This window comes from Microbacterium sp. NPDC078814, from assembly GCF_040702645.1.
Taxonomy (GTDB): domain Bacteria; phylum Actinomycetota; class Actinomycetes; order Actinomycetales; family Microbacteriaceae; genus Microbacterium.
The window spans coordinates 168,710-226,005 of sequence record NZ_JBFBLT010000006.1; the positions used below are offsets into that span (position 1 = coordinate 168,710).

Below are 57,296 nucleotides of genomic sequence, written 5' to 3' on the forward strand. Positions count from 1 at the left end.
GGCCGCTCGCGCCCGCCCTCGAAGGAGCGCTGCGTGCGGTCGCGGTCGAACGCGCGGCGCGCACGGGCGGCGTCGTACGAACGCTCGGTCCCCTGGTCGCCACCGCGGGTGCGATCGCCGCCGCGGTCGTCCCGCCGCGGACGGTCGTCGCGGTTGAAGCGCGGACGCTCGTTCCGGCGGTCGTCGAAGCGCGGGCGTCCGCCGTCGCGGTGGTCGCCGTCGCGGAACCCCTGTCGCTGCGAGCCGCCGCGGTCGTCGCGCCGCGGACGGTCGTCGAACCGTCCAGCGCCGGACCGGTCGTTGTACCGCGGACGCTCGGCGCGGTCGTCGAACCGGCCGCCACCGGCGCGGTCGTCGCGGCGGTGCGGGGCCTCGCGACGCCCGGACTCCGCACGGTTGCGGATGCTGCGAGCCTCGTCGCGACCGGCGCGCTCCTGGGAGCTCCAGCGGCGCTTCGGAGCACCGGACTCGGCCTCCTCCGGGCGGTAGCCGCGGTGCCCGGGGCTGCGGCTCCCGGGGCGACGGTCGTACCCGCCGGTCGCGCGACCCTCGCGGTCGTCGCGTGCGGGACGCTCGTCGCGAGCCGTGTCCCGACCGCCGGCCGGACGGTGGCGGTCGTGGAACGAGGTCTTCTTGGCGCCGTAGCGCGGCTCGAAGTTCGCGGCGGCGCGACCGCCGCGGGGCTTCTTGTTCTTGGGCATTCGGGTGTCCTTCTTGCGTTCTCGCACGAGAACAGCGCTGCGCGCACGCGCGAGCACTCCGATCCAGCGGAGTCCGGACGATCTGCGGCCGGGGCCATTCCTGTGATGGTTGATTCGCGTCGATCGACGCGCACCATCGGCCCCTGGACTCACACTTCACACACTGAAAAACGTCCGCGCCCTGCGCGGGTGTCCGAAGCCGACCGTCTCAGTCTACCCGGCATCCCTGGGAGACCCCCGCACTCCGGCGGCCTGCGGCACTACGATGTCGAGGTGAACTCCGTCTCTCCCACCGGCACCCAGGTCCATCTCCGTCTCGGCGACGTGACCGCGCAGATCGCCCAGGTCGGCGCCTCTCTCCGTGCCCTCCGGATCGGCGAGGTCGATCTCATCTCCCCGTATCCGCTCGACATCCCGACGCCGTCGTGCTCGGGCGTCGTGCTGACCCCCTGGCCCAACCGGGTGCGCGACGGCCGCTGGGACGACGAGGGCACCGTGCGCCAGCTCGCGATCACCGAGCCGAAGACGGACAACGCCAGTCACGGCCTGCTGCGCTTCACGGCGTACGCCATCGAGCAGACGGAGGGCGCCGCGACGCTGCGGGCGACCGTCTTCCCGCAGACCGGCTACCCGTACCTGATCGAGACGTCCGTCGCGTATGTCCTCACCGCGGACGGCATCGAGGTCACGCACACGCTCACCAACTGGTCCGACTCCCCCGCGCCCGTCGCGGTCGGCACACACCCGTTCCCCACGATCGGCGATGTCGACCCGCACGACCTCGTCCTCCGGGTGCCCGCCCGCACCGCCTTCGAGACGGATGACCGCATGCTCCCGATCGGCACCCGTCCCGCCGATCCCGAGCTGCGCGAGGGCATCCGCGTCGGCGACGTCTCGCTCGACACCGGGTTCACCGACCTCGACCGCGACCCGGACGGCCGGGTGCGGCACACCCTCACCGCCCCCGACGGCCGGACCGTCACGCTCTGGCAGGGCGAGGGCTTCGACTTCGTGCAGGTGTACACGGCCACGAACTATCCCGGTACGCCGCTCGCCGTCGCGATCGAGCCGATGACCGCCCCGGCTGATGCCCTCAACAGCGGCCGCGGCCTGAGACGCCTGGCCCCGGGCGAGACCTGGACCGTGGAGTGGGGCCTCTCCTTCGCCTGACCGCGGTCCACCGCTCCGGAGAACACACGCGGAAGGGCCCCGATCCTCGTCTCCTCGACGGGACCGGGGCCCTTTCTCCGCGTTGCGGACGCGCGACTACTCGCCGTGGTTCTCGCGCAGCTCGCGCCGGCTGACCGGCGTGCCGTCCGTGTGCACGGGGACCGGGGCGCCATCGTCGTGCGGCTCGCCCTTCCGCGCGCGACGGCGCTCCCGCGCCCCCTCGACGAGGTTGTACAGGGTCGGCAGCACGATGAGCGTCAGCACGGTCGAGGAGACGAGCCCGCCGATCACCACGATCGCCAGCGGCTGCGAGATGAAGCCGCCGTGCCCGGTGATCCCGAGCGCCATCGGGGTGAGGGCGAGGATGGTGGCGAGCGCGGTCATGAGGATCGGGCGCAGACGCTTCTCCCCTCCCGCCATCACCGCCTCCGCGGTCGACAGTCCCTTCTCCCGGTACTGGTTCACGAGGTCGACGAGCACGATCGCGTTCGTCACCACGATGCCGATGAGCATCAGCACGCCGATCAGCGAGGCCACGCCGAGCGGTACGCCCGTGATGATCTGCAGCAGGATGGCGCCGGTCGCCGCGAACGGCACCGAGATCAGCAGCAGCAGCGGCTGACGCAGCGACTTGAACGTCGCCACCATCACCACGTACACGATGAGGATCGCGGCGAGCATCGCCAGGCCGAGCTGCGCGAACGAGTCGGCCTGCTGCGAGGCGACGCCGCCGACCTCGGCCGAGGCGCCGTCCGGCAGGTCCGCGGCGGCGAGCGCCTCGGTGACCGACTGGGTGGCGACCGCGAGGTTGTCCGATGCGGGCGGCACGGTGACGGTCGCGGTGCGCCGTCCCTGCTCGGTGGTGATCGAGGTCGGACCGTTGCGCTGCTCCACGGTCGCGATGTCCTCCAGCGGCACGATGCCCGCCGCGGTGGGGATCGCGAGCTGCTGGAGGGCGTCGACGGTCGTCGGCGGCTCCGGGTTGACGAGGTACACGGTCAGCGCGGTGTCGTCGATCTCGACCGAGCCGATCTGCTGGGGACGCATCGTGTTCGACACGATCGATCCGACGGCGACCTCGGACAGTCCGACCTGGGCGGCGGCCTCGCGATCCACGACCACGGCGATGTACGGCAGCGCCTCGGCGAGGTTGTCGGTCACCTGCCCGATGCCCTCGCGGCCGTCGAGCTCGTCCACCACGGCGAAGGTGGCGGTGGCGAGGTCGTCGCCGCTCGCGGCCGACACGGTGATCTCGATGTCGCTGGAGCCGAAGCCGGCGGATGCCGCGACGGCGACCTCGCCGACCTCGTCGCCGAGGCCGTCGATCGCGTCCTGCACCTCGGCGCGCAGCTTCTCCTGGTCGGCGTCGCCGTCGGTGAGCACGGAGTACGTGATGCCCGCACCGCCGGAGAACGCGTCGCGCAGCGCGGAACCGCTCGACCCGATGGAGGCCTGCACGTGCTCGATGCCGTCGATGTCGAGGAGGGCCTCCTCGACGGGGACGGCGGCGTCGGACTTCGCCTGCAGGCTCGCGGTCGGCCCGAGGTCCTGCGTCACGGTCATGGTGTTCTGACCGGAGTCGCTGAGGAAGTTCACCTTCATCAGCGGGGCGGCGGCGAGGGTCCCGGCGAGGACCACCACCGCGAGCGCGACCGTGATGCCCGAGTGCTTCAGCGTCCAGCCGAGGATGGGCCGGTAGCCGCGCTGCAGCCGCGTCGGCGGGGCGGCCGGGTCCTCCGGGTCGATCGCGTTCCCCTGGTCGTCGAGGAGCGGCTTGCCGGGCTTGAGGAACCAGTACGCGAGCACCGGGACGATCGTCAGAGCCACGAAGAGCGACGCGACCATGGCGATCGTGACGGTCATCGCGAACGGACGGAACAGCTCGCCCACCATGTCGCCCACGAACACGATCGGCAGGAACACCGCCACCGTCGTGATGGTCGAGGCGGTGATGGCGGCGGCGACCTCGCGCACGGCGAGACGGATCGCATCGCCCTTGTCCGCGTCGCCCACGTAGTGGCGCTTGATGTTCTCGATCACCACGATGGAGTCGTCGACCACGCGGCCGATCGCGATCGTGAGCGCCCCGAGGGTCAGCACGTTGAGGGAGTAGCCGAACGCCTGCAGCCCGATGAAGGTGATGAGGACCGAGGTCGGGATCGAGATCGCGGTGACCAGGGTCGAGCGCACCGACATCAGGAACACGAGGATCACGAGCACGGCCATCACGAGACCGAGCAGACCCTCCGTGGCGAGGGTGTCGATGGACTGCACGATGAACGGCGCCTGGTCGAACACGACCGTGAACTCCGCGTCCGGAAGCGCCTCCCCGATCTCGTCGAGGGCCGCGATGACCCCCTGCGACACCTCGACCGTGTTGGCGGCGGGGAGCTTCGTGATGGAGATCGACAGGGCGTCCTCGCCGTCGACGCGGGAGATCGAGGTCACCGGGTCGGACACCTGCTCCACCGTCGCGACGTCGCCGATGGTGACCGCGGTGCCGACGAGCGGCAGGGCGGCGATCTCGTCGACCGAGGTGATCTTCGCTCCGGTCTGCACCGTGAGGGTCTCGTCATCCTCGGTGATCTCGCCGCCGGGGAACAGGGTGCCGTTCTGCTGGAGTGCCGTGCTGATCGCCTCGCTGCTCTGTCCGGCGGCGGCGAGCTTCGCGAGGTCGGGGGTGATGGTGATGCGCTGTCCGACGCCGCCGACGATCTCGGCCGCGTTCACCCCGTCGACGTCCTCGAGGTCGGGGATCGCGACGCTCTCGAGCTGCGCCTGGGCGTTGTCCGCGTCGTCGAAGCCGGTGACCGCCACCTGGATCACCGGGAAGTCGTCGATCGAGACCGAGAGCACCTGCGGCGTGACGTCCTCCGGCAGCTGCGAGGAGATGCGGTTGATCGCCTGCTGGATCTTCTGCTCCGCGGTCGCGAGGTTCGTGCCGTACGAGAACATCGCCTGCACGATGGACGCATTGGTCGTGCTCGTCGCGGTGGTCGACTCCAGGTCGGGAACCCCCTGGATGGCCGACTCGATCGGCGTCGAGACGTCGTTCTCGACCACCTCGGGCGAGGCGCCGGGGTACGTGGTCATGACCACGAGTGCCGGCAGCTCGAGCGACGGGATGAGCTCCTGCTTGAGGTTGGTCAGCGCGAGCCCGCCGAACACCGCGGCGACGATCGTCACGAGCGCGATGAGGGCGCGGTTCTTCAGGCTGAGGATGGCGAGTTTCGACAAGGCGTGGTCCTCGGTGTCAGGGGGTGGCGGTCGCTGCGGATGGGAGGGAGAGAGGTTCTCCGAGGATCCGCGCCAGTGCGGATTCGAGGAAGGACTGTTCGAGATCGACGTCGCGGATCTGCGTGCTCCACATGACGCCGTCGATGAAGATCATCGCCGCTCGGGCCCGGTCGGCGCCATAGGTCGGCTCCAGGAGGTCGACGAGGCGGTCGGACAGGTGGCGCGCGAGCTCGCGCAGACGCGGATCGTGGACGGCCGCCGTGACCACCGCTCGATCCGCCTGCACGGCGTGTCCGTCGTGGATGCTGTCGTGGACGAGCGCGGCGATGACGTCGGCCCCGGCTCCGCGGTCGGCGAGGGTCTGCCGCACCCCGTCGAGCCGGCATTCGATCTCGTCCGCGAGGGCACGGACGGCGGCGCTGCGCAGGTCGTCGAGGGTGTCGAAGTACTGGGTGGTCGCCCCGAGCGGCACTCCGGCGCGGGCGGCGACCATGCGGTGCGTGATGGCGTCGGCCCCGACCTCGATGATGAGCTCGGCGGCAGCCGTGACGATCTCCCGACGGCGCGCTTCGGGATCACGCCGCCGACGCGCGCTCTCCGCCATCGCTCACCCCCTGGACACCCGTACATGTACGTTTGTACATTCGCTCCGGTGTGAACTCCCTGAGAGCCCCGCCCCTCTCCCCCTCCCCCCTCGCTGCGGGATCAGAAACGTGCCTGGGAGACGCGGTTCGGGTGCCCTATTGCACTCCCCTGCCGGTGGGTCAGGCGGCGGAGGAGGAGGGGGTGGAGGAGGGGGTCTGGCCGCGCTCGAAGTAGGCGACGAGCTCGGGGTCGAGCGGAGGGACGGAGATCGCGGAGCCGTCGCCCCGGAGGGACGCGGTCGCGAGGATCCCGGCGGCCACGGCCTCCCGCGCCGCGACGGGAGAGGTCGCCGTGAGACCACCGTGCCGCACGAACCGGAGGAACTCGGCCACGAGCAGCGCGTCGGCACCGTCGTGTCCGGCGTCGGGCACCTCGGGCACGATGAACACCTCGTCCGCGTCGGCCGCCCCGGCATGCCGACGGTTCCACAGCCTCACCTCGCTGCCGGCCACGTCGCCGAAGTTCTCGATGCGCCCCTCGGTGCCGATCACGGTGTAGTTCCGCCAGTAGTCCGGGGTGAAGTGGCACTGCTGGTAGGACGCGAAGATCCCGCCCTCCAGCCTCAGGTTCACCATCGAGATGTCCTCGACGTCGACGACGGGGTGGAGTCCCGTGAGCGCGGTCGGCGGCCAGTTGTCCATGCTGAACCAGTCGGGCATCCGCTCCCCCGCGCGGTCCCGCCGGTCGGTGATGTCGCCGTAGACGCTCAGGCCGCCCATCGCCGCCACCTGCTCGGTGTACGCGCCGGCCAGCCAGTGGATGATGTCGAGGTCGTGCGCCCCCTTCTGCAGGAGGAGTCCGGTGGTGCGGCTCCGGTCGGCGTGCCAGTCCTTGAAGTAGAAGTCGCCGCCGTGCCCCACGAAGTGCCGCACCCACACGGCCTTCACCTGCCCGATGCGCCCGTCCTGGATGAGCCCGCGCATGAGGGTGATCACGGGCATGTGCCGCATGTTGTGGCCGATGTAGAGCCGGGTGCCGGTGCGTCGCGCGGTCTCCAGCATGCGGTCGGCGTCGGCGAGATCGATCGCGAGGGGCTTCTCGCAGAAGACGGGCACCCCGGCCTCCAGCGCCCGGATGGTCAGGGCGGCGTGCGTGTCGTCCGGGGTCAGCACCATGACGGCGTCGACGCCGGATGCGAGCAGCTCGTCGAGGGAGTCGGTGATGAGCGCGTCGGGGACGAGCGCCCTGGCGTCCTCGCGGGCGCGGGGGGCGAGGTCGCAGACGGCGGTGATGCGGGAGCCGTGCCCCGGCCGGTGCACCTCCTCCTGGAGGGTGGAGCGCGCGCCGAAGCCGATGATGCCGATGTGGAGGTCCAACAGAAGTCCTTCGTGACAGAGGGGGAGAAAAGGGGGCGGCTCAGCGGCCGCGGGTTGCCGGGGCGTCGAGGTCGGTCGAGCCGCCGGGGACGAGGGCCCAGGGGAACTCGTGCAGCGCCCCGGGCGAGGGCTCGCCCTCGAGCGCCTTCTCGACGATGATCCGCGCCTGACGCTCGTAGAAGTCCGTGGGGCCGACGGTGGTGAGGGTGGGCGCGATGAGCCGTGCGTCCGGCGTGTTCCCGACACCGATCACCGCGACGTCGTGCGGCACGCGGAGCCCGAGCATGTGCGCGGCGTTGATCGCGGCGATCGCGGCGAAGTCGGTCGTCGCGTACACGGCGTCCGGGCGGTTCTCCTGCGACAGCAGCTCGATCGCGGCGGTGAAGGCGCTGGCCTGGGTCTCCGCGTAGGTCACGGTCCACGCCGGATCCGGGGAGATGCCGGCCGCCGCGAGCTTCTCGACGTACGGCGTGTAGCGCGTGACCTGGGTTCCCGCGAGGCGGACGGCACCCTCCGCGGCGATGCAGCCGATGGCCGTGTGCCGCTCCAGCAGGTGATCCATCGCGAGTTCGCACCCCGGGATCGCGTCCGAGCGGATGACGTCGAAGCCGTCCGGCTCCAGATGCTCCGAGAACACCACGAGCCGCTGGCCGCGCTTGACGAGGTCGCCCAGCCGTCGGGCGTCCTCCTCGTCCAGGCCGACGCCGTCGAGATACGCCACGTCGCTCTCGACACGGTCGAGGGCCGCGTGCCAGTCGCCGTCGGCGAGGATCAGCGTCGTCAGCCCGTGCCGGTTCGCCTCGGCGTTCACGGCGTCGGCCACCGCCAGCGACCACGGATCGCTCAGCATGTGCAGGGAGAGCTGCACCATGCCGCTGCGACCCGTGCGGATCGCCCTCGCCGCCGTGTTCGGCCGGTAGTTGAGCTCGTCCGCCGCCGCGAGCACCCGCGCCGCGGTGGCCTCGGCCACGCCCGCCCCGCTGGCCCCTGCTCGCCCGGAGAACACGTACGAGACGGTCGCGGTCGACACTCCGGCACGTTCGGCCACCATCCGCAGGGTCGGGCGGCGGCTCGGGGCGTGCTCACGCTGTGCCATGTCTCAGCCCTTCGTCCCGCTGAACGCGATGCCCTGGATGAACTGCCGCTGCAGGATCATGAACGTCACCAGCATGGGCAAGGTCGCCAGCAGGGCACCCGCCATGAGCACCGGGTAATCGGTGCCGTGGATGCCGACGAGCTGCGAGAGTCCGACCGACAGCGGCATCTTCGCCGGATCGGTCGTCACGATCAGCGGCCACAGCAGATCGTTCCAGGACCACAGCACGGTGAACACCACAAGTGCGATGATTCCAGGCTTCGCGAGCGGAACCATGATCCGCCAGAAGGTCTGCCACGGATTCGCCCCGTCGATGCGCGCCGCCTCCTCCAGCTCGGCCGGCATCGAGAGGAAGAACTGCCGCATCAGGAAGGTTCCGAAGGCGCTGAAGATGCCGGGCACGATGAGCGCCTGCAGCGTGTTCAGCCAGCCGAGCGCCTGGATGATCTCGTACTGCGGCAGCAGGTAGAGCTGCGAAGGCACCATGAGCACCGAGAGGAACACGACGAACAGGGCGTTCCGGCCGGGGAAGGCGATGCGCGCGAACGCGTAGCCCGCCATGGTGCACAGGGCGACCTGTCCGACCGTGCGGCCGACCGTGAGGAGCACCGAGTTCAGGAACATCTGCCCGAACGGCATCGAGTCGAAGACCTCGGCGAAGTTGGTGAACACCCACTCGCGCGGGAGGAACGACGGCGGCACCTGCACCGAGTCGGACAGCGTCTTGAACGAGGTCAGCAGCTGCCAGACGAACGGGAACACCATGAGCGCGGCGCCGACGATGAGCACGACGTGGACGATCCACAGCCCGCGGTTCCGTGGGGTGCCCGCCCTCCGCGATCGTGCGGGGGCAGCACCGACGACCGCGCGGGTGTCGAGGGAGACATCACTCATAGTGCACCCACTTCTTCTGCAGCCGGAACTGCACGATCGTCAGCACGAGGATGATCAGCAGCAGGAGGAAGGCGACGGCGGCGGCGTAGCCGCGGTCGTTGTCGAGGAAGCCCGCCTCGTAGAACAGGTAGACGACGGTGCGGGTGTTCGGCATCGCGGGGTTGCTGCGGCCGAGCATCATGTAGATGAGATCGAACACCTGCAGCGCCCCGATCACGCTGATGACGCTGACGAAGAAGATCGAGGGCGACAGCAGCGGGATCGTGATCGAGAAGAACTTGCGTACGGGGCCCGCCCCGTCGAGGTCGGCCGCCTCCATGATCGTGTCGGGGATGCCCTGGAGCCCGGCGAGGAAGATGACGATGTTGGTCCCGAGGCCCGCCCAGATGCCGACGACGGCGATCGCGACCAGCGCGGTGTTCGGATCGGTCAGCCAGCTCCGCCCCTCGATGCCGACCGCGCCGAGGGCCGCGTTCAGCACGCCGTAGTCGCCGTTGTAGATCATGCGCCACACGAGCGCGATCGCCGCGGGCATGGTGACGACGGGGATGAAGTAGAGCGTGCGGTAGGCGCTGCGGCCCTTGAGGCCGGTGGTGTTCAGCAGCGCGGCGATCCCGACCGCGAGGGGGATGCCGATGAGCGCGATCACCGTGTAGACCGCGGTGTTGCGGAGGGCGCCGAGGAGCTCCGGATCCTGGAACAGCCGGACGTAGTTCTCGAACCCGATCCACTCCGCGCCGCCGAACGGCCCCGACTTCGTGAAGGAGATGATGAGCGTGCGCACGGTCGGCCACAGGTAGAACACGGCGAGGCCCAGGGCGGTGGGCCCGAGGAACACCAGAGCCCACCACGGCGAGGCACCGGGCGTGCGGCGCCGCCGGCGGACCCCGGAGGGCGGGGCCTCCGGGGTCCGTCCGGCGGCGGGGGCGACCGCGCGAGGCGCGAGGACGGTCATCCGGTCACTCCTGCTCGGCGTCCAGCGCGGTCTGCATCTGCGCGGCGAGATCCTGCAGTCCGTCCTTCGGGGAGACCGCTCCGGACCACACCTGGGACAGCACCTCGCTCTCGATGCTCGTCCACGCGGAGGTGTTCTTCGACACGGGGTACGGGACGGCCGTCTCCAGCGCGTCGATGTAGACCTGCAGGTCGTACTGCGGGAGGGCGTCGACCCAGGCCTGCTGCGTGCCGTTGTACGCGGGGATCACGGTGCCGGTCTCGGCCTGGATCTTCGCGGCCTGCTCGCCGCTCGCGAAGGCGGCGAAGTCCTTGGCCTCCTCCACGTGCGCGCTCTTGGCGTTCGCGACGTTCCCGACGCCGTGGATCACGCTCTGGTTGCCCTCCGGACCCGCCGGCAGCGGGGCCACGTCGACGCTGCCGCCGATGTCCGCATTGTCCGCGTAGGCGATGGCGGCCCAGGAGCCGTTCTGGAACATGGCGACCTTGCCGGACAGGAAGAAGTCCTCCGGGTTCGTGTCCGTCATCTGCTGCGCCGTGGGCGAGGAGCCGTCGGCGATGAGGTCGGTCCACAGCTCGATGCCCTCGAGAGCCTCGGGGGAGCCGTATCCGCTCTGGGTGCCGTCCGCGGAGATGACCTCGCCGCCGGCCTGCGCGATGGAGTTGTAGAAGTTCTCCTGGCCGTACTGGCTCGCGGCGACGCCGAACTGGCCCTTCGCCGGGTCGGTCAGCTTCGCGGCCGCGGAACGGAAGTCGTCCCAGGTCCAGCCCGCGCTCGGGTACTCCACCCCCGCGGCGTCGAACAGCGCCTTGTTGTACCAGAGCGCGACGGTGTCGAAGTCCTTGGGGGCGCCGTAGAGCGCGTCGTCGTAGGTGTAGAGGTCGACGAGCCCCTGGGGGTAGTCGGCCGCGTCCACGTCGTCGAGCGGGGCGAGCTGTCCGTTCGAGGCGTAGAGCTGGAAGTTCGGGCCGTTCATCCAGAACACGTCGGCGGCCGAGCCGCCCGTCACCGCGGTCTGGAGCTTGGTGAAGTACTCCTTGTACGGCGTGACCTGGATCTCGATCGTGACGTTCGGGTGCTCCTCGGTGTACGCGGCGGCGATGTCCTCCATCGCGGGCTTCTGGTTCTCGTCCCAGATCGCGTAGCTGAGGGTGATGTCGCCGCCCGAGGACTCCCCGGTCGCGGAGGAGGAGCAGGCGGAGAGCGCCAGGACGGCGGCCGCGGAGGCGGCGAGGGCGCCCAGGGCGCGGCGAGAGGTGCGGGGCATCGAGGTCTCCTTTGACGGGTGCACGAGAAGGCGGTGCGCGATGTTAACCGTTTAGCGTTAAACGATTAGCAGCGAGAGTAGCGCGCGCCGACGGCTCTTCGCAAGCGTCGGTTAGAGCGCAGCCCCCAGCGCGAGCCCCAGTCCCGCGGCGAGGAGACCGAGCACGAGCATGCCGACCGCGTCGAACACCGCGGCGCCGCGCTCGCCGTCCCGCCACAGTGCGACCACATCGAGCATCGCGGTGCTGAAGGTCGTATAGCCTCCGAGGAGGCCGGCGCCGAGCACGAACGCCGCGTCCGGCAGCGCCGTCGTCACGAGCCCCAGCGCGAACGAGCCGGTGAGGTTGACGACGAGGATCCCCCACGGGAACCGCCGGCCGGCGAGCCGCGCGACGCCGAGGTCGACGAGATACCGCAGGACGGCGCCGACGCCCCCGGCGAGCGCGGCCGCGAGGAACAGCAGTGGACTCACGACACCCCTCCCCGGCGCGGGCGCCCCAGCCGGAGCCCCACGGCCGCCGCGAGGAGACCGAGGACGAGACTGCCCACGGCATACGCGGCGGCGAGGAGCGGAGCCGACCCCCACAGGGCCAACGTCCCGGTCATGAGGGCGCTATAGGTCGTGAAGCCGCCGAGGACGCCGGTGCCGAGCAGCAGCCGCAGCTCCGCCGAGGCCGGGAGCCGCGCCGCCACGACCCCGATGAGCAGGGCGCCCAGCACGTTGGCCAGCAGCACCGCGAGGGGGAAGTCGCCGGGATCGTCCACGAGGAGTCCGAGGCCCAGACGCGCCGCCGTCCCGAGCGTGCCGCCGAGCGCGACGAGCAGGACACGACGGAGACTCACGCTCGCCACTGTAGTCGCCGCATGACAGCGCGACCGTCGGATGTCAAGGCGTTGGGGTGGGGGCGGGGACAGGCGTTGACTGTCGGCATGAAGCCCCTCTGGAAGGTCGACCAGGACGCACCCCACGGCACTCCCTTCGATCCCGGCGCGCAGCACGACGTGCTGATCGTGGGGGCGGGGCTCACCGGTCTCTCGACCGCGGTGCTCCTGACCCGCGCCGGACTCGACGTCGTGGTCGTCGACGCGGGGGACGTGGCGGAGCTGTCGACGGGCGGCAACACGGGCAAGCTCTCGCTCCTCCAGGGGCAGCAGCTCGCCACCATCCGCAGGCACCATCCGGCGGCCCTCGTCCAGGCGTACGTCGACGCCAACCGGGCCGGCATGGAGTGGCTCACCGGCTTCGCCGACAGCGCGGGCCTGAGCTACACCGAGCGGACCGACCACACCTACGCCCAGGGTCCGGACGGGCTCGAGGCGGTCCGAGCCCAGCACTCCGCCGCACGGGAGGCGGGGCTTCCGACCCGGCTGCTCACCGCGGGCGAGCTGTCGACGCCGTTCCCCGTCGCGGGCGCGGTCGCCCTCGATTCGCAGGTGACGATCGACCCGGTCGCCGTCGCCGACGCGCTCGCGAAGGAGTTCCTCGCGGGAGGCGGCACGCTGCACACCGGCGTCCGCGTGACCGGCGCCCACGCCCTGCCGGAGCCGCGGGTGGAGACGACGGCGGGCCCGATGTTCGCCGAGCACATCGTCCTCGCGACGGGGACCCCGATCCTCGACCGCGGCCTGTACTTCTCCAAGGTCGCCGGGATGCGGTCGTACTGCGTCTCGTTCCGGGTCTCCGGCGGGGTGCCGGAGGGCACGTTCATCTCCGCCGACGGCCCGACGCGGTCCATCCGGCCGGTGTCCGCCGCCGACGGCCCCGCCGACACCGCGCAGCTCGTCGTCGGCGGCAACGGGCATCCGGTCGGCCGCTCGGACGGCGAGACCGCGGCGATCGACGACCTCGTGGACTGGACCCGCCTGCACTTCCCGGATGCGGAGGAGACCCACCGCTGGTCCGCGCAGGACTACCAGTCGCACAACCTCATCCCGTTCGTCGGCGCCCTGCCGCGCGGCCTCGGGCGCATCCGCATCGCCACCGGGTACGCGAAATGGGGGCTGTCGAACGCGCCCGCTGCGGCCCTGCGTCTCACGGAGGAGATCATCGGGACGAAGCGCCGCGAGCGTCCGTCCTGGATGCTGCGCCTCGGCACCCGGCTCACCGTCCCCGCCGATCTCGCACGGGGGGCCGTCGAGGGTGCGAAGGTGGCCGCCGCGGCCACGAAGGGCTGGGTCGAGGCCGAGACCACGCCGGTCCCCGTGCCACAGCCCGCGGAGGGCGAGGGCGTCGTGGCGAACCGCGGTGGTCGCCCGGTCGCCATCTCCACGGTCGACGGCGTGACCAGGGCCGTCAGCGCCGTCTGCACGCACCTGGGCGGCGTCCTCGACTGGAACGACGCCGAGTGCACGTGGGACTGCCCGCTGCACGCGTCGCGGTTCGCCGCGGACGGCACGCGCATCGAGGGACCGGCGCTGAACGATCTCCCGGAGGTGCCGCGGACGGTCGGGGGCTCCTGACTCAGGTCCGCGGCGGCGGCGCGTCCCACCCCTGCTGCGGGGTGTCGCAGTCCTCGCGGAACACGTACTGCGACACGAGCTTGCGCTGGCTGCTGGACCAGTCGATCGCCGGGCGGCGCTGCTCGGGCGGCAGGTAGCCGAGCCGGTACACGGCCATGAGCTCGAGATCGTCGGGCACCCGCAGCAGCCGGACGATCTCGTCCCAGCGCCCCGGCACCTCCATCGGGAACGAGATGAACTGGATGCCCATGCCCAGCTCGACCGTGGTCAGCCAGACGTTCTCCATGGCCGCCCCCATGCTGAACACGGAGTAGAACGACGACAGCTGCCCGGGCCGGTACTCGCTCCGGTCGAGCATGACGCCCAGGAGCAGCGGCGATCCGGCGACGAGCTTGCGGTTCTCCGAGCCCAGCGTCTTCGGCACGCCGAACGTGTTCATGAGCGTCTGTCCGCGCTTCGTGAACACCTGGGATGTGAAGGGCCGAAGCGGCGCGGGGAGCTTGTCGAACAGCATGCCGCTGCGCTTCTCCTCCATCTCCTCCTGACTGAAGCGGAAGTACGGCTTGTACCGCTCGAAGAACGTCCCGTTCGACATGGCCTCCGTCATGCTCTCGCCGGAGATGCGCGCGATCTCGTCGATCGTGTCCCTGTTCTCGATCACGACGAAGCGCCAGGGCTGACTGTTGAGCTGGGAGGGCGCGCGCCCGGCCGCTTCCAGGAGGATGCGCTGGTGCTCCTCGGAGACCGGGTCGGGCAGGAACGCCCCGTTCGTGGTCTTGCGGCGGCGGATGGCGTCGAGCAGTTCCATGCGGTCACTTCCGGTCGGAGGGGAGGCGCGAGACCACGAGGCCCGCGAGGACGAAGGGGGCCGCCGTGAGGGCGACGAGCGGGTGCCGCCGGGTGTGCGTCCCGGCGTAGGGGATCGCGGCCAGGGGGACGGCGGCGGGGAGGAGAGCGAGGGCGGCGCGACGGGTGCGCGGCGTGTGGGTGGCGAGACCCGCGACGACGGCGAGTCCGGCCGTCGCGCAGGTCAGGATGTAGAGGGCGTGGTGCACCCAGCGGAAGCGGCGCGTGTCGATGAGCCGCGCCGCCACCGCGAGCCCGAGGGCGCAGTTCGCCGCGTAAGCCGTCGCCGCCGCCGCGAAGGCTCCGGACGCGGGGCGGTCGTCGCGCCCCCGCTTCCGTCGCCCCGTCATGGCACGACCCTACGCCCTCCCCTCCCCCCCCGATCCACCCCCTTGCGTGCGAGCCACCCCCTTGAGTACGACCGCAGCGGGGTGGGTCGCACGCAAGGGGGCCGCTCGACGGATCAGAGGGAGGCTTCCGCGTAGATGCGGAGCGCGTCGCGGACGAACTCCGCGCCCTGCGTCCCACCCGCGGACGTCGCGTAGTTCGCGCCGAAGCGCGGATCTGCGACGTACATCTCGCCGAGACCGATGACGTAGGCCTTGGCATCCGCGTCCGGTCCCTGCCGGAGCGCGGCGGCGGGAGTGCCCGGGATGCCCGTGAGCCAGGCCACGTGACGGCGCGCGAGCTCCTGCGCCTCGGCGGACGCGGGATCGATACCGCTCTCCGCCGCGGCGATCCAGTCGCGTCCGAGGTCGGACACGCGCTGCTGCCACTCGGCACGCTCGGCGTCGCTCATCCCGCGCCACCAGCGGTCGCTGTCGGCGTAGGCCTTCTTCCCCCAGCGGCCCTCGACCTCCTGCTTGTACTGCGTGTGGTCGAAGCCGTCGAACATGTTCTCTGCCATGAGGTTCTCACCTCCTCTCAATGCCGTGATGGTGGATTCGACCGACGCGATCTGCCGCGCCAGCCTGGTCTGCTCCTCGCGCAGCAGCGCGAGGTGTGTCTCGAGCGCCGACGCCTCCGCCGCCGAGCCCCCGCCCTGGGTCCCTGAGCCCCCGCCCTGGGTCCCTGAGCCTGTCGAAGGGCCCAGCACCTCCGCGATCTGCGGCAGTCCGAGCCCGAGCTCCCGCAGCAGGAGGATCCGCTGCAGCCGCACGAGCGCCGCCGCGTCGTAGTGCCGGTACCCGTTGGCCGCGATGCGCGACGGAGGCAGCAACCCGATGTCGTCGTAATGCCGCAGCGTGCGGCTCGTCGTCCCCGCCAGTCGTGCGATCTCCTGGATCGACCAGTCCTTCTCGCTCATCCCGCCCACCCTTCCGTGTCGTTCCCCTCCACCGTAGAAGTTGCCGTTACGTCAAGGTCAACCCCGTTCGAATCGCTTGATTGGCTCGATTTCCGGCCGATATGGGACCAATCAGGCGATTCGAAGGAAAGGGGGGTGACGGGATCGAGATATATCGTGTTATCGTGACGGCAACACGATATATCGTGAATCCCTCGACACAGGAGAAGCAGACATGACCGAGAAGTGGCTCATCGCCCCCGGCGAGGAACGCGTCATCGACATCGCCTCCGCGACCCGGCTCAAGGTGGGCCTCGTCGGCGGACAGGTCGACGTCATCGCCCACGACGAACCCGGCATCCGGATCGAGGTGCACGGCGTCACCACCAAGGACCTCCGGATCGAGTCCCGCGACGGCGAGGTCGAGATCGACCACCCGCAGCTCGGCTGGGACAACTTCCTCGAGGTGTTCCGGAACTTCGGCTCCGCCGGTCCGCGCGCCGAGGTGAGCGTGGCCGTCCCGCGCAGCATCGCCCTGACCCTCGGCGTCGTGAGCGCCGGCGCCCTCGTGTCGGGCATCCGCAACGACACCCGTCTCAACACCGTGTCCGGCGACATCATCGTCGACACTCTCATCGGCGACCTCAGCGTGAACTCGGTCTCCGGTGACGTGCAGATCCGCAACCTCACCGGCTCGCTCAGCGCCAACAGCGTCTCCGGCGACGTGGCCGTCACGGGCGCCATCCGCAAGGCCACGGTCGACATCGTCTCCGGCGCGACACTGGTGGACGCGGCGGGCGACGTCAACACGATCACCGTGAACTCGGTCTCCGGCGGCACCACGGTGCGGCTCGACGAGTCCCTCGCGGCGAACTACGTCATCCGCTCGCTCAGCGGCCGCCTGCTCATCGACGGCGTCGAGCGCAGCTCGTCCGGACCGAGCACCTACAACGGCACCACCGGGGAGCTCGCGGGACGCTTCGTCGACCTCCGCGCCAACTCCGTCTCCGGAGGGGTGACGGTCCTCCGCCGCGCTCCGCAGACCATCGAGAACGACCCGGAGTGGGAAGCATGAGCCCCGCGGTCTTCTCCCACGGCGACCTGCGCCTGTACCTGCTGTCGCTGCTCGCGGAGTCCCCGCAGCACGGCTACGGCATCATCCAGTCCCTCACGGACCGGACGGGCGGCACGTACACGCCGAGCGCCGGCACCATCTACCCGCGCCTGGCGAAGCTCGAGGAGGAGGGGTTGGTCACCAAGACCGTCGACGGACGCACGACGATCTACGCGATCACCGAGGCCGGACGCGCCGAGCTGGCCTCGCGCCAGAGCGACCTCGCCGACATCGAGGCGGGCATCACCGACACCGTCCGCCTCATCGCGAACGAGGTGCGCCAGAGCGTGCAGGAGGCGATGAAGAGTCTTCGCGCCGACCTGGCGACGGCCACCAAGGACGACCGGGCGGCGGCGAAGAACAGGCCGCGCACCGCGGGCGACGATGCACGGCTGACCAGCCGCGAGGAGCTGCACCGCGCGGACGCCGTCGTGAACGCCTTCCGCGCCCGCATCCGTACCGACCTGCGCACCCATGTCGCCAAGGGCGGCGTCCTCCCGTCGTCGGTGGTCACCGACCTCGAGAACGCGCTGGATCAGGCCGCCCGCAGCGTGACGGTGGCGCTGAGTCAGCCGGACTCCTGAGCCCCTGGCATGACCGCACGAGGCCCCGTCGACATCCGTCGGCGGGGCCTCGTCGTGTGCGGATCACTCCGGCCAGATCTCCTTCTGCTCGTCCGGCACGGACTCCCCCAGGGGGACGACGAGCACGGAGCGGTGCTGGCGATGGGCGAGGCGCGCGGCGACCGAGCCGGTGAAGAACTCCCGGATGGACTCACCGATACCGCGCTTGCGGGTACCGACGACGATGAGCTGCGCGTCGAGCTTGTTCGCGAGCTGCTTGATGGCCAGCGCCGGGTCGCCGACGAGCTGCCGAGCGGTCCAGGTGACTCCCTTGCCGTCGAGCATCGTGGCCGCAGCCGCCTCGACGGCCTCGAACTCGGCAGCCCCCGCGTCGAAGTTGATGTCGATGGGAGCGGAGTGCACGTAGCCGTCCGGATCCTCGTAGGTGACGAAGCGCGTGATGTCGACGTGGGCCACCACGAGCGGGGCGTTCAGCAGCCGGGCGAAGCGGACGGCCTCATCGAGAACGTGCGGGTCCTGGTCGAGCTGCATCCCGACGATCACGGCCTTCTGCAGAGCGGCGTTCTGCGTGGCCTCATCGGACGGAGTGGAGGTGCTGTCGGTCATGGAGATCGCTCCCTTCGCCGGCCTGGCCGCGGCCAGGGTCTGTTCCCCGCGTGCTATCCTGAATGCTACTCTTACCGGCCTCGAGCCGGTGTCGTGAATGACTCGGGCGCCTGTCTGCCCGCAGCTTAACTCGTGAGGGGGTCTCAGGCATGGGCCGTGGCCGTCAGAAGGCGAAGCACACAAAGATCGCCCGCGAACTCAAGGCGTACAGTCCGTCGGTGAACTACTCGGCGCTGGAGCGCGAGCTCGCGCACTCGAGCGACTCCGACGAAGACGCCTACGTCGACAAGTGGGCCGACGAGTACGCAGACGAAGACGAAGACGAACTAGAGAAGGCGTAGCCCCTCGGTTCGAAACACCCGCACGGCTCGTGCGGGTGTTTCGTCGTACCCGGGCGGCGATCCCCTCAGCGGGAGGGCCGCCGTGTCCGGCCGCGCGCGACCGCGTCCCGACATCCGCCGATCTATGTCAGCGCTCCCTCTGGGGCATTCAAACTCGTCCCCGTCCCGCGATTCCGCGTCTTGTGAGCGCAAACATTTTCTGATTTGATGTGCATGTGATCGACGGCGCACCCTCGCCGCGTCCCCGCTTCGGGCGATCCGCAGGAACATGACCTCAAAGAGGAGAACAGCATGGCACCCACCTCACGCACCCCCCGCGTCGCCGCGGTCGTCGCCCTCGGCGCGGTGTCGGCGTTCGGACTCGCGGCCTGCGCGCCGGCCGCATCCGGGGGCGGCGACGCCGGCGGTGAGCCCGTCACCATCGAGTACATGCACCGCCTCCCGGACGGCGAGGGCATGACCACGGTCGCGGAGATCGTCGACCGCTGGAACGAGGAGCACCCCGACATCCAGGTCACGGCCACGAAGTTCGACGGCAAGGCCAGCGACATGATCCTCAAGCTCGAGACCGACATCAAGGCCGGGAACGGCCCGTGCCTCGCGCAGACCGGATACTCCGAGGTGCCGCAGCTCTATGTGAAGGGTCTGCTGGAGGACGTCGCCGCGGAGGCCGAGAAGTACGAGGACCACTACTCGGCCGGCGCGTTCAGCGGCATGCGGGTCGGCGACGCCATCGTCGGCCTCCCGCAGGACACCGGGCCCCTCGTCTACTTCTACAACACCGCGGAGTTCGAGGCGCTCGGCCTCGACGCCCCGGCCACACTCGACGACCTGACCGCCGCCTCCGCCACGGCCGCCGCCGCCGGCAAGTTCGTCACCGCCTTCACTCCGGACGAGGCGCAGAACTGGCTCTCCGGACAGGCCGCGGCCGCCGGCGACACCTGGTTCTCCACCGAGGGCGAGGAGTGGAAGGTGGACGCCGAGGGCCCCGGTTCCGAGCGCGTCGCCGCCTTCTGGCAGGGCCTGCTCGACGGCAAGCAGACGCTCGCGACCGAGCGCTGGGGCGAGGGCTTCACGGCGGCGCTGAACGACGGCAGCCTCATCGGCCACGTCGGCGCGGCCTGGGAGGCCGGCTTCCTCCTCGACTCGCTGGACGGCACCCCGGCCGAGGGGCAGTGGCGCGTCGCCCAGCTCCCGGACTTCGGCGCCGGGGCGATGAGCGGCCCCGACGGCGGCTCCGGCGTCTCGGTCATGAAGGGCTGCGAGAACCCCGAGGCCGCCATGGAGTTCAACGACTGGTTCAACACGCAGGTCGACGACCTCGCGTCGCAGGGTCTCGTCGTCGCCGCGAAGGGTGAGGTGGAGACCCCGGAGAAGATGTTGCGGCAGTTCGGGGGCCAGGATGTGCTCGCCGAGCTCGGCACCGCCACCGAGAACCTCAACCCCGACTTCCCCTACGCCCCCGGCTTCTCGACCCTGGCGAACATGAACGAGACGGCCGCCGCGGCCGCCGCCGGCACGGCCTCGGTCGCCGACATCTTCACCACGGCGCAGGACACGGCCGTCGCGTCGCTCAAGGACCTCGGCCTCCCGGTCGCGGAATGACCGGACCGGACGGCATCATCGGATGAACGACGGCGGAGTGCACGGGCGATCGTGTACTCCGCCGTCGTCGTGAGAGCGAGAGGCACATCATGGCCACAGTGACCGAGACGAGGGCAGCGGCGCCGCTCCCTCCCGCGCGCCGCCCCGTCGCCCCGTCGACGAGGCGATCGCGGATCCGACGGGAGGGTCTGACCGGGTGGCTGTTCATGGCGCCGTTCGCGCTGCTGTTCGCCGTCGTCTTCCTCATCCCGATCATCGTGTCGGTCCGGTCGTCGTTCTTCGCGCAGGTACCCGCCGGCGGCGGCCTGTACGGTGGCGGCGAGCTCGTCGACACGTTCGTCGGCCTCGACAACTTCGCGGCCGCGGCGACCGACGGCGCGTTCTGGGCCGGCATGGGACGGGTCGTGCTCTACGCGGCGTTCCAGATCCCGGTGATGATCATCGCGGCCCTCGCCCTGGCGCTGCTGCTGGACTCGTTCATCGTGCGCCGCCCCGCCCTGTTCCGCCTCGCCTTCTTCCTCCCCTACGCGGTCCCCGGCATCGTCGCGGCGATGATGTGGCTCTACCTCTACACGCCCGAGGTGTCGCCCTTCTTGCCCTATCTGCCCGAGGGGACCGATCTCATGTCGCCGCAGACGATCCTCTTCTCGATGGCGAACATGACGACGTGGACGTACACGGGCTACAACATGCTCATCTTCCTGAGCGCCCTGCAGGCCATCCCCCGCGACCTCTACGAGGCCGCCCGCCTGGACGGTGCGACCGGATTCCAGATCGCGACCCGCATCAAGGTGCCGCTCGTGCGCGGTGCCGCCCTGCTGGCCGTGCTGCTGTCGATCATCGGCACGATCCAGCTGTTCAACGAGCCGGTCATCCTGGAAGCCGCGAACTCCTGGATGGGCAAGGACTTCACGCCGATGATGCTCACCTACAACACGATGATGGGCGAGCTGTCGCCGTCGGGCAGCGGTCCGGCGTCGGCGTACTCGCTGCTCATGGCCGGCATCGCGGGTGTGCTCGCGATCGTGTACGCACTGCTCCAGCGGCGGAAGGGCGACGCATGACCACCACACGACTCGTCACCGTGGCTCCGCCGACGAAGCGGCGCTCCCGGAAGCCGCAGGCGGCGGACGCCCCTCCCCCGTCGATCGCCCCCGGCCCCGCCGCGCGCACGTTCGGCCTCATCGCCCTCGTCGTCGCCACGCTGTACTTCCTCGTGCCGGTGTTCTGGCTCGTGGTCGCCTCGACGAAGAACAACACCGACCTCACGTCGACGTTCGGCTTCTGGTTCGCCGAGCCGAACCTCGCCGCCAACTACGACAGCCTCATGGGCTGGACGCAGGGGCTGTTCTGGCGCTGGGTCGGCAACTCCCTGTTCTACTCGCTCAGCGCCGGGGTCATCGGCACGCTGTTCGCCGTGATGGCCGGCTATGCGATCGCCAAGTTCGCCTTCCCGGGGAAGAAGCTCGCGGTCGGCATCATCATGGCGGGGCTCCTGCTGCCCGTCGCCCTGCTCACGGTGCCGCTGTACATCGAGTTCCAGGCGCTCGGCCTCACGAACACGGTGTGGGCGATCATCATCCCTTCGGCGGTCTCGCCGTTCGGCGTCTTCCTCGGCATGGTCTACGCACAGTCGTCGGTGCCGACGGAGCTGCTGGAAGCCGCCCGCATCGACGGCGCCGGTGAGGGCCGGATCTTCTTCACCATCGTGCTGCGGCTGCTCGGCCCCGCGATGGTGACGATCTTCCTGTTCATCTTCGTGGCCACGTGGAACAACTTCCTCCTCCCGCTCATGATGATCTCCAGCCCCGACCTCAAGCCGGTCACCCTCGGCCTCTACGGCATGATGAGCTACTTCTCCCCCGACAAGGGCGCCGTCATGCTCGGGGCGCTGCTCGGCGTGATCCCCCTCATCGCGCTGTTCTTCACGCTGCAGAAGTACTGGCGCTCGGGTCTCGCCGCCGGCGCCGTCAAGGGCTAGGCACCTCGACCGCGCACAGACCGGAGGCCGCCCGCGCGAGCCTCCGGTCGTGCGTAAGGAGCGGGCAGTCGAACACCGCGGCGAGCGCGACGTACGCGGCGTCGTAGGCGGTGAGGTTCGCCCGCAGCGCGAGGATCCGCGGCACCAGCGGGAGCGTCGGATGCAGGTCGACCGGGAGGCGGGCGAGGTCGCCGGCCGCGGATTCGAGCGCCGCGGCGTCAAGGACACCGCCGCGTTCGAGCCCCCGCAGAGCGCTGGCCACCTCCACCGGCAACAGCTCCGGGGCAAGCAGAAACTCGTCCTCCAGCCGCGACCCCAGGACACCGGTCGACGTTCCGGTGCAGACCAGGTCGACGACGATCGAGGCGTCGACGACGATCACCGCCCGGCGCGCCCCTCGTGCACGGCGGCGACGATGCTCTCCGGGGTGAGCGCGGTCATCTCCGGCTGCCGCGCTCGTCGGCTCAGGAACTCCGAAAGCGTCGGGCGCGAGGCGAGGCGAGTGAGCTCCGTCGACAGATACTGCTGAAGCGACTGTCCTCGCTCGCGCGCGCGTGCGGCGAGCACGGAATGCACGCCCGGATCGAGGTCGCGGATGAGGACGTTCGGCATGCTTACAGTATGCATGTACGGCTCCTTTCGTGACTACCCCTCGAGTATCGGGGACCGAAGGCACGCTCTCCGGCCCCGGAACCGCGACCCGTGGAGAACCGGCAAACTCCCCGCCGCGCGCAGGAGAGGCCCGGGGCGAACCCCGGGCCTCTCCTGTGCAGAGGGACTCAGCCGCGTCGCCGCCGCCAGAGCCCCGCGCCGAGGGCGCTCAGCGCGAGAGCCCCGACAGCCACCGCCAGCCAGGTCATCCCCTCGGCGCCGGTCGTGGCCAGCGCCCCGCCCGCGGCGGTCGCGGCCGCGGTGACCGTGAGATCCGCACGAGCGAGCTCGGCGCCCTCGGTGTCCGTCGCGACGAGCGCGTGGGCACCCGCGGGCGTGGCCGCCGGGATGAGGACGGTCGCGACCGCGCCGCCGTCGGCGGCGATCGTCACCTCGCCCACGCGGACCGGCTCCGAGTGGAGCCAGAGCTGCACGACCGCCTCGGGGTCGAAGCCGCGGAGCTGCACGCGGAGGGAGTCTCCTGCCGCCGCGGTGCCGACCGACGGGGTGAGGACGGCTTCCTTCGCCGGCTTCGCCTTCTTGACCTTGAGGTCCGCACCGGCCACCTCCGCGCCGGAGGCGTCCTTGACGAGGAAGCGGTGCTTCCCGACCGTCGCATCCGCGGGGATGAGCACGCGGGTGGTCAGCGCGCCGCGCGCATCGACCGTCGCGTCCCCGAGCCGCACGCCGTCCAGCCAGAACGAGACGGCGGCGCCGGGCGCGAAGCCCGAGAGCACGGCCTCGACCGTCTCCCCTGCCCGCACGGAATCCGCGCCGAGCGCGAGCACCGGATCGGTCTCCGGGGCGCACGCCCCGAGGTCGTCCCCTGGTCGCTTCTCCGGGGCGTGCCCCGCCTGCGCGGACGTGGTGCCGTACACCGCCATCTCCGCCACGGCCGCGAACGGCGTGCCCGAGATCGACGAGGTCGCCGTCACCCGCACGTATCGCGCCGTCGTCGCGGCGAAGTCGACGTCCTGCCACTCCGCGACGTTCGTCCACTCGCCCGCCGCCACGTCGGTGAAGGACTGTCCGTCGGTGGAGACCGCGACCTGGAAGCCCTTGATGGGGCCGTTCTGGTTCGCGCCGCGCCGCAGGTAGGAGACGCCGTCGACCGTCTCCGCGGAACCGAGGTCGAACGTGAGCACGTGCGGATACCCGGGGGCGTCGCTGCTCCAGCGGCTGTGCCAGAACGTCCCGGCGTTGCCGTCGAGCATGTTCGCCGCTGTGCCGTCCTCACCCGCGGTCTCCTCGGAGCTCGCGGTCGCCGTGATCTGCGCGTTCGGGATGCGGGCGCGGGAGGCCACAGCCGCCTCCTGCGCGGTCTGCACGGTCCGCACGTCGCAGTCGACGAGGTAGGTGGCCGCGATGCCGATGCTGACGGCGGAACCCGCGGCCGACGCCGGTGCCGTCAGCAGCCAGTCCGTCGTCACGCTTTCGCCGGGGGCGACCTTCGTGAACAGGTTCGACGACCCGTCTGCGACCTCGACGGTGTAGCCCTCCGGGAGGTCGAGCTGCACGCCGACGTTCTCCGCCAGGATGTCCTCGCTGTTGGTGAAGGTCGTGGTGAACGGCGTCTGCGCCCCGGGGCTCAGGGTCACGGCCTCGCCGGAGACGGTGGCGCACGGCGTGCCACCCTCCGTCGGACCGAGGTCGGTGACCGTGAAGTCGTCGAGGACGAAGTCGACGTCCGGGCCGCCGACCCGCTCCAGACCGACCCACGTGTAGTCGCCGCACCCCACGATCACGTCCTCCTGGAACGCGGTGGTCTCCAGGGCCTGCACGACGGGGGTGCGACGCAGGGTCGTCGAGGAGATCTCCCCGTCGAGCACGGCGTCGGTGCCGGTCAGCCAGCGGTAGGCCCCGCTCGCGCCGGCCTGGTAGTCGAACCCGATGCGGTAGGTGTGCCCGGCCTGCAGCGGCACCAGCGTGGGGTCGGTCCGGTAGACGACGCCGGAGTTCTCGGAGTGGGACATCAGCGAGTGCTCACCGGTGAGGGTGGTGTCCACCGCCAGCCCCGCGAGGGCTCCGCTGTCGAACGGCTTGGCCGTGTTGCGCCAGTCGCTCGTCGTGTACGGGTCGTGCCGGCGCGAGATGCTCGTGCGGGGGTCGTCGATGCCGTTGGCGTCGCCCTTCACGAACGGGCCCCACCCGGGCTGGTTGCCCTCGAAGTCGTTCGAGTACACCGTGCCGGCCGCGGCCGGGGCCGTCGTGTCCGCCATCACCCTGGCGTTGTCGATGCGCACCGCCGCGTCGCCGGCGACCGCCGAGACCGAGACGGTCACCTCGCCGGAGGCCGGCGCCAGGAACGACACCGATCCGCGCTGGTAGTACTGTCCGGCCTTCGAGTCGGCGCGCATGTAGTTGTACGTCGGGGACAGGTTCCAGGTGCGGTTCACGACGCCGCCCCCGGTGTCGACCGCGACGCTCACGTCGCGCGTGGCCGTCGGATCGATCTGCACCTGCGCGGAGAACGCGTAGCGCTTCCCGGGGGTGAGGCCGGTGACGGTCTGCGAGATCGCGGAGGCGGATGAGCCGAACACCGCGATGTTGTCGCCCCGGGAGGCGTTCTTCGCCGCGCCGAGATCCGTGCGCTCGATGGTCACGTCACCCCGGGGGTTCCAGCCGTCGAGCGCGCCCGAGTTGAACCCGGGGTCGGTCAGGCCCGCGTCGCGGTACTCGATCGCCGCCCGCTGCGCTCCGTCCTGAGGCACGACGACGTAGGCCGTCCCCTTCTCACCGGACAGCGTCAGCTTGCCGTCGACCGCGGTGACGGTGCGCACCTTCTCGCGGCCCTGGTCGCCGAGCGCGAACACGTCGAAGGTCGTGATCCCGCGGAAGGCGTCCGTGAGACCGAAGGTCTTCTCGCCGCCGGAGGCCGTGAAGAAGTACATCTTGTCCGCGTCGACGGGCGAGCCCGACTCGGCGCTCGACGGCAGCGACTGCCACGGCAGCAGGTAGGAGTCGCCCCGCAGGACGGTCGCGCCGTCCATCGTGACGACCCGCGTGCCGCCGTCGATCCGGGCCGCCACGTCGTCGGTGAAGGTCGCCTCGACCCCCGCCTCGTACGTCTGCAGGTCGAAGTGCTGCAGGAACTTCGTCGGCAGGCTCTGCGACCAGATGTTGCCGATGAAGCCGTCCCAGTTGCGGTTGCCCACCCAGCCCTCGGCGTCGACGAGACGCTGCTGGCCGAGCAGGACGTCGTCGTTCCAGACGTCCGCCTGCGCGTTCTGGATGAACCGCACCATGGTGGAGTTGATGCCCTTGTTGTCCTTGCCGCCATAGGCGAGGTCGTTCGGCCAGTGCGACCAGACCGTGCTGTCGACGAACTTGTCGCCCCACTCGGTCGCGACCTCGAGGCCCATGGCGTTCAGCTCGTCCGCGAGCTCCTCGGCCACCCAGCCGTTGGAGTAGTACACGTCGATGTAGACGCCGCTGAGCCCCGGCACCTCGTCCCGCAGCTGCTGGAAGCGGTCGAGCACGCGTCCGGTGCCGAGGTCGGTCTGCTGGTTGATGTAGTACGACTGGTCCAGCCAGTTCCAGCCGGGCTTGTACGGCGGGGTGCCGTCGAGGATCGCCGCATCGAACGCGTCCGCCTGCGGGTAGATCTCCGTGGCGTTGACGTGCACGCTCATGTCGGCGTTGAGCTTCGCCCCCTCGTCGACGAGGCGGTTGAGGTCGGCGAGGCCGCCCGCACGCTCGTTGTAGTTCCCGCCGTAGTCGGTGTTCGCGGAGTCGTGTCCCTCGCTGCCGAAGCCCTTGTTGAGCACCCACTGGCCGAGGCCGTCGGTCTGGTTCGCGATGCGCTTGGTGTTGTCGAGCACGAGGTCGAAGTAGTTCGTGGCGCTCGAGGCGAAGTTGAACGGGATGCGGCTGACCACGCGGTCGGCTACCCGGTCGGCACCGAGGCGCGGGGCGTCGACCTCGCGGTAGCGGATCGCGGCGTCCTGCCAGTCCACGGTCTCGTCGCCGTTGCGGTCGGCGGTGAGGAGCACCGTGACCTTCGGAAGGGCGTAGGTCGTCACCCGGCTGTCGACGGCGGAGGTCGGATGGATGAGCCAGGTGTTCGAGCCGATCTCCGCGGTCCGGCCGTCGGCCGCAGTCACCCGCGTCGTGAGCCGGGTGTTCCACGAGGCGGTGCCGCCGGAGGCCTGCGTCGTCGCGTTCGTGATCACGCTGCCGGCGAGGGTCCCGTCGCCGAGGAATGCGAAGGCCGCGCCCTTCGTCCCGGTGGCCGTCGCCGCTCCCACCGCGATGTGCTCATCGGCGTTCGTGGTGCTGTTCGGGCTGATCACGGTGCGATCGAGGACGGCGCCGTCCGCGGCCGTCGCGGAGAGGAACGCGTTGTCGGGGAGCGCCAGGGTGTTCACCGCGGCGGAGCCGTCCACCCCGGTCACGGTGAACTCGACCGTACCGTTCGCCGCGACGCGGATGCTGCTGCGCACCGTGACGTCGATGCCGGTCAGGGTCGATACGTAGTCGACGCCGCTCGCCGTCGCCGTGGAGGTGGTGGTCGACGCATAGGCGGTGCCGTTGACCGCCCAGGTGCGCGGGGAGCTCTTCTGCCCGCCGAGGCGGTCATCGCCCACGCGGTAGCCGAGGATCTGCGGGAACGCGGAGGAGACGGTGGCGGTGGTGCCGCCCGCAGCGATCTCGACGGTGTCCCCGGTCTCCGGCTGCTCCGGCGTCTCCGGCTCTGTGACGATCGGCGGGAGCTCCTCGTCGGAGAGCACCTGGATCTCACCGGCGCCGCCGCCCGTGGTGCCCTGCGCGTCGAGGACGAGCAGCGCGACGTATCGGCCGTCCTTCGCGGTCTCCAGCGTGATGCGCTGCTTCTCGTCATTCGCGGTGGGCGCGTGCAGCGTCGCGGCCGCGGCGGCGGCGCCCCATCCCCCATCGGCCGGCGAGGTGCGCGCGGCGTCGGCGTCATCCGTGACGTACACCTCGACGGTCTTCGCCGCGACGCTCTGCCCGCGCTTGACCGAGTAGTCCAGCCCCTTCACCGAGAGGGACCGCTGCAGGTCGAGGGCGATCCAGTGCGGGAAAGGCGCGTTGGACGAGTACCGCGACGTCCACTGCGTCGCATAGTCGCCGTCGAAGGCGCCGAGAGCCGTGCCGTCGAGCGAGGGCGGCGCCGGATACGGATCCGATTCGCTGGACACCGCGTGCAACCGGTACTCCGTCTGCGGGACGGGGAGGAGATCGGCGGCCTGTGCAGCGGTCGCGGGGAGGAGCGCTCCGCCGAGCGCGAGAGCCGTCGCCAGCAGGGAGCTGATGGCGACGGCGGTGCGCGGCGGTCGGGAAGGTGTCGACACGTCTTGCCTCTCGAACGGTGCGACGGCCGGAGGAAAGGACGCCCCGATGCGCCGCAGGTGGATCATCGATCGGAACCGATGTTTGCGCTATCACCGTAGAGCGAGGGTGTGGCTTAAGACAAGAGTTGAACGCGAAGTATGCGCAAACATTGGCCGAAGGTCATCACCCGCGGCCCGTGTGCGGCTCAGGAGCCGATGAACTCCTCGGTCTCCCCGAAGGACGGCGCCTCCCGGATCTCCACCGTCGCCCCGAGGCCGTCGGTGTCGAGCACCACGATCTCGTTGCGCCCGGCACGCCACAGCGGCGCGGGGGCGTAGAGCGTCTCCTGCGGACCCACGCTCCAGTAACGTCCGAGCAGGAATCCGTTCAGCCACACCATGCCCTTGCCGCCGCCGGGGAAGGCGAGCCACGCGTCCAGCGGTTCAGCGATATCGAACCCGGCGACGGCGAGGCCGTCCTTTCCGCCCGACCCGGCGGCGTCCGCCGCCGGTGCCGTCTGCGGCAGGAGGCGATGCGTCCAGCCGTTCACAAGGCGGCGGCCGATCATCACACCGCGCATGATGCCCTTGCCCTCGCCGGTATACGGCCCGTAGTTGATGCGTCCGAGGCTCTCGACGACGAGCGTCAGCCGACCGGAGCCGCCGTCCACGGGGAGAGCGAGAGACGTCTCGCCGTCCCGCTCGAGCACACCGAGGCGACGGTCGTCGAGGAAGACGACCGCGCGATCGTGCAGGCCATCGATGGTCAGTGTCGCCTCGTCGGGGAACGACACGTCGGCCTCGTAGGCGACAAGGCCGTCCTCCGCCCCGAGCTGCTCGAAGGTGAGTGGACGGGGCGAGAGCGCGCCCGCCGCAGGGGTCGCCCGGACCACGTCGAGCAGACCCGCCCGCGGGTCCAGGGGCGCGGACGCCGCGGACTGCCGCCGCGGCTGGTCGGGGACCGGCGGCAGCTCGTCCGCGTGGAAGGGGGCGAAGAGCGCGCGAAGCGCATGGAACTTCTTCCCGAGGGTGCCGTCCTCGCCGATCGGGGCGTCGGAGTCGTAGCTGGTCACCGTGGGCTGCAGCACGAGGTCGTGGTTCGCGCCGTTCCACAGGCCGAAGTTGGTGCCCCCGTGCGCCATGTAGAGGCTGACCGAACCGCCCTCGTCGAGGAGCTCGCGGATCGTCCCGCCCATGCTGTCCGCCGACCGCACATGGTGCCGCTCGCCCCAGTGGTCGAACCAGCCGCCCCAGAGCTCGCTGCACATGAGCGCCTCCCCGTGCCGACGCAGGGAGGCCGCCACCGGCACCCCGGTGCCGAAAGTGAACGTCGTCATCGCGCCCGGCACGCTCCCGTGCGCGATCATGTCCGGAGTGATCCCGTCGGCCGTCGTCAGCATCTCCACCATGCCCCGTCGCCGGAGCCCGTCACGCAGGTGGGCGAGGTAGGCGGCGTCGCTGCCGAACGATCCGTACTCGTTCTCGATCTGGATCGCCACGATCGGCCCGCCGTACGCGGCCTGCAGGGGCGCGAGCCGCGGAAGCAGCGCGTCGTACCAGGCATCGACGGCGGCGAGGAACGCGGGATCGCTCGTCCGCAGCGCCGCGACCCGCCCGGTGAGCCAGAAGGGGAGACCGCCGTTGGACCACTCCGCGCAGATATAGGGGCTCGGCCGGAGGAACACGTCGAGGCCGACCTCGCCGGCCAGCCGCACGAAGCGCTCGACGTCCTGCCAGCCGTCGAAGCGGATGTCCCCTTCGACCCGTTCGTGGAAGTTCCAGGCGACATAGGTGTCGACCGTGTTCGCGCCCATCGCGGCGAGCCGGCGCAGGCGGTCCTCCCACTGGTCCGGGTGCACGCGGAAATAGTGGATCGAGCCCGACAGGATGCGGTGCGGCGCACCGTCGCGGAGGATCTCCCCGTCGCGCCAGGACAGGGCGGGGGCGCCGGGGGCGGCGGCGTCTGTCGGCGCGGCGACGGCGGTGGAGAAGCCGTCGGAAGCCGCGGCGAGAAGGTCGGACATTGCACTCCCAGCTGAATTGTTTGCGTTCACATTATCGCATCGCCGATGTCCGCGCTCCCTGGTTTTCCGCCGATGGATCGCTACCATTGGGGCATGTCCCCTCGCCGTCCGAAAGACGACCGCGCCCCCAGCCAGGTCGACGTCGCCCGCCTCGCCGGCGTCTCCACCCAGACCGTCTCGCGCGTGATGTCCGGACAGGACAACGTCCGCCCGGAGACCGCACGACGGGTTCTCGCCGCGGTCGAGGAGCTCGGCTACCGGGTGCACGCCGCCGCCGCGTCGCTCGCCTCGGGCCGCACCCGTGTGCTCGGCGTGATCGTGGTCTCGACCGATCGCTACTCCTCCGCCGCGCTCGGCGTCGGCATCCAGCAGGCCGCGGCGGCGAACGGCTACACCGTGACCACGGCGGCGGTGGCCGACCACGCCTCGGACGACGCGTTCCTCGAGGCCTTCGATCGCCTGGAGCGGCAGGGCGCGGAGGGCATCATCCTCGGTGTTCCGATCGCCCTGGACACGCCGGCGATGCGGGCGCGTACCGAACGGACGCCCGCCACCCGGAGTGAGCGCACCTCCCTCGAGGAGGACGCCCCGCTCGCGGTCGACCAGCGCGCGATCGCCCGCCTCGCCGTGGAGCATCTCCTCGACCTCGGCCACGAGACCGTGTGGCATGTCTCCGGCGACGACTACTGGACGGAGACGCAGCAGCGCAGCGAGGCCTGGGAGCAGACGCTCCGCGAGCGCGGCATCGTCCCGCCGCCCGTGATCCCGGCGGACTGGACCCCGGAGTCCGGGTACCGGGCGGGCCGCACGATCGCCGCGATCCCCGAGGCGACCGCGGTCTTCGTCAGCAGCGACGAGATGGCGTTCGGCCTCATCCGCGCCCTGCATGAGGCGGGGCGCAGCGTGCCGGAGGACATCTCCGTCGTGAGCGTCGACGACATCGCCCTCGCCGCCTACGCCTCCCCCGCCCTGACCACCGTCCGTCAGCCGTTCGAGGCCATGGGCCGCGCCGCCGCGCTGCGGCTCATCACCCAGATCGAGGGCCACGACCCGGTCGGCGAGATGCCCTCCACCGACCCGCAGCTCATCGTGCGCTCCTCGACCGCGCCGCCTCGCGTCACGCGCTGACGGCCATCGTCACCAGCGGCCGTGACGCCGCTCCCACTCGTCCTCGATCGTGCGGCGGCGACCGGCGATGATGCCCGCGGGCACCGAGACGACCAGCACCCCTGCCACCACGAGAAGCGGCACCTGCCACCCTCCGCTGGTGTCGTGGAGAAGGCCGACGAGGAGCGGGAACACCGCCGCGATCGCGTAGCCGATGCTCTGCACGAAGCCGCTGAGGGCGACCGCGCTCTCCGGCGTACGGGCCCGGATGCTCAGGAGCACGAGGCTCAGCGGGAACATGATCGCGGTGAGCCCGAAGATCGCCACCCACAGCGGCAGCGCGACGGTCGGGAAGAGCAGGAGACCGGCGAGCCCGACGAGACCGGCCACCACGGCCACGAAGAACAGCGGGCGGGTGGCCTGGAACCGCACGACGAGCACCGGCACGAGCATGGAGCAGGGCAGCCCGACGAGAGCGAACAGCGAGAGCAGGAAGCCGGCGGTCGCCGGGGTCACGCCACCGAGGTCGACGAGGATGGTGGGCAGCCAGGCGAAGGCGACGTAGGCCATGGTCGACGACGTGCCGAACACGAGCGCGAGCGCCCACGCCAACGGCAGCCGCCAGAGCCGGCCGAAGACGCGGGGGCTCGCCGACTGCGTCGTGATCGGCCCGGTCGAGGCGGCGACCGCGTCGCGCACATCGTCCACGCCGTCGGTGGGGTCGGGAACCAGGAGCTCCGTCGGCACCGCGCGGTCGTCGCCGCGGGAGCGCACCAGCAGCGTGACCCAGGGCACGAGCGCGAGGGCGGCCACCACGCCCCACATACCCAGCGAGATCCGCCACCCGAGCGAGTCGGCGACGGGGACGGCGACCAGCGGCGGGAGGAAGGTCGAGACCGCGAGCGTCGTGGAGTATGCGGTCATCATGACGCCGAGCCGGTCGGCGAAGTACTTCTTGACCAGCGGCGGCAGCAGGACGTTGCCCGACCCCACGCCGGCGAACACGACGGCGGTCGCCGCGAGCAGACTCCAGGAGTCGGGGGCGAGGCCGCGCAGCAGCATGCCCGCCGCCATCAGCACGATCGCCACGACCGCCATCCGCTCCAGCCCGAACCGGCGCTCGAACAGCGGGGTCAGCAGTCCGAACAGCGCGAAGCAGACGGGCGGAGCCGCGCCGATCAGCCCCACGATCACCGGGGCCACCGGGAAGTCCTCGGCGACGTGGTCGAGGACAGGAGAGAGCGAGGCGACGGCCGATCGCAGCGAGAACGCGACCAGCACGATCCCGATCAACGCGAGGGCGCGCCCCTGCCAGAGGGGTCGGCCCTGCGGCGAGCTCAGGGACCCGGACATCAAGAGGTCTGCGACCCCTCCACCCAGGCGAGGTACTCGTCGGTGACGGTGCCGGTGACGTAGCGGCCGTCGAAGCAGCTCATGTCGAGGTCTTCCAGTACGGAACCCTCGGTGATCGCGGCCTTCAGGTCGTCGACCTCCTGGTACACGAGGTGGTCGCAGCCCAGCTCCTCCGCGATCTCGGGGATCGTGCGGCCGTGGGCGATGAGCTCGTGCCGCGAGGGCATGTTGATGCCGTACACGTGCGGGTGCCGGACGGGCGGGGCGGCGGAGGCGAAGGTCACCGAGGCGGCTCCGGCATCCCGGGCCATCTGGATGATCTCCTTCGAGGTGGTGCCGCGCACGATGGAGTCGTCGATCAGCAGCACGTTCTTGCCCTGGAACTCCGTCGACATGGCGTTGAGCTTCTGACGGACGCTCTTCTTGCGCACCGCCTGCCCCGGCATGATGAAGGTGCGGCCGACGTAGCGGTTCTTGTAGAAGCCCTCGCGGTACTCGATGCCGAGCTTGCGGGCGACCTCCATGGCCGCGGGACGGGACGAGTCGGGGATCGGCATGACCACGTCGATCTTGTCCATCGGGACGTGCTTCGCGATCGTGTCGGCGAGCTTGTCGCCCATCCGCAGGCGGGACTCGTACACCGAGATGCCGTTCATGACGGAGTCCGGACGAGCGAGGTAGACGTACTCGAAGGCGCAGGGCGCGAGGTGCGTCTCGGTGGCGCACTGCTTCGTGAACAGCTCGCCCTCGTTCGTGATGAACACGGCCTCGCCGGGCTCGACCTCGCGCACGACCTCGTAGTCGCCGTTCTCCAGCACGAGGGACTCGCTCGCCACGACCCACTCGTCCTTGCCCTCAGCTCCGGGGACCGTGGACGGGCGGCGGCCCAGGATCAGCGGACGGATGCCGAACGGATCGCGGAAAGCGAGCAGGCCGTAGTTGGCGATGACGGCGATCACCGCGTACGCGCCCTCGATGCGGTCATGCGTACGGGCGACGGCCTCGAAGATCCGGTCCGGGTCGAGGTCGACCGTGGAGGTCGTGGCCTGCAGTTCACCGGCGAGCACGTTGAGCAGCAGCTCGGTGTCGCTGGACGAGTTCAGGTGCCGACGGTCGCGCTGCGCCATGTCGGCGGCGAGCTCGCGGGTGTTCGTGAGATTGCCGTTGTGGATGAGGATGATGCCGTAGGGCGCGTTCACGTAGAACGGCTGCATCTCCTCTTCACTGGACGCGGTGCCCTTGGTGGCGTAGCGGACGTGGCCGAGACCGACGTTGCCCAGCAGTCCGCGCATGTCGCGGGTGCGGAACGCCTCGCGCACCATCCCCTGGGCCTTGGCGTTGTGCATGACGCCGTTCGCCTCGGCGGTGGCGATACCCGTCGCGTCCTGCCCGCGATGCTGCAGCAGCAGGAGGGCGTCGTAGATGTCCTGATTGACCGGGGCAGAGCCCACCATTCCGACGATGCCGCACATGGGCTCTTACTTCGCTCCGTCCGCGTAGGCGCCGACGAGGCGCACTGCTCCACCATCGACGCCCTTGGCGCCCTGTTCGAATTCACCGGCCGGACGCGGGCCGAAGCCCACCGTGCCGACCTGCCAGGAGGGCATGCCCTCGGCGTTCAGCGCCGCGATCGCGGCGTCCGTCCTGTCCGCCGCCACCACGGCGAGGAATCCGACGCCGAGGTTCCAGGTACCCTCGGCGGATTCCAGCGTGGAACCGGCGATGTCGCTCAGCACGCGGAACACCGGGCTCGGCGACCAGGTGCTGCGGTCGACCTCGACCCAGCTTCCCTGGGGGAGCACGCGCGCGAGGTTCGCCGCGATGCCGCCGCCGGTGACGTGGCTCAGCGCGTGGACTCCGCCGGAGGCCTCGATCAGGCGCAGCAGCGGCAGCGTGTAGAGGCGCGTGGGCTCGAGCAGAGCCTCGCCCCAGGTCGACCCGAAGTCTGCGGAGTTGTCGCCGTAGGAGATCCCGGCTCGGGTGATGATGTGGCGCACGAGCGAGTAGCCGTTGGAGTGCAGGCCGCTGGAGGCGACCGCGATGACCGCATCGCCGTCCTGCACGCGCTCCGCGCCGAGGATGGCGTCGGCCTCGACCACGCCCGTCGCCGCGCCGGCGACGTCGTAGTCGCGCGGGCCGAGGAGACCGGGGTGCTCCGCCGTCTCGCCGCCGACGAGCGCGGTGCCCGTCGCGGCGCACGCCTCGGCGATGCCGCGCACGATGTCGGCGATCCGCTGGGGGACGACCTTGCCGCAGGCGATGTAGTCGGTCATGAACAGGGGCTTCGCGCCCACCACGACGATGTCGTCGACGACCATGCCGACCAGGTCCTGGCCGATCGTGTCGTGCTTGTCGATGGCCTGCGCGATGGCGACCTTGGTGCCGACGCCGTCGGTGCTGGTCGCGAGCAGCGGACGCCGGAAGTCGCGCAGGGCGCTGGCGTCGAACAGACCGGCGAAACCGCCGACACCGCCGAGCACCTCGGGGCCGTGCGTCGCGCGCACGGACGACTTCATCAGTTCGACGGCGAGGTCACCCGCCGCGGTGTCGACGCCGGCTTCGGAATAGGGGTTGGTGGGGGAGGCAGCCACTCGAACAGCCTACCGCCCGCGGGCGCCCCGTCGGCTCGCGGTCCGCTTCGAGCGCGGGGCGGATCGAGCGATATCGAAACGTCCTCATCTGTAGCGTAATCATCCGCGCATGTGAGAGTCTGTCGGCGAATCGGGCGGGCTCGACGACCGGGTGTCCCGGAAAGAACAGGAGAGGTGGACTGTGCGCATACAGAAGAAGAGAACGGAGCGACGACGCAGGCGAAGCCGGGGCGTGGCGAGCAGCGCCGTCGCCCTCCTGGCCCTGGTCGGACTCGCGGTGCCGCCGACGGCGCAGGCGGCGGAGCTGGATGCCATCACGGCGGTGACGGTGGTGGAACCGACAGGCGACATCCACCTGTACGACACCCTCCGACTCGAGGCCACCTGGGCCGTTCCGGACAGCGCGCAACCGGGGGACACCTTCTCGCTCGCCTTTCCCACGACGCCCCGCTTCGTCGGGGTGGCTGCGACGTTCCCCCTGCGGGACCCCGCCGGCGCGACCGTCGGCACCTGCACCGTCGCGGCGACCGCCATCGCCTGCACGCTGAGCGACTACGTCCTCACGCATGACAACGTCCACGGCACCCTGTTCTTCCAGATGAAGGCGGAGGAGACCACCGAGGAGGACACCGTGACGTTCACCACCGGGGACGGTGGTCCGATCACCGTGGAGATCCCCGGCGGCGGCGTGGGCCCCCAGCGCCCGGAGCCGGTGCCGACGGATGCGACCAAGTCGGGCGTGCAGACGACCGACGGGACGATCGAGTGGTACATCTGGATCCCCGGACGACTGCTCGGTGGAGAACGCCCGCCCCTCACGGACACCGCGACCCCGGGACTGAACCTGCTGCCCGACACCGTGGCGATCGGCTCGGTCGCGACCGACGCGTGGGCAGGCGGCCTGTTCGACCCGGCGGACTTCCACCCGCTCGCGGCCGGGTCGGACTTCGTCCTCACTCCGGGCACCGCGAGCTCGTCGTTCACCGTGGAGCTCACGGCGCCGGCGCAGGCAGACCGCCTGTATCGGCTGTCGTATCAGACCGAGCTGCCGGCGGATGCGCACAACGGCCAGGTGTTCGCGAACACCGTCTCCGGATCGAGCGTCACCACCACCACGGCGACCGTGACCGCGAGCGTGGCGGGCGGCGACGGCGAAGGGGACGGGCGCGGCGGGTTCTCGGTCGCGAAACGGATCGTCGGCGAGGGAGCATCCCTCGTCCCGACCGATGCGACGTTCGCCGTCGACTACTCCTACCCCAGCGCGGACGGTGCGGTGACCGGAACGCTCATGCTGCCCGCGGACGGCACCGCGCGCGACGTCGCGCAGATCCCGGTGGGCGCGGTCGTGACGCTGTCCGAGCACACCGCGGAGGCCGTGCCCGGTGTCGGGTGGGGAAGCCCGCAGTTCACCGGCGACGGGGTGACCGCGACCGACGGAGGCGCACAGCTCACGATCAGCGCGGATTCCGTCGTGACCGTCGAGCTGCGTAACCCGACCACGCTCTCCCCGCCGTCCCCGACCACGCCGCCGACCACGGTCGAGCCGCCCTCCCCCTCGGCTCCCGCGACGCCGCCCGCTCCCCCCTCCCGGGGCCTCGCGGCCACCGGCGGCGACGCCGGCGGCCTGATCGGACTCGCCGCCGGGGCGGTGCTGGCCCTCGCGGCGGGGGTCCTGCTCAGCCGGCGCGTCCGGACCCGCGCAGACTCCGCACCGGGACGCACCGGCATCGAGACCTGACCCGGCCCGCGGCACGCGAAGGGCCCGGTCCGACGGATCGGACCGGGCCCTTCCTGTGGCGGGTGCGCGGGGATCAGTTCCCGCCGGCGACGTTGTCGCGGGCGTCCTGCGCGCTGCTCTTGACCTCGTCGACCGCGTGGGTCGCGTCGTCACGGACGTGGGCGGCGGCACCGGCGGCCTCGTCCTTGACGGCGGCGAAGGCCTCCTGTGCCGGCTCCTTGAGATCCTGGCCGATGGTCTTGGCGACGTCGGTCGCCTCATCGACGAGAGGCTGGGCCTTCTCCTTGATGTCTTCGGCCAGTTCCTTCTCCTTCGAGGAGGCGGGGATGACGGCGGCCACGACGAGCCCCGCAGCGAAGGCCATGAGCCCCACCGCCAGCGGGTTGCCCTGCGCCTTGGCCACGGTGTGCCGTCCGGCGTCGGCGACCGAGGAGGAGGCATCCTCCAATCGGTCCCCGGCGTCGTCGGCGGCGCCCATGACACGGTCGACCGCCGAGCGCACGGCGCCCTTCATCTTCTGCGTCTGCCGGTGCACGACCTTCGAGGGGGTGACCTTGTCGGCGAGGGCATCGACATCCCTGCCGAACTCCGCTCGGGTCCGCTCGATGTCGGCGCGGATCGCGTCGGGTGAATCGCTCATTTGTTCTCCTCATTCCTCTTCACCGCATCAGGGATGCGCTTGAGGCTGTCCACGGTGCGCGGAGCCCCTTCGATGCTCTTCAACTGCTTGCGTCCCATCACGAACAGGACGAGGGCGATCACCGCCCAGATGACGGCGACGATCACGGCCGACCAGCCGAGGCCGGTGACATAGGCCCCGAGGGCCCACCAGAGGGCGACCGACAGGAAGAACACGGCCATGAGTGCGCCGTATCCCGCTCCGCCGAGCATCCCCGCCCCCCGGCCCGCGCGCGTGGCGGACTGCTTGAGCTCGGCCTTGGCGAGCTCCAGCTCCTGCCGCATGAGGGTCGACAGATCGGTGGTGACCTCGCTGAGCAGATCGCCGAGTGACGTGGTCTCGGCCTTCTGCTCCGAGGGCGTGGGGGTGGCGTCGGTCATGGTCGCCCCTCTTCGTCGGATCCGCGGGTGGCGGCGTCGGTGCGGTCGTAGAGCGGGGTGTCCCCGTCGTCGACCGTCTCGCCGCGCGGCGTGACGCCCCACGGGGCGGTGCCGGCGTCGATCCCGCTCATGCCGTCCGGCGCTCCGGGCACGGTGCCGTCGGTGGGCAGCGGCGGCTCACCGAGAGTGGTGTTCTCTGCGGTGCCCGCGCCTCCGACCACTCCCGCGGCGCCCGCGCTGCCGGGGACGGCGCCGGGCGTGGTCGCCGGGGCGACGACGGGACGCGGCGGGACCGCGGGTGCCGCCGCTCCCGCCACCGACGGGGAGCCGGAGCCCGATGCCGCGCCGGACGAGGCGGACTCCGCGGCGCCCTCGGAGAGCGCCCTGGTCAGCCGGCCGGCGACGAGACCGGCGAGTGCGGCCACCGCGATGAACGTGCCGGGCTTCGCCCGCGCGTAGGACTTCACCTCGGTGAGCAGCGACCCGGGGTCGCGGTCGCCGATCCAGCCCGCGATGCCCTGGATGCGCGTCGATGCCTGGCGCACGAGGTCGGCGGCGACACCGCCGTCGGAACGCTCCGCCATCGTGCCCAGCTCCCCGCCCACGGACCGGAGTCCGTCCGCGACGCGGCGCTGCTGCACCGCCGCCTGCTCCGACAGCTCCGTCTTGGTCTGGTGGTACAGGTCGCGCACCTGATCCTTGGCCTCGTGGGCGACCGCCCCCGCTTCGGCCTTTGCCGTCTCGACGACGTCCGCGGCCTGGCCCTTCGCCGTGTCGGCGACACCCGCGGCCTCATGCGCGGCGGTCCGGACGGCGCCCGGAGACTCGGTCGTACCGCTGCCCGCGGCACCTTCTGCATTGCTCTGCGACATCGTTCTTCCTCTCGACTCCCGCCGACGGCCGCCGACGTGTGAGCAGGTTTACCCCCGGGTGCGGCGATCACAGCGAGGGTTGACGCGGCTCGCAGTGGGCATTACCGTGCCGGGACTCCGCACGGCTGCCGCACCCGCCTACGATGGGGGCCATGGCCGACAAGCCGCAGTGGCTCATCCGCGAAGACGCGAGCGTCCCCGTGCTCGTCGCGCTCGCCCTGCGCCAGCTGCTGGGCATCAGGGCGCCCCTCGATCTGCCGTCCCTCCGCGACCTGTCCGTGCGCGCGCCCGATGCTCCGGACGCCTCCCCCGAGGTCGAGACGCAGTGGCAGGGCTACTGGGACATGACCGTGGAGCCGCGGGCCCACCACTCCGGCGTCCCGCTCGAGCTGATCGACGGTTTCGACACCCTGGTGGCCCTCCCGGCGACCGGCGCCGAAGCGCTCTCGACCGCGATCCGTCCGCATGCCGGCACTGCGCTCCGGTATGCCAACGCCGCGCACGACCGATACGTCGGGTCGATGAAGAGCCACACGGGCGGAGACGCCTATCGGGCGTACGCGAGCGCGATCGCGGAGTTCGAACGCGATATCGGACGCCGCGCGCACTCGTTCGAGCTGAACGTGCAGGTGCTGCCGCTGTCGCAGCGCGGGATCTGGTGGATCGGCGACCTCACGGTCGCGGTGACCGATGGGCTCCGCCGGGACGTCGTGGCGTTCGACTCCGCCATCCGTCCCGTGATCGCCGAGCTCGCCTAGGCGCGGTCGGTCGTCGTGTCGTCCTCGTCGATGACGGTCTCCCGGTCGACCCTCACGACGCGGTCATGGCGGCGGGCGATCCGCTCGAGAACGAGACCGGCGACGCCACCCAGCGCCAGCCCGATCGGCACGGTCCACAGCAGCAGGAAGCCGAAGACCTGACCAGGCGGGTAGACGACGTCGAGCGCCTGCGACTGCTCGAAGCTGCCGACCATCGTGAAGATGCCGGCGGCGATGATGCCCAGCACGACCCCGATGCCCATGAGCACGCCGTACCGCGGTACGCGGCGCACGGTCGCTTCGACGGTCTGGTGGGTGTCGTGGGAGGGCATGCCTCCATTGTCCCACCCTCTGCGGGCGTACGCAGCCGCACACGGAACCGCCCTCCCCGATCACCGGGGAGGGCGGTTCCGGTAGCCGCCGGACTCAGACCTCGGTCGTCGTCTCGGCCGGCTCCCCCCTCCGGGTGCGACGCACGATCAGCACGCCGCCCGTCGCGGCCAGCGCCACGACCACCAGACCGCCCACGATCCAGGGCCACACCGGAGCTTCCTCGGTGGCGACCGGCGCGCTGATCGCGGTCACCGCCGCGTCCGCCTCGGCCTCCGGCTCGGACTCCTCCTCGGCGGGAGTGCCGCAGGCGCCGTCGACCGGGATCACGGCGGAGACCGGGTCGAGCTCCTCGCCCGCCTCATACGTGCCGAACGCGGAGGCACCGGCCGCGGTCAGCGTCGTGGGAACCGCATCGAGGGTCAGCGCGCCGTCGACGACGGCGGCGTCCGCGAGGGCGAACTCGGCGAGACGCACGCCCTCTTGCGCCACCGCTTCTCCCGCCTGCGTGGTCCCGGTCACGTCGAACACGAGGTAGCCGGTGTCGCCCGTGAGCTCGACCCGCGCGTTCGCCAGCGTCGTGTTCAGCGCCCCATCGTGGCCCGTGAAGGTGATGCTGCCGCCGTAGGTGACCAGGCCCGAGCCCGCCGCGTCGTGCAGCGAACCGGTGCCGTTCGACCACACGAAGGCGGGGTACTCGTAGGCCACGTCGGTGAGCGTCCAGCCGCCCCGCGCGATGCCCTCGATGTACGTGCGGAACGACTCCTTGTAGCCCCAGTGCAGGGTCGCCCCCTCGACCGTGCACACGCCGATCTCCGTGGTCGCTCTGGCGAGCGTGAACGCGAGACCGCGATCGACCGAGCCCTGGAAGGTGAGCGTGTGCTCGCCGTCCGCGAGTGTGGCCGGGAGGGCACCCGACCACGTCGCGACGCCCGCCGCGTCGGCCGTCACCGTGCCGAGCAGCACCGGGGTCGAGTACACGACGACCTTGATGCCCTCCTCGTTCGCACGGAAGCCGGAGGCGGAGACCGTGGCCGTCTTCCCGGCGGCGAGCGCGGCGAGGTTCTCCTCGTCGACCTCGATGCCGGCCGCCGTCGGCGCGGTCGTCGGGAGCGTGGCCTTCGGGACGACCGCGGCCGCCGCGACCGTTCCCGTCGTACCCGACGGAGCGGCGGCGACGGAGCCGATCGTGAACGAGACGGGGTTGAGCGTGGTGCCGTACCCCGAGAGGACGCGGTCGCGTCCGGCATCCGTGAGGGCGGCGGGTGCCGCCGTGTAGGTGACGGCGCCACCGGCCGTCGTGCGGACGGCGCGGGAGAGGTCGAGGGTCGCGAACGGCACCTGCGCACCCCCGCTCGTCACGAACAGCGTGGCGGAGGACGCCGAGGTGATCCGGATCATCGGATCGGCGACCGTGACGTCGAGCACCCCGTGGTGGCCGGTGAAGCGCACGGCACCGCGGTAGACGACACTGCCGCGTCCGGAAGCCGCGTCGAAGTCGCCGCCCACGGTCTGCCCGAACTGGAACTGGCCGCCGGACCGGGTGGCGCCACCGGACACGGCGATCGCGCCCTGGGCGATCGGGCCGGTGATGTAGTTCGTGAACGAGGACGAGATGGCCCAGCGCAGCGACCCGCCGGGGACGGTCGCGGCCGGCTTCGTCGGCGTCACCGGGGGCTTCGGCGTGACCGGGGGCTTCGGCTCGGTCGGCTTCTCGCCGAGCAGTGCGCGCCACTGCGCGTCGGTGATCGTGACCGCTGCGCGCGCGTAGATGGTGTCGGCGGTCGGCATCGTGTGCTGCTGCCACACGATCGCCTCGTATGTCTTCGTCCGGTCGAGGTTCTTCGCCGCCGCGTTCAGGTCGACGGCGAAGACTCCGAAGCCGATGTTCCGGACGTACTGCATGGCGAGGAAGCCGCCGCCGGCGGTCACGTCGGACTCCGTCCCCGCCTCGATGAGCGCCACGTAGGCGCCGGTGACCGCGCCGAGGTCGGCGGCAGTGACCTTCACCGTGAGCCCGTCCGCGGCGGTGGCGCCGGTGACGGCGGTCGTGACCGACGGTCCGGAGGAGGGCAGCAAGGCGTTCCACTGCGCGTCGGTGACCGTGACGGTGGAGCGCGCGTAGATGGTGTCCGCGGTCGGCATCGTGTGCTGCTGCCACACGATCACCTCGTACGTCTTCGAGCGGTCCAGAGCACTCGCCGCCGCGGTCAGGTCGACGCTGAAGCCGCCGCCGGTGATGCCGCGCACGTACTGCATCGCGAGGAAGCCGCCTCCGGCGGTGACGTCGGCCTCCGTACCCTTCTCGATCAGCGCGGCGTAGGCACCGGTGACGGCACCGAGCTTCGTCGCCGCGGCCGTGACCGTGAGGCCGTCCTCGGCCGTCGCCGCGGTCACGGTGGTCGTCAGCCCCGAGGCGATGCGGTAGTCCAGAGCGACGCTGCGCTCCTGGTCGGCGTTGACGACACCGCCTGCCGGGTAGGTGTACACGCCGTAGGAGCCGGGCGTCGCCGGGGTGTCCTTGAGCGTGAGCGTGACCTGGAACGAGCCGTCGGGCGAGATGTCCACCCACTGTGCGCGGATCGCACCCTGGTACTGCGTCGGAACCTGGGTCAGCACTTCCTCGGCGAGCGCCCAGGCCTGAGCACCGACCGAACGCGCCGAGGACGGCGCCCCCTGCGAGGGCTGCCACGTCGCGGCGAAGTTGCCGAAGACCACATAGGCGCCCTGGGGCAGGTTCGACGGGATCGGGACGCCGCGTCCGCCGACGTTCGCGGTCGGGTCGTATCCGGTGCCCTTGACGACGATCTCGTCGCCGGCCTGGAGGCGAGCGCCCGCAGCGGGCGTCGTGCCGTCGGCGAGGAACACCTCGATGGCGGCTTCGGCGGGCGCCGGCTCGGTCTCGCCCGGGGCCGTCTCCCCGGGCTCGGTCTCCCCGGGCTCGGTCTCCCCGGGCTCGGTCTCGCCCGGGGCCGTCTCCCCGGGCTCGGTCTCCCCGGGCTCCGTCTCGCCGGGAGTCGTCTCTCCCGGCTCCGTCTCACCCGGCTCCGTCTCACCCGGCTCCGTCTCACCCGGCTCGACGGGCGTCGTTCCGAAGACCGTGTCCCACTGCGCAGCTGTCACCGTGACGTCGCCGCGGCCGTAGATCGTGGCGGCTGTCGGCGCGGTGTGCTGCTGCCAGACGAGCACCTCGTACGTCTTCGTCCGGTCCAGGGACGCCACGGGCGCCTGCAGCGTGAAGGACGCGGCCCCCTGCTGCACGCTCGGGAAGGGCAGCGCGAACGCGGCGTAGCCACCACCGGCGGAGATGCCGCTCTCGGTGCCCGACACGATCAGTGCGGCATAGACGCCCGTCACGTCGGGCAGCCCCTCGGCCCGCACCTGCACGGTGAGGCCGCTGGTGTCGGCGGACGACACCGCCGCGGTGACGGTCGCCGCAGCCGCGTGGGCCGGTGGGCTGACCATCGCCCCGGCGGCGACGAGGACGAAGGAGACGAGGGCGGCGAGCAGGACACGCAGGCGTGTGCTCGCTGAGGGCGTATGTGCTGTGGCGTTCACGGTTCTCCGCGGCGCGCCGGGCGCGATCGATCGCGCGCCCCTGCGGCGCCGCATGGCAGTCGGGCGAGGGTGGACTTTGGTTAGGCTTGGCTAAGCAAGCCGCCGATCCCGAGCGTAGAGGGGCGCCAGTGAGGGCGTCAAGTTTTAGGATAGCCTTGCCTAATGCGACGCGCTCCTGCCCTGCTTCTCGCCGCCGCGTTGGCCCTCGGACTGGCCGCGTGCGCCGGGTCGGACTCCGGCCCCGGGTCGGCGGCACCCCCTGTCGACGACGCCTGCCCGCAGGCCTCGACTCCTCTCGCCGATCTGGACCTGGTCGCCGACGTGCGCGCAGCGACGGGCCCCTCGACCGCGTGCCTCGCGAGTCACGCGGTCGCGCCTGTCGATGACGACACCGCCCCGGCGCTCCCGGTCACCGTGACCGACAGCGAAGGCCGCGAGGTCGAGATCACGGACGTCGATCGCATCCTCCCGATCGACATCTCCGGCACGATCGCCGCCACGGTGTTCGCGCTCGGGCTCGGCGATCAGGTCGTCGGACGCGACGCGTCCACGCAGTTCCCCGGCACCGAGGATCTCCCGGTCGTCACCAAGACCGGGCACACGCTCAACCCGGAGGCCATCCTCGAACTGGCCCCGACCGTCGTGCTCACCGACACCACGATCGGCCCGAAGGAGGTCCGCCAGCAGCTGCGGGATGCGGGCATCGCGGTCGTCGTCATCTCCAGCGACCGCCGGATCGACACCACCGACGCGCTCGTGACGGAGATCGCCACGGCCCTCGGCGTCCCGACGCGCGGCACGGCGCTCAGCGCCCGCCTCGACGCCGAGCTCGACGCCGCCATCGCGGAGATCGCCGACGTCACCCCGTCCGCCGCGGCGGACCGCGCACGCATGCTCTTCCTGTACGTACGCGGGAGCGCCAACGTGTACTACATCTTCGGCGAGGACTCCGGGGCGGACTCCCTCATCGATGCGGTCGGCGGTGTCGACGTCGCGGAGGAGATCGGCTGGGAGGGCATGAAGCCGATGACCGCGGAAGCACTCGTCGCCGCGCAGCCCGACGTGCTCGTGATGATGACGGACGGGTTGGAATCGGTGGGCGGCGTCGACGGGCTCATCGAACGCATCCCCGCCATCGCCGAGACCCCCGCAGGAGCACACCGGCGGGTGATCGACATGGCGGACGCCGAGATCCTCAGCTTCGGCCCCCGGTCGGCCGATGTGATCAGCGCCCTCGCGCGGGCCCTGTACGCGCCGGAACCCGCCTCGTGACCGGCGAGGTCGTCACCCCGACGCCGACCCGGCATCGGGGACTACGCTTCGCGACGGTCGTCATCGCCCTCGTCATCGGCCTTCTCGTCACGGGCGTCGCGTCGATCACGAGCGGGCAGTACGACCTGTCGCCGACCGCGCTCCTGGACGTCCTCCTGCGCGGCCTCGGCATCGACACCGCCGGGACTCCGGCCGCGGCGACCGACGACGGCGTGATCTACAACCTCCGCCTCCCCCGACTGGTCCTCGGCCTGCTCGTCGGCGCCGCGCTCGCGGTCTCCGGCGTGCTCATGCAGGCCATCTTCGGCAACCCTCTCGCGGACGCCGGCGTCGTCGGCGTCTCCTCCGGCGCGGCGCTCGGAGCGGCGGCCAGCATCACGTTCGGCCTGGCCACCTTCGGCATGTGGACCACGCCCGCCTTCGCCTTCCTCGGGGGTCTCGCGGCCGTCTTCTCCGTCTACCTCCTGAGCCGCTCCGGCGGTCGCACCGAAGTGGTCACGCTGCTGCTCACCGGCATCGCGATCAACGCCATCGCCGGCGCCGGCATGGCCTTCCTCACGTTCCTCGGTACGACCTCGACGCGCGAGCAGATCGTGTTCTGGCAGCTCGGCTCGCTGAACGGCGCCCTCTGGTCGAACATCCAGCTCGTCGCGCCGCTCGTTGCGATCGGGATCGTCGTCGCCCTGATCGTGGCGCCGGGTCTGGATCTCTTCGCCCTCGGCGAGCGCACCGCCCGGCACCTGGGCGTGCCGGTCGAGCTGCTGCGGATGGTCGTGATCGTCACGGTGGCACTGCTCGTCTGCGCCGCGGTCGCCTTCGCGGGGATCATCGGGTTCGCGGGCCTCGTCGTGCCCCACCTGATGCGCATGCTGATCGGCCCCGCACACCTCCCGCTCGTGATCGCATCCGCCCTCGGCGGCGCGCTCCTCATCGCGGCCGCCGACCTCGTGGCGCGCACGGCGGTGCCGCTCGCGGACCTCCCCATCGGCATGATCACGTCCCTCGTGGGCGGCCCGTTCTTCCTCTGGCTTCTCGTGCGGACGCGGCGGCGGTCGGGAGGATGGGCGTGAGCCCGCGCCTGCGGGGCCAGGGGCTCACGGTGCGGGTCGGGGAAGGACGCACCATCCTCGACGACGCGGCCATCTCCATCCACGCCGGCGAGGTGCACGCCCTCGTCGGGCCGAACGGCGCGGGCAAGTCCACCCTGTTCGGCGTGCTCGCGGGGGACGTCGCTCCGGAGTCCGGCACCGTCCTCCTCGACGGCCGTCCGGTCACGGGTGTCCGTCCTCGCGACCTCGCCCGGCAACGCGCCGTGCTGCTGCAGGAGAACGCCGTCACCTTCCCCTTCACGGTCGAGCAGGTCGTGCGGATGGGACGCACGCCGTGGGCGCGGAGCCCGGCCGCCGAGGAGGACGACAGCGCCGTGGCGGCGGCGATGGCGACGACCGAGGTCACGGCGTTGCGGGAGCGCTCCGTCCCCTCGCTCTCCGGGGGTGAGCGCGCGCGGGTGGCGCTGGCCCGCGTGCTCGCCCAGGACACCGGGATCCTGCTGCTCGACGAGCCGACGGCGGCCCTGGACCTGAAGCATCACGAAGACGTCATGCGGGTGATCCGCAGGCGGGCGAAGGCCGGGGTCGCGGTCGCGGTCGTGCTGCACGACCTCAACGCCGCTCTCGCGCACGCCGACCGCGTCACTCTGCTCGCGGGCGGTCGGGTCTCCGCCACCGGCACGCCGGCCGAGGTCCTCACGGCCGCACGGATCGAGGAGGTCTACGGGCAGCCCGTCGATGTCTTCCCGCATCCGCACACCGGGGTGCCGCTCGTGGTGGCCCGGCGCTAGGGGCGCAGCGGGAGGACTCCGGTGAGATCCGCGCGCGTGCCCGAGGCGTGGATGCGTCCGGCCGTCGCGGCGTCCGCCCATGCCTCCGCGCCGGTGGCGACCGCGATCCAGGTGGCGGCGTCCATCTCCACCACGTTCGGCGGAGTCCCACGGGTATGCCGCGGCCCTTGGATCACCTGCACCGCTCCGAACGGCGGGACGCGCACCTCGACGCTGTTGCCCGGCGCCTTCTCGTCGAGCAGCTGCAGCAGGTAGCGCACCGCGGTGGCGAGCTCCGGCCGCGTCGGCTTCGTCCCCGCGGCCTCCGCGTCGCGCACGGCACCGAGCGCTGCGCGTCCGTCGACGATGTCGATCTTCCTGGCCATCCCCCCACCCTAGATCCGCCGCGGCGGCCCCGGTCATAAGCTCGATGGCATGAGCATGCATCCCCAGGGCGCCCGCGCCGAGCTGCTCGCCGCCGCGGCCGACCACTCCTGGAGCGTGCCGATCCCTCCGCTCGCGGATCCGGGCCGCGCCCACGACGCCTCGGTGCTCATCCTCTTCGGCGTCCTCGACCGCATCCCCGCACCGACTGTCGATGCGGCCGTCGCGCGCGACCTCGACGTCCTGCTGCAGCGTCGCGCCCCGACCCTCTCCTCGCATCCGGGCCAGGTCTCCTTCCCCGGCGGGCGCGCCGAAGCGGCCGATGCCGACGCGGTCGCCACGGCGCTGCGCGAGGCCGAGGAGGAGACCGGCCTCGATCCCGCGGGAGTCGAGGTGCTCGCCACGCTCCCCGTGATCCCCCTCGCCGCGAGCAACCACCTCGTCACCCCGGTGCTCGCCTGGTGGCAGTCGCCGTCGCGCGTCGTCGCCGTCGACCACGCGGAGACCGTCGAGGTGTTCCGCGTCCCCGTCGCGCAGCTCCTCGACCCGGCGACCCGCTTCACCTCGACCCTGTCCCGTGCCGGGCGCACGTTCCGCGGGCCCGCGTTCGACGTCGACGGCACGATCGTGTGGGGCTTCACCGCCATGGTGCTCGACGCCCTGTTCGACGCCACCGGCTGGACCGTGCCCTGGGCCACGGCGGACGAGCGTCCCATCGAGCTCTGACCGGGACCCACCGAAACCTCGCGCACGCGCCTCGATAGGCTGGACGGGTGAAGATCCTCGTCCTCGGTTCCGGTGCCCGTGAGCACGCGATCATCCTGGCGCTGCGCGCCGAGTCCCCCGCGCACGAGATCCTCGTCGCCCCCGGCAACGCCGGCATCGCGCAGGACGCGACACCCGTCGCCCTCGACCCGCTCGACGGCGCCGCGGTCACGGCCTTCGCGAACGAGCACGCGGTCGACCTCGTCGTCATCGGCCCGGAGGCCCCTCTCGTGGCGGGCGTCGCGGACGAGCTCCGCGGCCGCGGCATCCCCGTCTTCGGGCCGGGCAAGGCCGCCGCGCAGCTCGAGGGCTCCAAGGCCTTCGCCAAGCGCGTCATGGACGCCGCCGGCGTGCCGACGGGCCGCGCGGTCCGCGCCGCCACGGTCGCGGAGGTCGAGGCCGCGTTCGACGACCTCGGCGCCCCCTACGTCGTCAAGGCCGATGGGCTCGCCGCGGGCAAGGGCGTCATCGTCACCTCCGACCGCGCCGAGGCCCTGGCCCACGCGGAGCAGTACCTCCCGGCCGGCCCCGTCCTCGTCGAGGAGTTCCTGTCCGGCCCCGAGGTCTCGCTGTTCTTCCTCAGCGACGGCGACACCGTGCGCGCGCTCAGCCCGGCACAGGACTTCAAGCGGGCCCTCGACGGCGACGCCGGCCCCAACACCGGCGGCATGGGGGCATACTCCCCGCTGCCCTGGCTCGCGGAGCAGTTCGGCAGCGAGCAGGCGTTCGTGGAAGAGGTCATCCGCGACGTCGCCCTCCCGGTCGTCCGGCAGCTCGACGCGGAGGGGACCCCGTTCATCGGCCTCCTCTACGCCGGGCTCATCCTCACCCCGCAGGGCGTGCGCGTGATCGAGTTCAACGCACGCTTCGGCGACCCGGAGACCCAGGTCGTGCTGCCGCGACTGGAGACCCCGCTGTCCCAGCTCCTCTTCGCCGCCGCCTCCGGCACGCTCGAGGACCAGCCGGAGCCCGTGTTCCGCGATGAGGTCGCGATCACCGTGGTCCTGGCGAGCGAGGGGTACCCGGAGGCGCCGCAGACGGGGCGCCCGATCGAGGGTCTGGACGAGGCCGCCGCCGTGGAGGGTGTCCGCCTGGTGCACGCCGCGACCGCGAGCCCCGACGCCCCGGGGGGTTCGCTCATCGCGACGGGTGGCCGTGTCCTGAACGTGGTCGCCGTGGCCCCGGACTTCCGCACCGCCCGCGACCGCGCCTACGACGCCCTCGGCCGCATCCGCCTCGAGGGGTCCCACCACCGCACCGACATCGCTGCCCGCGTCGCTGACTGACCGTCCCCGTTGAAGTAGCGCAAATGGCTGCATCCCGACCGGGAATGCAGCCATTTGAGCGACTCGAACGGGGTCAGAGGACCTTGGACAGGAAGTCCTGGAGGCGCTCGTTCTTGGGGGCGCCGAACAGGTCGGCGGGAGTCCCCTCCTCGACCACGACTCCGCCGTCCATGAAGACCGTGCGGTCGGACACCTCGCGCGCGAAGCCCATCTCGTGAGTCACGAGCACCATGGTCATGCCGCCCTCGGCGAGGTCGCGGATGACCTGCAGCACCTCGCCGACCATCTCCGGGTCGAGAGCGCTGGTGGCCTCGTCGAACAGCATGATCTCCGGGTCCATCGCGAGTGCACGGGCGATGGCCACGCGCTGCTTCTGACCGCCGGAGAGCGACGCGGGCTTCGCGTCCGCCTTCTCCGACAGGCCGACGCGCTCGAGCAGCGAGCGGGCGCGGTCGCGGGCCTCGACCTTCGTCATGCGGCCGAGCTCGACCGGGGCGAGCGTGATGTTCTCCAGCACGGTCATGTGCGGGAACAGGTTGAAGTGCTGGAACACCATGCCGATGCGCTGGCGCACCTCGTCCAGCTTCACGCTCTTGTCGGTGAGGTCGACCCCGTCGATGATCACGTGCCCCGACGTCGGCTCCTCGAGCTTGTTGAGGCAGCGCAGCAGCGTCGACTTGCCGGAGCCGGAGGGGCCGATCACGGCGATGACCTCACCGTCCTCGACCGTGAGGTCGATGCCCTTGAGCACTTCGTTGTCGCCGAACGACTTGTGCAGGTCCCTGACCTCGATCTTGCTCATGCGTTGGCCTTCCTCTCCAGGCGGTTCGCGAGCAGCGTCAGGAGCGTGATCACGACGAAGTAGATGATGGCGACGATCGTCAGCACCTGTGCCGAGAGATACGTCGAGGCGATGATCTGGCGCGAGACGAACGTCAGCTCGGCGAGACCGATGACGCTGATGAGCGAGGTGTCCTTCAGCGTGATGATGCCCTGGTTCACGAACGACGGGATCATGATCCGGAACGCCTGCGGCAGCACGACCTTGCGCATCGTCTTCCAGTGGCTGAGGCCGAGCGAGCGCGACGCCTCCGCCTGACCGGGGTCGACGGCCTGGATGCCGCCGCGGATGATCTCCGTCATGTACGCACCGGTGTTCAGCGACAGGGTGATCGCACCGGCCACGAACGGGTCGAACTTGAGGTCGGGGATCAGCTGCGGGATGGCGAAGAACACGAAGAACGCCTGGATCAGGATCGGGGTCCCGCGGAAGACGTAGACGTAGGCCGTCGCGATCCAGCGGAACGGCGCGAACTTCGACAGGCGTCCGAAGCCGAAGATGATCCCGAGGATGAACGCCGCGATCACCGCGACGATCGTGGCGAGGATGGTGAGCCACAGACCCTGCATGAGGGCCGGCCAGTACTTCACCGCGACCGAGATGATGTCGGTGGGCTGCGCCTCCTGCGCGTCGTCACCCGTCGCGAGGTAGGTGTCCACGATCTCGTCGTACTCGCCGGAGTCCTGCAGGTTGGCGAGGCCGGCGTTGAACATCTCCAGGAGCTCGGCGTTCTCGCCCTTGTTCACCGCGAAGCCGTACTCGCCGCCGAGCGCGGGCTCGCCGACGAGACGGAAGCCCGACCCCTGCTGGATGCCGTAGGCGAGCACGGGGAAGTCCTCGAAGTAGCCGACGGCCTGTCCGGCCTTCACCGCATCGACCATGTCGGTCGTGTCCTGGTAGGGCGTGATCCGGAAGCCGTACTCGTCGGCGTTCTCCTCGGCGAAGGTCTGCCCCTGGGTGCCGGTCTTCACCGCGACGGTCTTGCCGTCGAGGTCGTCGAGGGACTCGATGTCGCTGGACTCGAGCACCCCGAGCTGCACGCCGCTGGTGAAGTACGGGTCGCTGAAGTCGAAGGTCTGCTGTCGCTCCTCGGTGATCGACATCCCGGCCATGACGGCGTCGACCTGGTTCGACTGCAGCGCCTGCACCGCGGCGTCGAAGCCGAGCTGGCGGATCTCGACCTCGAAGCCCTGGTCCTCCGCGATCGCGCGCAGGAGGTCCATGTCGATGCCGACCAGGTCGCCGGACTCGTTCGTGAACTCGAACGGCGCGAAGGTCGTGTCGGTGCCGATGACGTAGGTCTCGCCGTCGTCGGCCGCGGTGGCGGGCGCGGCTCCGGCAAGCAGCGCCCCGGCGGCGACGAGTGTGGCGAGAGCGGTCGCGCCGGCGGTGCGGCCGAACCGCCGCAGACGGCTCGGCGGAGAGGATGGGTGGCGGCTCACGTCGAGTGCTCCTCGGGGTTCGGAAGGGCGACCCGGCGGCCGCCGACCATCCACCCTAACCCCGCTCCTCCCGCGCACCGGAATCTCGGCGCGACCCCGAACAGCGCCGGAACCCGCGTGGATACCGGCGTGTCGGGGTCATCGCGGTCACGCCGGAGGGGTCGCGGCGACGGCCTCGTCCTTCCGATCCTGCCCGCGGAGGAACAGCGAGGCGACCAGCGCGATGAGGATCACACCGGCGGGCAGCAGCAGCGTCTGGGACATGCCGGCCGCGAAGCCCTCGGCGACCTGCGGCGGCAGCGCGCCGCTCCCGGTGCCGGCCGGAGCGTCGGCCAGACCGGGGAGGTTCGCCTCCAGCCGCGACTGCATGAACGCGGCGATCGAGGCGGAGCCGATGACCGAGCCGATGGTGCGGGTGGTGTTGTAGATGCCCGCGCCGGCACCGGCCTGTCGCGGCGGCAGCTTGCGCGTGGCCGTGGTCGCCAGCGGCCCCCACATGCCCGCATTGCCGATGCCCATGAGCGCGGACGGCAGCAGGAACATCAGGATCGGGGTGTCCATCGTGGTCAGGGCCGAGTACCAGACCAGGGCGCCTGCGACGCAGAGCAGACCGGGGACGAGGATGATGCGCGGGTCGACGCGGTCCAGGATCTTGCCGGCGACCGGGGCGAGCACGCCCGACAGCACGGCCATCGGGATGAGCAGCATCGCGGCCTCGGTCGGGGTGAGGCCGCGCGCGGTCTGCAGGAAGAACATCATCGGCAGCGACATGCTCGTCACCGTGAAGCCGACCGCGGCGATCGCCACGTTCGCGCCGGAGAAGTTCCGGTCGCGGAAGAGGGCGAGGGGCACGAGGGGCTCGCTGCGGGTGCGCGCCTGCTGCACGATGAAGAGCGCGAGCACCACGACGCCGGCGATGATGAGGCCCCAGACCGAGATCGGCCCCACGATGGTCCCCCAGTCGTACTTCTCGCCCTCCTGCAGCCCGAAGACGATGAGGAACAGCGCGACGGCACTGAGCACGACGCCGACGAGGTCGAACCGGTGCGGGTGGGTCTTCAGCTTCGGCACGAGGATCCAGGCGAGCACGAAGGCGACGACGCCGACGGGGAGGTTGACGAAGAAGATCCACTCCCACCCGAAGCCGTCGACGAGCAGACCGCCCGCGAGGGGGCCGACGAGCGTGGCGACGCCGGCCGTGGCACCCCACAGGCCCATCGCCGCGCCGCGGCGGTTCGGCGGGAAGGTGCGGGTGATGACGGCCATGGTCTGCGGCGTCATGAACGCGGCGCCGAGCCCCTGCACCGCGCGGGCCGCGATCAGGCCCTCGAGCGTCGTCGACAGTCCGCACCAGAGCGAGGCGAGGGTGAAGACCGCGAGTCCGATGAGGTAGATGTTCTTCGGGCCGAAGCGGTCGCCGAGTCGTCCGGTGATGAGCAGCGGCACGGCGTAGGCGAGGAGGTAGGCGCTGGTGACCCACACGACGTTGTCGAGGTTGTTCGTGTCGGGGTCGAGCGCGGCCTTGATCGCCGGGTTCGCGACGGACACGATCGTGGTGTCGACGAGGATCATGAAGAACCCGATGACGAGCGCCCAGAGCGCCGGCCACGGACTCTTCGGCGCGTGACCGGCGGCGAAGGGCCCCGTCTCGGGCCCCGAGGTCGGGCGGGAATCGGTCATTGCTGTGCAGCCTTTCGCTGAGCACGGTAGCGGTCGGTGTCGTCGAAGGCGTCGGGGCCCCAGCGGAGCTCGTCGCCGTCGAGGCGGGTGAGGAGGGTGTCGAGCCAGCGGAGCTCGGCATCGAGCAGCGCCTCCTGCCGCTCGATCTCGACGAGGACCTGCGGCGGGACGCCCTTGGTGCGGGCGGCGGCGAGGCCGTCGTGGTGCAGCGCGTACGAGGCGACGAGGGCCTCCCGTCGCTCCTGCAGCAGCGCGACGGCGTCGTCGCGGTCGAGGTTGTGCGACTCGGCGAGCGCGACGCGGGCGTCGGTCTCGCGGTCGATGCGCGGGAGGGCACGACGCACCCACGCGACCACCGCCTCCCGGCCGGTGTCGGTGAGGGTATAGGTCGTCCGCTCCGGTCGGTTGCCCTCGCGGTCCGTGCCGACCTCGTCGAGCAGACCGGCCCGCTGGAGTCGGGCGACCGTGTGGTACAGCGTGCCGTTGGTGACGGTGATGAGCCGGTCGTCGTGACGCGCGCGGAGCAGGCGCACCATCTCGTACGGGTGCATGTCGCTCTCGCGGAGCAGCGCGAGCACCATCACCCCGAGCGGCGTGAGTCCCGCCACCACATCCCTGCTCTTCCCCACGCCTCTCCCCCCCGTCCCCTGCTCTGTCGCCCCGTCGTATAGTCCACATGGACTATACACCCGCCCCTCCTCCGTTGAGACCCCGGTTTTCCGGCGAGACCCCGGGGTTCCGACGCGCACACCCCGGGGTCTCGACGCGAACGCGGGGTCTCGGCGCGGAAGAACACGCATCACCGGGATAATGGGCGGGTGAGCACACCGTCCGCAGGAAACGCGCAGGCCATCCCCGGGTGGCGACACCTCTACTCCGGAAAGGTCCGCGACCTCTACGCCTCGGAGGACCCGGCCGACACCCGCATCCTCGTCGTCGCGTCCGACCGGGTGAGCGCCTTCGACGTCGTGCTCTCCCCTGGCATCACCGACAAGGGTGCCCTGCTGACGCGCCTCAGCCGCTGGTGGTTCGCCCAGCTCGACGTGCCGAACCACCTCACGGACGGCGACCTGCCGGAGGAGGTGGCCGATCGAGCCATGCTCGCCCAGTCGCTCGAGATGCTGCCGATCGAGTGCGTCGTGCGCGGGTACATCACCGGCTCCGGCTGGGCCGAGTACCAGGAGCACGGCACCGTGTGCGGCATCGCCCTGCCGGAAGGGCTGCAGAACGGCGACCGCCTGCCCGAGCCGCTGTTCACCCCGGCCTACAAGGCGCCGATGGGCGAACACGATGAGAACATCACGTTCGACCGCGTCGTCGAGCTCGTCGGGGCGGACCGGGCGGCCGAGCTCCGCGATGCCTCGCTCGCGATCTACCGTCGTGCCGCGGCCATCGCCGAGGAGAAGGGCCTCATCCTCGCCGACACGAAGTTCGAGTTCGGGACCGACGCCGACGGCACCCTCCGCCTCGCCGACGAGGTCCTCACGAGCGACTCCTCCCGGTACTGGGACGCCGAGGCTTGGCGCACGGGGTCGACCCCGGCGGAGCGGATGGCGAGCTTCGACAAGCAGATCGTGCGCGACTGGCTCGCGGCGAACTGGGACAAGCAGGGCGAGCCCCCCGTGCTGCCCGAGGAGGTCGTGGCCCGGACGGCCGCCCGCTACCGCGAGCTCATCGACCGCCTCGGCGCCTGACGCCGCGCTCCCCGCCGCCTCCGGGCGCACAGGGAAAACTCAGGAATCGGTAGTGTTGCTCCAGCACTCCGCCCCCGATCCCGAACCCTGAGGAGCCCACATGGCTTTGTGGAAGCTGCACGGAAACGGCCGCACCGTCGAGCCCGGCGCCGTCGTCACCCCCGAGGAACGTCTGTCCTGGCCCGCGACCATCGCCATCGGCGCGCAGCACGTCGTCGCCATGTTCGGCGCCACGTTCCTCGTGCCGACCCTCACCGGCTTCCCCGTGTCGACCACGCTGCTCTTCAGCGGCATCGGCACGCTGCTCTTCCTCCTCATCACGAAGAACCAGCTGCCGAGCTACCTCGGCTCCTCGTTCGCCTTCATCGCCCCCATCACCGCGGCCGTCGCGGCGGGCGGCACCGGCTCGGCCCTCGCGGGCGTGGTCGCGGTGGGCGTGCTCCTCGCGGTCGTCGGTCTCGTCGTGCAGTTCGTCGGCCTCCGCTGGGTCGATGCCCTGATGCCCCCGGTCGTCGCCGGCGCCATCGTCGCGCTCATCGGCTTCAACCTCGCCCCCACCGCCTGGAGCAATTTCGCGCTCGACCCCGTGACCGCCACGATCACCCTCGTCGCGATCATCCTCTTCGCGGTGCTCTTCCGGGGCTTCCTCGGCCGCATCTCGATCTTCCTCGGCGTCGCCGTCGGCTTCATCTGGGCCGCGTTCAACGGCTCGTTCGAGGTGCCCAACCCGCTCCGTGGCGACAAGACCCCGGCGGAGCTCATCGCGGACGCCCCCTGGATCGGCCTCCCGCACTTCCAGTTCCCGGACTTCGTCGGGCCGGGGACCTGGTCGACCATCGCGATGTTCCTGCCCGTCGTGCTCGTGCTCATCGCGGAGAACGTCGGTCACGTGCGCGGCGTCGCGACCATGACCGAAGACCCCGCGATCAACCGCCACACCGGTCGCGCCCTCATCGCCGACGGTGTCGCCACGACCATCGCCGGCGGCTTCGGCGGCTCGGGCACCACGACCTACGGCGAGAACATCGGCGTCATGGCCGCGACCCGCGTGTACTCCACCGCCGTGTACTGGGTGGCGGGTCTGTTCGCGATCCTCCTGGCGTTCTCGCCCAAGGTCGGCGAGGTGTTCAACTCGATCCCCGCGGGCGTGCTCGGCGGGGCGACGACGGCGCTCTACGGCCTCATCGGGATCATCGGCATCAAGATCTGGGTCGACAGCCGCGTCGACTTCTCTCGTCCGGTCAACCAGTACACCGCCGCGGTGTCCCTCGTGATCGGCATCGCCGGGTTCACGATGCAGCTCGGCGACTTCGCCTTCGGCGGGATCGTGCTGGGGACGGTCGCGGCGCTGCTGATTTACCACCTGGGCAACCTCATCGCCCGCGCGCGGAAGACGGGTGCCGACGACCCGAAGCCTCTCGAGCCCGTCGGCCCTCTCGGCGGCGACCCCGCGTAGGTCCCGCCCCGGCCCCTGAAGCGTGCGGGACGGCTTTCGCCCCTCCCGCACTCCGCGGAGGCCCGTTTTCGCACTCGCACCCGGTGCCGGAGGGGTGCGCGAGCCCGAGGCGTTCACGTCCCGGATGGAAAACGCCCCTTCCTCTCACGAGGAGGGGGCGTTTTCGCACTCGCTCGGCCTTGGTCGGCCGCGTCGCGTGCGGGATCGAAATGGGGCTTTCCGGGTCTCCGGAAGGTGCACTTTCGCACTCTCCGGACAGGAACATCCGGCCCGCGCGGTGCGCGCGGGTCCGGCCCCCACGGTGCGAGGTCGAAAGGCTCCTCCCCGGCGGGTGGGATGGGCGTAACCGCACTCGCACGCGAGGACCATCGCGGGCCAAAGGGGGCGGGATCAGAAACGGGCGTGCCCGGTACATCGGGGGAACGTCATCGCACTCGCACGCGGGAGACGTTTCCTAGTCAGAGGGGGCGGGATCAGAAACGGGCGTGCCCGGCGGGTGGGAGGGACTTAATCGCGCTCGCACACGGGAGACATTCCCGGGTCGGAGGGGGCGGGATCAGAAACGGGCGTTCCCCGCGGGCGGGAGGAACGTAATCGCACTCTCACGCGGGGGCGCTGCCGGGGTCAGAGCGTGCGGGATCGGAAAGGGGCGTCTGAGGGATGTGGGAGGGGCGTTTTTGCACTGCGCACGCGGAGGGGCGGGACGGGGAGGGGCCGGACGGGGCGGACGGGGCGGACGGGGCGGGCGGGACGGAATGGGGAGGGGGAGGGGACGGGTCAGGCGATCGTGGCGAGGAGGGCGTCGGCGGCGAGGGTCGCGCCGGTGTCGGCGCACGGGGTGAGGGTGCCGGCGCGGTGGGCGGTGACCGTGGTCTCCATCTTCATCGCGTCGAGCACGGCCACCGGGTCCCCCTCGGCCACCGTGGCCCCGTCATCGACGAGCCAGCGGACGAGCGTGCCCGGCGCGGGGGCCCGGAGCTCGGAGGGGTCCGCCGAGGGCACGGGGGCCGCGACCTCTCCCGGACGGCCGATGCCCGCCAGCAGCTCCGCGGGCAGACCGAGCATCACGCGGCGGCCGTCGATCTCCACCGGGAACCGCTGCAGCCCGGAGACCGGGGCGACCGCGGGGCGTGGCTGCGCCTCCAGTACCGGGAGCAGCACGGTCTCGATCCACTGGGTGTGCACGGCGAAGGTCGCGGTCGCGAACGCGGGGTCGTCGATGG

At 71.1% G+C, this 57,296-nt stretch carries 50 protein-coding genes (2 of these 50 running past the window's edge); 18 read left to right on the top strand and 32 right to left on the bottom strand.

Annotated features, from left to right (window positions below; genetic code table 11):
- A protein-coding gene (locus AB0300_RS13510; RefSeq protein ID WP_366216175.1) for a DEAD/DEAH box helicase crosses the window boundary here: on the bottom strand, window positions 1-701 show its beginning. It extends 1,366 nt beyond the left edge of the window; the window shows 701 of its 2,067 coding nt (coding positions 1-701); the start codon lies at window positions 699-701; the stop codon falls past the left edge of the window.
- Between the two features lie 273 nt (window positions 702-974).
- Between AB0300_RS13510 and AB0300_RS13515 the strand changes: the two genes are divergently transcribed.
- The gene (locus AB0300_RS13515) at window positions 975-1,871 is read left to right on the top strand and encodes an aldose 1-epimerase family protein (RefSeq protein WP_025104688.1); all 897 of its coding nucleotides are present in this window, start codon (window positions 975-977) and stop codon (window positions 1,869-1,871) included.
- Window positions 1,872-1,967: 96 nt separating this feature from the next.
- On the opposite strand, the gene AB0300_RS13520 is transcribed toward AB0300_RS13515, so the two are convergent.
- From AB0300_RS13520 to AB0300_RS13560, 9 genes are all read right to left on the bottom strand, one after another.
- A complete protein-coding gene (locus AB0300_RS13520; RefSeq protein ID WP_366216176.1) occupies window positions 1,968-5,108 on the bottom strand; it encodes an efflux RND transporter permease subunit in 3,141 nt (1,046 codons plus the stop codon).
- 16 nt (window positions 5,109-5,124) lie between these two features.
- A complete protein-coding gene (locus AB0300_RS13525; RefSeq protein WP_366216177.1) occupies window positions 5,125-5,712 on the bottom strand; it encodes a TetR family transcriptional regulator in 588 nt (195 codons plus the stop codon).
- 160 nt (window positions 5,713-5,872) lie between these two features.
- Window positions 5,873-7,069: a Gfo/Idh/MocA family oxidoreductase gene (locus AB0300_RS13530; RefSeq protein WP_197462162.1), complete on the bottom strand. Its 1,197-nt coding sequence runs from the start codon at window positions 7,067-7,069 to the stop codon at window positions 5,873-5,875.
- 40 nt (window positions 7,070-7,109) lie between these two features.
- Window positions 7,110-8,165, bottom strand: a complete 1,056-nt coding sequence (locus AB0300_RS13535) for a LacI family DNA-binding transcriptional regulator (protein WP_366216178.1) — start codon at window positions 8,163-8,165, stop codon at window positions 7,110-7,112.
- 3 nt (window positions 8,166-8,168) lie between these two features.
- Window positions 8,169-9,059 (bottom strand): carbohydrate ABC transporter permease, encoded by an 891-nt coding sequence (locus tag AB0300_RS13540; protein WP_025104693.1) that lies wholly within the window; start codon window positions 9,057-9,059, stop codon window positions 8,169-8,171.
- Window positions 9,052-10,014, bottom strand: coding sequence for a sugar ABC transporter permease (locus tag AB0300_RS13545; RefSeq protein WP_062637352.1), 963 nt, complete (start codon window positions 10,012-10,014; stop codon window positions 9,052-9,054). The genes AB0300_RS13540 and AB0300_RS13545 overlap by 8 nt, the downstream gene beginning before the upstream one ends.
- Window positions 10,015-10,018: 4 nt before the next feature.
- Entirely contained in the window at window positions 10,019-11,281 is a 1,263-nt protein-coding gene (locus AB0300_RS13550; protein WP_025104695.1) for a sugar ABC transporter substrate-binding protein, read from the bottom strand.
- 111 nt (window positions 11,282-11,392) lie between these two features.
- Window positions 11,393-11,752 carry a CrcB family protein gene (locus tag AB0300_RS13555; RefSeq protein ID WP_366216179.1) on the bottom strand — a complete coding sequence of 120 codons (360 nt, stop codon included), beginning with the start codon at window positions 11,750-11,752 and terminating at the stop codon, window positions 11,393-11,395.
- Window positions 11,749-12,123 carry a CrcB family protein gene (locus AB0300_RS13560; protein ID WP_366216180.1) on the bottom strand — a complete coding sequence of 125 codons (375 nt, stop codon included), beginning with the start codon at window positions 12,121-12,123 and terminating at the stop codon, window positions 11,749-11,751. Before AB0300_RS13560 ends, AB0300_RS13555 begins: the two co-directional genes overlap by 4 nt.
- A gap of 87 nt (window positions 12,124-12,210) precedes the next feature.
- Between AB0300_RS13560 and AB0300_RS13565 the strand changes: the two genes are divergently transcribed.
- The gene (locus tag AB0300_RS13565) at window positions 12,211-13,740 is read left to right on the top strand and encodes an FAD-dependent oxidoreductase (protein WP_126894167.1); all 1,530 of its coding nucleotides are present in this window, start codon (window positions 12,211-12,213) and stop codon (window positions 13,738-13,740) included.
- 1 nt (window position 13,741) lies between these two features.
- Here the strand turns inward: AB0300_RS13565 and AB0300_RS13570 are convergent, their stop codons facing one another.
- The 3 genes from AB0300_RS13570 to AB0300_RS13580 form a co-directional block, all read right to left on the bottom strand.
- Window positions 13,742-14,548, bottom strand: a complete 807-nt coding sequence (locus tag AB0300_RS13570; protein ID WP_062637365.1) for a nitroreductase family protein — start codon at window positions 14,546-14,548, stop codon at window positions 13,742-13,744.
- Window positions 14,549-14,552: 4 nt separating this feature from the next.
- Window positions 14,553-14,936 (bottom strand): hypothetical protein, encoded by a 384-nt coding sequence (locus tag AB0300_RS13575; protein WP_366216181.1) that lies wholly within the window; start codon window positions 14,934-14,936, stop codon window positions 14,553-14,555.
- Between the two features lie 113 nt (window positions 14,937-15,049).
- Window positions 15,050-15,892 (bottom strand): MerR family transcriptional regulator, encoded by an 843-nt coding sequence (locus AB0300_RS13580; RefSeq protein WP_126894170.1) that lies wholly within the window; start codon window positions 15,890-15,892, stop codon window positions 15,050-15,052.
- 214 nt (window positions 15,893-16,106) lie between these two features.
- Between AB0300_RS13580 and AB0300_RS13585 the strand changes: the two genes are divergently transcribed.
- Together AB0300_RS13585 and AB0300_RS13590 are read left to right on the top strand one after the other, a co-directional pair.
- Window positions 16,107-16,946: a DUF4097 family beta strand repeat-containing protein gene (locus tag AB0300_RS13585; protein WP_366216182.1), complete on the top strand. Its 840-nt coding sequence runs from the start codon at window positions 16,107-16,109 to the stop codon at window positions 16,944-16,946.
- Window positions 16,943-17,569, top strand: coding sequence for a PadR family transcriptional regulator (locus AB0300_RS13590; RefSeq protein WP_060922301.1), 627 nt, complete (start codon window positions 16,943-16,945; stop codon window positions 17,567-17,569). The genes AB0300_RS13585 and AB0300_RS13590 overlap by 4 nt, the downstream gene beginning before the upstream one ends.
- 63 nt (window positions 17,570-17,632) lie before the next feature.
- Here the strand turns inward: AB0300_RS13590 and AB0300_RS13595 are convergent, their stop codons facing one another.
- The gene (locus tag AB0300_RS13595) at window positions 17,633-18,175 is read right to left on the bottom strand and encodes a universal stress protein (RefSeq protein WP_025104704.1); all 543 of its coding nucleotides are present in this window, start codon (window positions 18,173-18,175) and stop codon (window positions 17,633-17,635) included.
- A 149-nt stretch (window positions 18,176-18,324) separates the two neighbouring features.
- Between AB0300_RS13595 and AB0300_RS13600 the strand changes: the two genes are divergently transcribed.
- From AB0300_RS13600 to AB0300_RS13615, 4 genes are all read left to right on the top strand, one after another.
- A complete protein-coding gene (locus AB0300_RS13600) occupies window positions 18,325-18,516 on the top strand; it encodes a DUF3073 domain-containing protein (protein ID WP_025104705.1) in 192 nt (63 codons plus the stop codon).
- Between the two features lie 291 nt (window positions 18,517-18,807).
- Window positions 18,808-20,121: an extracellular solute-binding protein gene (locus tag AB0300_RS13605; protein ID WP_366216183.1), complete on the top strand. Its 1,314-nt coding sequence runs from the start codon at window positions 18,808-18,810 to the stop codon at window positions 20,119-20,121.
- A gap of 89 nt (window positions 20,122-20,210) precedes the next feature.
- On the top strand, window positions 20,211-21,185 hold the full coding sequence (locus AB0300_RS13610) for a sugar ABC transporter permease (protein ID WP_366216184.1): 975 nt from the start codon (window positions 20,211-20,213) through the stop codon (window positions 21,183-21,185).
- Entirely contained in the window at window positions 21,182-22,102 is a 921-nt protein-coding gene (locus AB0300_RS13615) for a carbohydrate ABC transporter permease (RefSeq protein ID WP_366216185.1), read from the top strand. The genes AB0300_RS13610 and AB0300_RS13615 overlap by 4 nt, the downstream gene beginning before the upstream one ends.
- Here AB0300_RS13615 and AB0300_RS13620 read toward each other — a convergent pair.
- The 4 genes from AB0300_RS13620 to AB0300_RS13635 all read right to left on the bottom strand — a co-directional run bounded on the left by AB0300_RS13620 (window position 22,092) and on the right by AB0300_RS13635 (window position 30,068).
- Entirely contained in the window at window positions 22,092-22,484 is a 393-nt protein-coding gene (locus AB0300_RS13620; protein WP_025104708.1) for a type II toxin-antitoxin system VapC family toxin, read from the bottom strand. The two genes, AB0300_RS13615 and AB0300_RS13620, sit on opposite strands and share 11 nt — an antisense overlap.
- Complete coding sequence (locus AB0300_RS13625) at window positions 22,481-22,729, bottom strand: hypothetical protein (RefSeq protein ID WP_036292973.1); 249 nt, start codon at window positions 22,727-22,729, stop codon at window positions 22,481-22,483. Before AB0300_RS13625 ends, AB0300_RS13620 begins: the two co-directional genes overlap by 4 nt.
- A gap of 152 nt (window positions 22,730-22,881) precedes the next feature.
- On the bottom strand, window positions 22,882-28,065 hold the full coding sequence (locus AB0300_RS13630) for an endo-alpha-N-acetylgalactosaminidase family protein (protein ID WP_366216186.1): 5,184 nt from the start codon (window positions 28,063-28,065) through the stop codon (window positions 22,882-22,884).
- Window positions 28,066-28,250: 185 nt separating this feature from the next.
- Window positions 28,251-30,068, bottom strand: coding sequence for a beta-galactosidase family protein (locus AB0300_RS13635; RefSeq protein WP_338565331.1), 1,818 nt, complete (start codon window positions 30,066-30,068; stop codon window positions 28,251-28,253).
- A gap of 93 nt (window positions 30,069-30,161) precedes the next feature.
- Between AB0300_RS13635 and AB0300_RS13640 the strand changes: the two genes are divergently transcribed.
- Window positions 30,162-31,196, top strand: a complete 1,035-nt coding sequence (locus tag AB0300_RS13640; RefSeq protein WP_025104712.1) for a LacI family DNA-binding transcriptional regulator — start codon at window positions 30,162-30,164, stop codon at window positions 31,194-31,196.
- A gap of 9 nt (window positions 31,197-31,205) precedes the next feature.
- Here the strand turns inward: AB0300_RS13640 and AB0300_RS13645 are convergent, their stop codons facing one another.
- From AB0300_RS13645 to purM, 3 genes are read right to left on the bottom strand one after another with little or no spacing between them, the layout of a single operon-like run.
- Window positions 31,206-32,528, bottom strand: a complete 1,323-nt coding sequence (locus AB0300_RS13645) for an MFS transporter (protein ID WP_029989706.1) — start codon at window positions 32,526-32,528, stop codon at window positions 31,206-31,208.
- The gene (purF, locus tag AB0300_RS13650) at window positions 32,528-34,000 is read right to left on the bottom strand and encodes an amidophosphoribosyltransferase (protein WP_025104714.1); all 1,473 of its coding nucleotides are present in this window, start codon (window positions 33,998-34,000) and stop codon (window positions 32,528-32,530) included. Before purF ends, AB0300_RS13645 begins: the two co-directional genes overlap by 1 nt.
- Before the next feature lie 6 nt (window positions 34,001-34,006).
- On the bottom strand, window positions 34,007-35,119 hold the full coding sequence (gene purM / locus AB0300_RS13655) for a phosphoribosylformylglycinamidine cyclo-ligase (protein WP_085604792.1): 1,113 nt from the start codon (window positions 35,117-35,119) through the stop codon (window positions 34,007-34,009).
- 232 nt (window positions 35,120-35,351) lie between these two features.
- Here purM and AB0300_RS13660 point away from each other — a divergent pair, with 232 nt between their 5' ends.
- A complete protein-coding gene (locus tag AB0300_RS13660) occupies window positions 35,352-36,857 on the top strand; it encodes a DUF5979 domain-containing protein (protein WP_085604789.1) in 1,506 nt (501 codons plus the stop codon).
- Between the two features lie 73 nt (window positions 36,858-36,930).
- On the opposite strand, the gene AB0300_RS13665 is transcribed toward AB0300_RS13660, so the two are convergent.
- Genes AB0300_RS13665 through AB0300_RS13675 form a run of 3 tightly spaced genes read right to left on the bottom strand, consistent with a single transcriptional unit; the run spans window position 36,931 to window position 38,788 of the window.
- Entirely contained in the window at window positions 36,931-37,497 is a 567-nt protein-coding gene (locus AB0300_RS13665; protein WP_085604786.1) for a DUF3618 domain-containing protein, read from the bottom strand.
- On the bottom strand, window positions 37,494-37,916 hold the full coding sequence (locus AB0300_RS13670) for a phage holin family protein (RefSeq protein WP_060923665.1): 423 nt from the start codon (window positions 37,914-37,916) through the stop codon (window positions 37,494-37,496). The genes AB0300_RS13665 and AB0300_RS13670 overlap by 4 nt, the downstream gene beginning before the upstream one ends.
- Window positions 37,913-38,788 (bottom strand): hypothetical protein, encoded by an 876-nt coding sequence (locus tag AB0300_RS13675; protein ID WP_025104719.1) that lies wholly within the window; start codon window positions 38,786-38,788, stop codon window positions 37,913-37,915. Before AB0300_RS13675 ends, AB0300_RS13670 begins: the two co-directional genes overlap by 4 nt.
- A gap of 152 nt (window positions 38,789-38,940) precedes the next feature.
- Between AB0300_RS13675 and AB0300_RS13680 the strand changes: the two genes are divergently transcribed.
- On the top strand, window positions 38,941-39,546 hold the full coding sequence (locus tag AB0300_RS13680; protein ID WP_029989711.1) for a hypothetical protein: 606 nt from the start codon (window positions 38,941-38,943) through the stop codon (window positions 39,544-39,546).
- Here AB0300_RS13680 and AB0300_RS13685 read toward each other — a convergent pair.
- Window positions 39,543-39,878: a hypothetical protein gene (locus tag AB0300_RS13685; protein WP_025104721.1), complete on the bottom strand. Its 336-nt coding sequence runs from the start codon at window positions 39,876-39,878 to the stop codon at window positions 39,543-39,545. The genes AB0300_RS13680 and AB0300_RS13685 overlap by 4 nt on opposite strands.
- Window positions 39,879-39,972: 94 nt before the next feature.
- Window positions 39,973-43,434: an HtaA domain-containing protein gene (locus AB0300_RS13690; RefSeq protein WP_366216187.1), complete on the bottom strand. Its 3,462-nt coding sequence runs from the start codon at window positions 43,432-43,434 to the stop codon at window positions 39,973-39,975.
- 162 nt (window positions 43,435-43,596) lie between these two features.
- On the opposite strand from AB0300_RS13690, the gene AB0300_RS13695 reads away from it, so the two are divergent.
- Genes AB0300_RS13695 through AB0300_RS13705 form a run of 3 tightly spaced genes read left to right on the top strand, consistent with a single transcriptional unit; the run spans window position 43,597 to window position 46,546 of the window.
- Window positions 43,597-44,706 (top strand): ABC transporter substrate-binding protein, encoded by a 1,110-nt coding sequence (locus tag AB0300_RS13695; RefSeq protein WP_366216188.1) that lies wholly within the window; start codon window positions 43,597-43,599, stop codon window positions 44,704-44,706.
- Window positions 44,703-45,776, top strand: coding sequence for an iron ABC transporter permease (locus AB0300_RS13700; RefSeq protein WP_085604773.1), 1,074 nt, complete (start codon window positions 44,703-44,705; stop codon window positions 45,774-45,776). Before AB0300_RS13695 ends, AB0300_RS13700 begins: the two co-directional genes overlap by 4 nt.
- Window positions 45,773-46,546, top strand: a complete 774-nt coding sequence (locus AB0300_RS13705; protein WP_366216189.1) for a heme ABC transporter ATP-binding protein — start codon at window positions 45,773-45,775, stop codon at window positions 46,544-46,546. Before AB0300_RS13700 ends, AB0300_RS13705 begins: the two co-directional genes overlap by 4 nt.
- On the opposite strand, the gene AB0300_RS13710 is transcribed toward AB0300_RS13705, so the two are convergent.
- A complete protein-coding gene (locus tag AB0300_RS13710; protein WP_315108616.1) occupies window positions 46,543-46,911 on the bottom strand; it encodes a sterol carrier family protein in 369 nt (122 codons plus the stop codon). The two genes, AB0300_RS13705 and AB0300_RS13710, sit on opposite strands and share 4 nt — an antisense overlap.
- 49 nt (window positions 46,912-46,960) lie before the next feature.
- Here AB0300_RS13710 and AB0300_RS13715 point away from each other — a divergent pair, with 49 nt between their 5' ends.
- The gene (locus tag AB0300_RS13715; RefSeq protein ID WP_315108614.1) at window positions 46,961-47,635 is read left to right on the top strand and encodes a CoA pyrophosphatase; all 675 of its coding nucleotides are present in this window, start codon (window positions 46,961-46,963) and stop codon (window positions 47,633-47,635) included.
- 47 nt (window positions 47,636-47,682) lie between these two features.
- Window positions 47,683-48,960, top strand: a complete 1,278-nt coding sequence (purD, locus tag AB0300_RS13720) for a phosphoribosylamine--glycine ligase (RefSeq protein ID WP_315108612.1) — start codon at window positions 47,683-47,685, stop codon at window positions 48,958-48,960.
- Between the two features lie 73 nt (window positions 48,961-49,033).
- Here the strand turns inward: purD and AB0300_RS13725 are convergent, their stop codons facing one another.
- The 4 genes from AB0300_RS13725 to AB0300_RS13740 form a co-directional block, all read right to left on the bottom strand.
- The gene (locus AB0300_RS13725) at window positions 49,034-49,762 is read right to left on the bottom strand and encodes an amino acid ABC transporter ATP-binding protein (protein WP_062766131.1); all 729 of its coding nucleotides are present in this window, start codon (window positions 49,760-49,762) and stop codon (window positions 49,034-49,036) included.
- A complete protein-coding gene (locus AB0300_RS13730) occupies window positions 49,759-51,243 on the bottom strand; it encodes an amino acid ABC transporter substrate-binding protein/permease (protein WP_366216190.1) in 1,485 nt (494 codons plus the stop codon). Before AB0300_RS13730 ends, AB0300_RS13725 begins: the two co-directional genes overlap by 4 nt.
- Before the next feature lie 147 nt (window positions 51,244-51,390).
- Window positions 51,391-52,923: a DHA2 family efflux MFS transporter permease subunit gene (locus tag AB0300_RS13735; RefSeq protein WP_366216191.1), complete on the bottom strand. Its 1,533-nt coding sequence runs from the start codon at window positions 52,921-52,923 to the stop codon at window positions 51,391-51,393.
- Window positions 52,920-53,552 carry a PadR family transcriptional regulator gene (locus AB0300_RS13740; protein ID WP_366216192.1) on the bottom strand — a complete coding sequence of 211 codons (633 nt, stop codon included), beginning with the start codon at window positions 53,550-53,552 and terminating at the stop codon, window positions 52,920-52,922. The genes AB0300_RS13735 and AB0300_RS13740 overlap by 4 nt, the downstream gene beginning before the upstream one ends.
- A gap of 189 nt (window positions 53,553-53,741) precedes the next feature.
- On the opposite strand from AB0300_RS13740, the gene AB0300_RS13745 reads away from it, so the two are divergent.
- Window positions 53,742-54,617, top strand: coding sequence for a phosphoribosylaminoimidazolesuccinocarboxamide synthase (locus tag AB0300_RS13745; RefSeq protein ID WP_025105721.1), 876 nt, complete (start codon window positions 53,742-53,744; stop codon window positions 54,615-54,617).
- A gap of 100 nt (window positions 54,618-54,717) precedes the next feature.
- Entirely contained in the window at window positions 54,718-56,073 is a 1,356-nt protein-coding gene (locus AB0300_RS13750) for a solute carrier family 23 protein (protein WP_126894188.1), read from the top strand.
- A gap of 777 nt (window positions 56,074-56,850) precedes the next feature.
- Here AB0300_RS13750 and AB0300_RS13755 read toward each other — a convergent pair.
- Window positions 56,851-57,296, bottom strand: partial view of a biotin carboxylase N-terminal domain-containing protein gene (locus AB0300_RS13755; RefSeq protein WP_366216193.1) — the 3' portion only. 1,267 nt of this gene lie beyond the right edge of the window; the window shows 446 of its 1,713 coding nt (coding positions 1,268-1,713); its start codon lies beyond the right edge, outside the window; it ends in the stop codon at window positions 56,851-56,853.

Bases quoted from the DNA above. Each gene is read 5' to 3' on its own strand.
- AB0300_RS13545 (WP_062637352.1), bottom strand. From the start codon at position 10,014: ATGACCGTCCTCGCGCCTCGCGCGGTCGCCCCCGCCGCCGGACGGACC.
- AB0300_RS13725 (WP_062766131.1), bottom strand. From the start codon at position 49,762: ATGAGCAAGATCGAGGTCAGGGACCTGCACAAGTCGTTCGGCGACAAC.
- AB0300_RS13580 (WP_126894170.1), bottom strand. From the start codon at position 15,892: ATGAGCGAGAAGGACTGGTCGATCCAGGAGATCGCACGACTGGCGGGG.
- AB0300_RS13715 (WP_315108614.1), top strand. From the start codon at position 46,961: ATGAGCATGCATCCCCAGGGCGCCCGCGCCGAGCTGCTCGCCGCCGCG.
- AB0300_RS13595 (WP_025104704.1), bottom strand. From the start codon at position 18,175: ATGACCGACAGCACCTCCACTCCGTCCGATGAGGCCACGCAGAACGCC.
- AB0300_RS13695 (WP_366216188.1), top strand. From the start codon at position 43,597: ATGCGACGCGCTCCTGCCCTGCTTCTCGCCGCCGCGTTGGCCCTCGGA.
- AB0300_RS13610 (WP_366216184.1), top strand. From the start codon at position 20,211: ATGGCCACAGTGACCGAGACGAGGGCAGCGGCGCCGCTCCCTCCCGCG.
- AB0300_RS13550 (WP_025104695.1), bottom strand. From the start codon at position 11,281: ATGCCCCGCACCTCTCGCCGCGCCCTGGGCGCCCTCGCCGCCTCCGCG.
- AB0300_RS13750 (WP_126894188.1), top strand. From the start codon at position 54,718: ATGGCTTTGTGGAAGCTGCACGGAAACGGCCGCACCGTCGAGCCCGGC.
- AB0300_RS13625 (WP_036292973.1), bottom strand. From the start codon at position 22,729: ATGCATACTGTAAGCATGCCGAACGTCCTCATCCGCGACCTCGATCCG.
- AB0300_RS13570 (WP_062637365.1), bottom strand. From the start codon at position 14,548: ATGGAACTGCTCGACGCCATCCGCCGCCGCAAGACCACGAACGGGGCG.
- AB0300_RS13575 (WP_366216181.1), bottom strand. From the start codon at position 14,936: ATGACGGGGCGACGGAAGCGGGGGCGCGACGACCGCCCCGCGTCCGGA.
- AB0300_RS13685 (WP_025104721.1), bottom strand. From the start codon at position 39,878: ATGCCCTCCCACGACACCCACCAGACCGTCGAAGCGACCGTGCGCCGC.
- AB0300_RS13645 (WP_029989706.1), bottom strand. From the start codon at position 32,528: ATGTCCGGGTCCCTGAGCTCGCCGCAGGGCCGACCCCTCTGGCAGGGG.
- AB0300_RS13540 (WP_025104693.1), bottom strand. From the start codon at position 9,059: ATGAGTGATGTCTCCCTCGACACCCGCGCGGTCGTCGGTGCTGCCCCC.
- AB0300_RS13710 (WP_315108616.1), bottom strand. From the start codon at position 46,911: ATGGCCAGGAAGATCGACATCGTCGACGGACGCGCAGCGCTCGGTGCC.
- purF (WP_025104714.1), bottom strand. From the start codon at position 34,000: ATGTGCGGCATCGTCGGAATGGTGGGCTCTGCCCCGGTCAATCAGGAC.
- AB0300_RS13585 (WP_366216182.1), top strand. From the start codon at position 16,107: ATGACCGAGAAGTGGCTCATCGCCCCCGGCGAGGAACGCGTCATCGAC.
- AB0300_RS13565 (WP_126894167.1), top strand. From the start codon at position 12,211: ATGAAGCCCCTCTGGAAGGTCGACCAGGACGCACCCCACGGCACTCCC.
- AB0300_RS13665 (WP_085604786.1), bottom strand. From the start codon at position 37,497: ATGAGCGATTCACCCGACGCGATCCGCGCCGACATCGAGCGGACCCGA.
- AB0300_RS13605 (WP_366216183.1), top strand. From the start codon at position 18,808: ATGGCACCCACCTCACGCACCCCCCGCGTCGCCGCGGTCGTCGCCCTC.
- AB0300_RS13735 (WP_366216191.1), bottom strand. From the start codon at position 52,923: ATGACCGATTCCCGCCCGACCTCGGGGCCCGAGACGGGGCCCTTCGCC.
- AB0300_RS13615 (WP_366216185.1), top strand. From the start codon at position 21,182: ATGACCACCACACGACTCGTCACCGTGGCTCCGCCGACGAAGCGGCGC.
- AB0300_RS13535 (WP_366216178.1), bottom strand. From the start codon at position 8,165: ATGGCACAGCGTGAGCACGCCCCGAGCCGCCGCCCGACCCTGCGGATG.
- AB0300_RS13640 (WP_025104712.1), top strand. From the start codon at position 30,162: ATGTCCCCTCGCCGTCCGAAAGACGACCGCGCCCCCAGCCAGGTCGAC.
- AB0300_RS13635 (WP_338565331.1), bottom strand. From the start codon at position 30,068: ATGTCCGACCTTCTCGCCGCGGCTTCCGACGGCTTCTCCACCGCCGTC.
- AB0300_RS13670 (WP_060923665.1), bottom strand. From the start codon at position 37,916: ATGACCGACGCCACCCCCACGCCCTCGGAGCAGAAGGCCGAGACCACG.
- AB0300_RS13675 (WP_025104719.1), bottom strand. From the start codon at position 38,788: ATGTCGCAGAGCAATGCAGAAGGTGCCGCGGGCAGCGGTACGACCGAG.
- AB0300_RS13600 (WP_025104705.1), top strand. From the start codon at position 18,325: ATGGGCCGTGGCCGTCAGAAGGCGAAGCACACAAAGATCGCCCGCGAA.
- AB0300_RS13525 (WP_366216177.1), bottom strand. From the start codon at position 5,712: ATGGCGGAGAGCGCGCGTCGGCGGCGTGATCCCGAAGCGCGCCGTCGG.
- AB0300_RS13680 (WP_029989711.1), top strand. From the start codon at position 38,941: ATGGCCGACAAGCCGCAGTGGCTCATCCGCGAAGACGCGAGCGTCCCC.
- AB0300_RS13590 (WP_060922301.1), top strand. From the start codon at position 16,943: ATGAGCCCCGCGGTCTTCTCCCACGGCGACCTGCGCCTGTACCTGCTG.